This window comes from Tepidimonas ignava (assembly GCF_004342625.1).
Taxonomy (GTDB): Bacteria; Pseudomonadota; Gammaproteobacteria; order Burkholderiales; family Burkholderiaceae_C; genus Tepidimonas; species Tepidimonas ignava.
This window is the reverse complement of record NZ_SMAH01000003.1, coordinates 168,380-223,724: the sequence shown is the minus strand read 5'-3', so window position 1 is coordinate 223,724 and position 55,345 is coordinate 168,380. Positions and strand designations below refer to the sequence as shown.

General features: G+C 65.6%; 60 protein-coding genes (2 of these 60 cut by a window edge). 46 read left to right on the top strand and 14 right to left on the bottom strand.

Annotated features, from left to right (window positions below; all coding sequences use genetic code 11):
- The 15 genes from EDC36_RS03695 to EDC36_RS03625 all read left to right on the top strand — a co-directional run.
- Positions 1–270 carry the 3' portion of a hypothetical protein gene (locus EDC36_RS03695; protein ID WP_132961891.1) on the top strand. Its footprint begins 213 nt before the window's first position, so only the last 270 of its 483 coding nucleotides appear in the window; its start codon lies beyond the left edge, outside the window; its stop codon occupies positions 268–270.
- On the top strand, positions 270–1,091 hold the full coding sequence (locus EDC36_RS03690; RefSeq protein WP_185971201.1) for an ATP-binding protein: 822 nt from the start codon (positions 270–272) through the stop codon (positions 1,089–1,091). The genes EDC36_RS03695 and EDC36_RS03690 overlap by 1 nt, the downstream gene beginning before the upstream one ends.
- A 1-nt stretch (position 1,092) precedes the next feature.
- Entirely contained in the window at positions 1,093–1,719 is a 627-nt protein-coding gene (locus EDC36_RS03685; RefSeq protein WP_132961889.1) for a hypothetical protein, read from the top strand.
- An 11-nt stretch (positions 1,720–1,730) separates the two neighbouring features.
- Positions 1,731–2,246: a DUF6511 domain-containing protein gene (locus EDC36_RS03680; RefSeq protein WP_132961888.1), complete on the top strand. Its 516-nt coding sequence runs from the start codon at positions 1,731–1,733 to the stop codon at positions 2,244–2,246.
- Positions 2,243–2,989: a hypothetical protein gene (locus EDC36_RS03675; RefSeq protein WP_132961887.1), complete on the top strand. Its 747-nt coding sequence runs from the start codon at positions 2,243–2,245 to the stop codon at positions 2,987–2,989. The genes EDC36_RS03680 and EDC36_RS03675 overlap by 4 nt, the downstream gene beginning before the upstream one ends.
- Positions 2,986–3,234 carry a hypothetical protein gene (locus EDC36_RS03670; protein ID WP_132961886.1) on the top strand — a complete coding sequence of 83 codons (249 nt, stop codon included), beginning with the start codon at positions 2,986–2,988 and terminating at the stop codon, positions 3,232–3,234. Before EDC36_RS03675 ends, EDC36_RS03670 begins: the two co-directional genes overlap by 4 nt.
- Positions 3,231–5,531, top strand: a complete 2,301-nt coding sequence (locus EDC36_RS03665) for a phage/plasmid primase, P4 family (protein WP_132961885.1) — start codon at positions 3,231–3,233, stop codon at positions 5,529–5,531. The genes EDC36_RS03670 and EDC36_RS03665 overlap by 4 nt, the downstream gene beginning before the upstream one ends.
- A gap of 140 nt (positions 5,532–5,671) precedes the next feature.
- On the top strand, positions 5,672–6,139 hold the full coding sequence (locus EDC36_RS03660) for a crossover junction endodeoxyribonuclease RuvC (protein WP_004869876.1): 468 nt from the start codon (positions 5,672–5,674) through the stop codon (positions 6,137–6,139).
- Complete coding sequence (locus EDC36_RS03655) at positions 6,136–6,393, top strand: hypothetical protein (protein WP_004869878.1); 258 nt, start codon at positions 6,136–6,138, stop codon at positions 6,391–6,393. Before EDC36_RS03660 ends, EDC36_RS03655 begins: the two co-directional genes overlap by 4 nt.
- Positions 6,390–6,917 (top strand): hypothetical protein, encoded by a 528-nt coding sequence (locus tag EDC36_RS03650; protein WP_004869881.1) that lies wholly within the window; start codon positions 6,390–6,392, stop codon positions 6,915–6,917. Before EDC36_RS03655 ends, EDC36_RS03650 begins: the two co-directional genes overlap by 4 nt.
- Before the next feature lie 128 nt (positions 6,918–7,045).
- The gene (locus EDC36_RS03645) at positions 7,046–7,249 is read left to right on the top strand and encodes a hypothetical protein (protein WP_038471360.1); all 204 of its coding nucleotides are present in this window, start codon (positions 7,046–7,048) and stop codon (positions 7,247–7,249) included.
- On the top strand, positions 7,236–7,805 hold the full coding sequence (locus EDC36_RS03640; protein WP_132961884.1) for a hypothetical protein: 570 nt from the start codon (positions 7,236–7,238) through the stop codon (positions 7,803–7,805). Before EDC36_RS03645 ends, EDC36_RS03640 begins: the two co-directional genes overlap by 14 nt.
- 293 nt (positions 7,806–8,098) lie before the next feature.
- Positions 8,099–8,632 carry a hypothetical protein gene (locus EDC36_RS03635; protein WP_132961883.1) on the top strand — a complete coding sequence of 178 codons (534 nt, stop codon included), beginning with the start codon at positions 8,099–8,101 and terminating at the stop codon, positions 8,630–8,632.
- A complete protein-coding gene (locus EDC36_RS03630) occupies positions 8,629–10,161 on the top strand; it encodes a site-specific DNA-methyltransferase (RefSeq protein WP_132961882.1) in 1,533 nt (510 codons plus the stop codon). The genes EDC36_RS03635 and EDC36_RS03630 overlap by 4 nt, the downstream gene beginning before the upstream one ends.
- Entirely contained in the window at positions 10,158–11,501 is a 1,344-nt protein-coding gene (locus EDC36_RS03625) for a site-specific DNA-methyltransferase (protein WP_243646459.1), read from the top strand. Before EDC36_RS03630 ends, EDC36_RS03625 begins: the two co-directional genes overlap by 4 nt.
- A gap of 109 nt (positions 11,502–11,610) precedes the next feature.
- Here EDC36_RS03625 and EDC36_RS03615 read toward each other — a convergent pair whose 3' ends face one another.
- The 6 genes from EDC36_RS03615 to EDC36_RS03590 form a co-directional block, all read right to left on the bottom strand.
- Positions 11,611–11,985, bottom strand: a complete 375-nt coding sequence (locus EDC36_RS03615) for a hypothetical protein (RefSeq protein WP_132961880.1) — start codon at positions 11,983–11,985, stop codon at positions 11,611–11,613.
- Positions 11,986–11,994: 9 nt separating this feature from the next.
- Positions 11,995–12,375: a hypothetical protein gene (locus EDC36_RS03610; protein WP_132961879.1), complete on the bottom strand. Its 381-nt coding sequence runs from the start codon at positions 12,373–12,375 to the stop codon at positions 11,995–11,997.
- Positions 12,376–12,378: 3 nt separating this feature from the next.
- On the bottom strand, positions 12,379–12,663 hold the full coding sequence (locus tag EDC36_RS03605; RefSeq protein WP_132961878.1) for a hypothetical protein: 285 nt from the start codon (positions 12,661–12,663) through the stop codon (positions 12,379–12,381).
- A 127-nt stretch (positions 12,664–12,790) separates the two neighbouring features.
- Positions 12,791–13,351 (bottom strand): DUF3489 domain-containing protein, encoded by a 561-nt coding sequence (locus EDC36_RS03600; RefSeq protein WP_132961877.1) that lies wholly within the window; start codon positions 13,349–13,351, stop codon positions 12,791–12,793.
- A gap of 36 nt (positions 13,352–13,387) precedes the next feature.
- Complete coding sequence (locus EDC36_RS03595; RefSeq protein ID WP_132961876.1) at positions 13,388–13,633, bottom strand: hypothetical protein; 246 nt, start codon at positions 13,631–13,633, stop codon at positions 13,388–13,390.
- Positions 13,634–13,726: 93 nt separating this feature from the next.
- A complete protein-coding gene (locus EDC36_RS03590; protein WP_123770450.1) occupies positions 13,727–13,993 on the bottom strand; it encodes a hypothetical protein in 267 nt (88 codons plus the stop codon).
- Positions 13,994–14,094: 101 nt separating this feature from the next.
- Between EDC36_RS03590 and EDC36_RS03585 the strand changes: the two genes are divergently transcribed.
- From EDC36_RS03585 to EDC36_RS03435, 31 genes are all read left to right on the top strand, one after another.
- Entirely contained in the window at positions 14,095–15,957 is a 1,863-nt protein-coding gene (locus EDC36_RS03585) for a phage terminase large subunit family protein (protein ID WP_207895030.1), read from the top strand.
- Complete coding sequence (locus EDC36_RS03580) at positions 15,954–16,166, top strand: phage head-tail joining protein (RefSeq protein ID WP_132961875.1); 213 nt, start codon at positions 15,954–15,956, stop codon at positions 16,164–16,166. The genes EDC36_RS03585 and EDC36_RS03580 overlap by 4 nt, the downstream gene beginning before the upstream one ends.
- Positions 16,166–17,620: a phage portal protein gene (locus EDC36_RS03575; protein WP_132961874.1), complete on the top strand. Its 1,455-nt coding sequence runs from the start codon at positions 16,166–16,168 to the stop codon at positions 17,618–17,620. Before EDC36_RS03580 ends, EDC36_RS03575 begins: the two co-directional genes overlap by 1 nt.
- Positions 17,621–17,622: 2 nt before the next feature.
- Entirely contained in the window at positions 17,623–18,885 is a 1,263-nt protein-coding gene (locus tag EDC36_RS03570; protein WP_132961873.1) for a S49 family peptidase, read from the top strand.
- Complete coding sequence (locus EDC36_RS03565) at positions 18,882–19,271, top strand: head decoration protein (RefSeq protein WP_132961872.1); 390 nt, start codon at positions 18,882–18,884, stop codon at positions 19,269–19,271. The genes EDC36_RS03570 and EDC36_RS03565 overlap by 4 nt, the downstream gene beginning before the upstream one ends.
- Positions 19,272–19,284: 13 nt before the next feature.
- The gene (locus EDC36_RS03560; RefSeq protein ID WP_132961871.1) at positions 19,285–20,313 is read left to right on the top strand and encodes a major capsid protein; all 1,029 of its coding nucleotides are present in this window, start codon (positions 19,285–19,287) and stop codon (positions 20,311–20,313) included.
- Positions 20,313–20,642 carry a head-tail joining protein gene (locus tag EDC36_RS03555; RefSeq protein ID WP_132961870.1) on the top strand — a complete coding sequence of 110 codons (330 nt, stop codon included), beginning with the start codon at positions 20,313–20,315 and terminating at the stop codon, positions 20,640–20,642. The genes EDC36_RS03560 and EDC36_RS03555 overlap by 1 nt, the downstream gene beginning before the upstream one ends.
- Positions 20,639–21,190 (top strand): hypothetical protein, encoded by a 552-nt coding sequence (locus tag EDC36_RS03550; protein ID WP_132961869.1) that lies wholly within the window; start codon positions 20,639–20,641, stop codon positions 21,188–21,190. The genes EDC36_RS03555 and EDC36_RS03550 overlap by 4 nt, the downstream gene beginning before the upstream one ends.
- The gene (locus EDC36_RS03545; protein ID WP_132961868.1) at positions 21,187–21,663 is read left to right on the top strand and encodes a phage baseplate assembly protein V; all 477 of its coding nucleotides are present in this window, start codon (positions 21,187–21,189) and stop codon (positions 21,661–21,663) included. Before EDC36_RS03550 ends, EDC36_RS03545 begins: the two co-directional genes overlap by 4 nt.
- Positions 21,664–21,673: 10 nt before the next feature.
- Positions 21,674–21,958: a PAAR domain-containing protein gene (locus tag EDC36_RS13450; RefSeq protein WP_132961867.1), complete on the top strand. Its 285-nt coding sequence runs from the start codon at positions 21,674–21,676 to the stop codon at positions 21,956–21,958.
- Positions 21,959–21,968: 10 nt separating this feature from the next.
- Positions 21,969–22,328, top strand: a complete 360-nt coding sequence (locus tag EDC36_RS03535) for a GPW/gp25 family protein (protein ID WP_132961866.1) — start codon at positions 21,969–21,971, stop codon at positions 22,326–22,328.
- On the top strand, positions 22,325–23,179 hold the full coding sequence (locus tag EDC36_RS03530; RefSeq protein WP_132961865.1) for a baseplate assembly protein: 855 nt from the start codon (positions 22,325–22,327) through the stop codon (positions 23,177–23,179). The genes EDC36_RS03535 and EDC36_RS03530 overlap by 4 nt, the downstream gene beginning before the upstream one ends.
- Positions 23,180–23,190: 11 nt before the next feature.
- Positions 23,191–24,750 carry a phage tail protein gene (locus EDC36_RS03525; RefSeq protein ID WP_165902803.1) on the top strand — a complete coding sequence of 520 codons (1,560 nt, stop codon included), beginning with the start codon at positions 23,191–23,193 and terminating at the stop codon, positions 24,748–24,750.
- Positions 24,751–24,761: 11 nt separating this feature from the next.
- On the top strand, positions 24,762–25,454 hold the full coding sequence (locus EDC36_RS03520; RefSeq protein ID WP_132961863.1) for a hypothetical protein: 693 nt from the start codon (positions 24,762–24,764) through the stop codon (positions 25,452–25,454).
- A 12-nt stretch (positions 25,455–25,466) separates the two neighbouring features.
- Positions 25,467–28,625 carry a DUF4815 domain-containing protein gene (locus EDC36_RS03515; RefSeq protein WP_132961862.1) on the top strand — a complete coding sequence of 1,053 codons (3,159 nt, stop codon included), beginning with the start codon at positions 25,467–25,469 and terminating at the stop codon, positions 28,623–28,625.
- 15 nt (positions 28,626–28,640) lie between these two features.
- Positions 28,641–28,889, top strand: a complete 249-nt coding sequence (locus EDC36_RS03510; protein WP_132961861.1) for a hypothetical protein — start codon at positions 28,641–28,643, stop codon at positions 28,887–28,889.
- Between the two features lie 14 nt (positions 28,890–28,903).
- Positions 28,904–29,431: a hypothetical protein gene (locus EDC36_RS03505; protein ID WP_132961860.1), complete on the top strand. Its 528-nt coding sequence runs from the start codon at positions 28,904–28,906 to the stop codon at positions 29,429–29,431.
- 20 nt (positions 29,432–29,451) lie between these two features.
- Positions 29,452–29,763, top strand: coding sequence for a hypothetical protein (locus EDC36_RS03500; RefSeq protein ID WP_132961859.1), 312 nt, complete (start codon positions 29,452–29,454; stop codon positions 29,761–29,763).
- Positions 29,763–31,166 carry a hypothetical protein gene (locus tag EDC36_RS03495; RefSeq protein ID WP_132961858.1) on the top strand — a complete coding sequence of 468 codons (1,404 nt, stop codon included), beginning with the start codon at positions 29,763–29,765 and terminating at the stop codon, positions 31,164–31,166. The genes EDC36_RS03500 and EDC36_RS03495 overlap by 1 nt, the downstream gene beginning before the upstream one ends.
- On the top strand, positions 31,166–31,621 hold the full coding sequence (locus EDC36_RS03490) for a hypothetical protein (RefSeq protein WP_132961857.1): 456 nt from the start codon (positions 31,166–31,168) through the stop codon (positions 31,619–31,621). Before EDC36_RS03495 ends, EDC36_RS03490 begins: the two co-directional genes overlap by 1 nt.
- On the top strand, positions 31,621–31,950 hold the full coding sequence (locus tag EDC36_RS03485) for a hypothetical protein (protein WP_243646458.1): 330 nt from the start codon (positions 31,621–31,623) through the stop codon (positions 31,948–31,950). Before EDC36_RS03490 ends, EDC36_RS03485 begins: the two co-directional genes overlap by 1 nt.
- A gap of 109 nt (positions 31,951–32,059) precedes the next feature.
- Positions 32,060–33,556: a phage tail sheath subtilisin-like domain-containing protein gene (locus EDC36_RS03480; protein ID WP_132961855.1), complete on the top strand. Its 1,497-nt coding sequence runs from the start codon at positions 32,060–32,062 to the stop codon at positions 33,554–33,556.
- An 11-nt stretch (positions 33,557–33,567) separates the two neighbouring features.
- On the top strand, positions 33,568–34,080 hold the full coding sequence (locus EDC36_RS03475) for a phage major tail tube protein (protein ID WP_132961854.1): 513 nt from the start codon (positions 33,568–33,570) through the stop codon (positions 34,078–34,080).
- Positions 34,081–34,092: 12 nt separating this feature from the next.
- The gene (locus EDC36_RS03470) at positions 34,093–34,341 is read left to right on the top strand and encodes a phage tail assembly protein (protein WP_132961853.1); all 249 of its coding nucleotides are present in this window, start codon (positions 34,093–34,095) and stop codon (positions 34,339–34,341) included.
- A gap of 144 nt (positions 34,342–34,485) precedes the next feature.
- Positions 34,486–37,539: a phage tail tape measure protein gene (locus tag EDC36_RS03465; RefSeq protein WP_132961852.1), complete on the top strand. Its 3,054-nt coding sequence runs from the start codon at positions 34,486–34,488 to the stop codon at positions 37,537–37,539.
- Positions 37,540–37,551: 12 nt separating this feature from the next.
- Positions 37,552–38,421 carry a phage tail protein gene (locus tag EDC36_RS03460; RefSeq protein ID WP_207895029.1) on the top strand — a complete coding sequence of 290 codons (870 nt, stop codon included), beginning with the start codon at positions 37,552–37,554 and terminating at the stop codon, positions 38,419–38,421.
- The gene (locus EDC36_RS03455; RefSeq protein WP_132961851.1) at positions 38,421–38,651 is read left to right on the top strand and encodes a tail protein X; all 231 of its coding nucleotides are present in this window, start codon (positions 38,421–38,423) and stop codon (positions 38,649–38,651) included. Before EDC36_RS03460 ends, EDC36_RS03455 begins: the two co-directional genes overlap by 1 nt.
- A gap of 3 nt (positions 38,652–38,654) precedes the next feature.
- Complete coding sequence (locus EDC36_RS03450) at positions 38,655–39,722, top strand: phage late control D family protein (protein WP_132961850.1); 1,068 nt, start codon at positions 38,655–38,657, stop codon at positions 39,720–39,722.
- The gene (locus tag EDC36_RS03445; RefSeq protein ID WP_132961849.1) at positions 39,709–39,993 is read left to right on the top strand and encodes a DUF6127 family protein; all 285 of its coding nucleotides are present in this window, start codon (positions 39,709–39,711) and stop codon (positions 39,991–39,993) included. Before EDC36_RS03450 ends, EDC36_RS03445 begins: the two co-directional genes overlap by 14 nt.
- Positions 39,990–40,466 carry a hypothetical protein gene (locus EDC36_RS03440; protein WP_132961848.1) on the top strand — a complete coding sequence of 159 codons (477 nt, stop codon included), beginning with the start codon at positions 39,990–39,992 and terminating at the stop codon, positions 40,464–40,466. Before EDC36_RS03445 ends, EDC36_RS03440 begins: the two co-directional genes overlap by 4 nt.
- Positions 40,466–40,957, top strand: coding sequence for a lysozyme (locus EDC36_RS03435; protein WP_243646457.1), 492 nt, complete (start codon positions 40,466–40,468; stop codon positions 40,955–40,957). Before EDC36_RS03440 ends, EDC36_RS03435 begins: the two co-directional genes overlap by 1 nt.
- 86 nt (positions 40,958–41,043) lie before the next feature.
- Here the strand turns inward: EDC36_RS03435 and EDC36_RS03430 are convergent, their stop codons facing one another.
- The 8 genes from EDC36_RS03430 to EDC36_RS03395 all read right to left on the bottom strand — a co-directional run.
- Positions 41,044–41,766: a hypothetical protein gene (locus EDC36_RS03430; protein ID WP_132764545.1), complete on the bottom strand. Its 723-nt coding sequence runs from the start codon at positions 41,764–41,766 to the stop codon at positions 41,044–41,046.
- Between the two features lie 5 nt (positions 41,767–41,771).
- On the bottom strand, positions 41,772–43,766 hold the full coding sequence (gene pglZ, locus EDC36_RS03425) for a BREX-3 system phosphatase PglZ (RefSeq protein WP_132961847.1): 1,995 nt from the start codon (positions 43,764–43,766) through the stop codon (positions 41,772–41,774).
- The gene (locus EDC36_RS03420; protein ID WP_132961846.1) at positions 43,763–46,603 is read right to left on the bottom strand and encodes a helicase-related protein; all 2,841 of its coding nucleotides are present in this window, start codon (positions 46,601–46,603) and stop codon (positions 43,763–43,765) included. The genes pglZ and EDC36_RS03420 overlap by 4 nt, the downstream gene beginning before the upstream one ends.
- Positions 46,600–48,372, bottom strand: a complete 1,773-nt coding sequence (locus EDC36_RS03415) for a Fic family protein (RefSeq protein WP_132961845.1) — start codon at positions 48,370–48,372, stop codon at positions 46,600–46,602. Before EDC36_RS03415 ends, EDC36_RS03420 begins: the two co-directional genes overlap by 4 nt.
- Positions 48,373–48,391: 19 nt before the next feature.
- Complete coding sequence (locus tag EDC36_RS03410) at positions 48,392–51,157, bottom strand: DNA methyltransferase (RefSeq protein ID WP_132961844.1); 2,766 nt, start codon at positions 51,155–51,157, stop codon at positions 48,392–48,394.
- A complete protein-coding gene (locus EDC36_RS03405; RefSeq protein WP_132764531.1) occupies positions 51,154–51,456 on the bottom strand; it encodes a hypothetical protein in 303 nt (100 codons plus the stop codon). Before EDC36_RS03405 ends, EDC36_RS03410 begins: the two co-directional genes overlap by 4 nt.
- A 342-nt stretch (positions 51,457–51,798) precedes the next feature.
- Positions 51,799–52,692, bottom strand: a complete 894-nt coding sequence (locus EDC36_RS03400) for a DUF2806 domain-containing protein (RefSeq protein WP_132764528.1) — start codon at positions 52,690–52,692, stop codon at positions 51,799–51,801.
- A 19-nt stretch (positions 52,693–52,711) separates the two neighbouring features.
- On the bottom strand, positions 52,712–55,345 hold the 3' portion of the coding sequence (locus tag EDC36_RS03395; protein ID WP_132764525.1) for a DUF6079 family protein. It continues 1,092 nt past the right edge of the window; only the last 2,634 of its 3,726 coding nucleotides appear in the window; its start codon lies beyond the right edge, outside the window; its stop codon occupies positions 52,712–52,714.

The following is a 55,345-nucleotide window of genomic DNA, read 5'->3' as shown; positions in this document are numbered from 1 at the left end:
GGCGTCGTGCATCTGAACGACGGACCGCTGCGCGTGACGGTCGATGTCCCGAAGCGCGTGTCCTGGGACCAGGTGCAACTGGCGGCGATTGCCCGGCGCATCGCCGCCGCCGGCGAGAAGGTCGAGGACTACCTGGACGTCGAGTTCAGCGTGTCCGAGTCGCGCTTCAACAACTGGCCCGCCGCGCTGCGCTCGCAGTTCGAAGCCGCGCGCACGGTCAAGCCTGGCAAGCCCACGTTCAGGCTGGCTCTCGATGAGGAGGTGGCGTGATGGCCCTTCCCATCATCACCGCCGATCAGCGGCTGCGCGAGAAGCAGGGCGTCAAGCTCGTGCTGCTGGGCAAAAGCGGCATCGGCAAGACCAGCCAGTTAAAGACCCTGCCCGAAGCCTCGACCCTGTTCGTCGACCTCGAGGCCGGGGATCTGGCCGTCAAGGACTGGCGCGGCGACTGCGTGCGCCCGAGCACCTGGGCGGAGTTCCGCGATCTCGTGGTGTTCCTCGCCGGCCCGAACCCGGCGCTGCCCCTGGACGCACCGTTCTCCGAGGCGCATTACCGGCATGTGTGCGAGCGCTACGGCGATCCCGTTCAACTCGCCAAGTACGACACCTACTTCGTCGACTCGATCACGGTACTCGCGCGCCTGGCGCTCGTCTGGGCCAAGACCCAGCCGCAGGCCTACAGCGAACGCACCGGCAAGCCCGACACCCGCGGCGCCTACGGCCTGCTGGGCAGCGAACTCATCGGGGCGCTGACCCACCTGCAGCACGCGCGCGGCAAGCACGTCGTGTTCGTGGCCATCCTTGACGAGCGCTTGGACGACTTCAACCGCAAGGTCTTCGTGCCGCAGATCGAGGGCGCCAAGACCGCCGCCGAGCTGCCCGGCATCGTCGACGAGGTGGTCACCTTGGCCGAGATCAAGGCCGAGGACGGCAGCGCGTATCGCGCCTTCGTCTGCCACACCGTCAATCCCTGGGGCTACCCCGCCAAAGACAGAAGCGGGCGACTCGATCTTGTCGAGCCGCCCAATCTCGCCGCGCTGATCGCCAAGTGCGCCAGCGCAACGTCAACCCTAGCAACGAGAGGAGCATAACATGTCCTGGACCGACTTCAACGACGCCCAAGCGCAGCAGCAAGGCTTTGACCTCATTCCGCATGGCACGCTGGCCCGCGTGCGTCTGACGATCAAGCCCGGCGGCTACGACGACCCCAGCCAAGGCTGGACAGGCGGCTGGGCGACCCAGAGCTATGAGACCGGCTCGGTCTATCTCGCGTGTGAAGGCGTGGTGCTGGAGGGCCCCTACGCCCGCCGCAAGGTGTGGTGGAACATCGGGCTGCATTCGCCCAAGGGGCCGACCTGGGGTCAGATGGGCCGCAGCTTCGTGCGCGCCGTGCTCAATTCCGCCCGCAACGTCCATCCCCAGGACATGAGCCCGCAGGCCGCCGCCGCGCGGCGCATCCAGGGTTTCCACGAACTCGACGGCATCGAGTTCCTCGCCCGCATCGACATCGAGAAGGACGGCCGCGGCGCGGACAAGAACACCATCAAGACCGTCATCGAGCCCGATCACAAGGACTACGCCGCCTTGATGGGGCTGCCGCCCAAGAGCCCCGGCGGCGGCGCCAGCGGTGCACCAGCAGCGGCCATCCCGCCGCAGGCGATGCCGCCAGCCGCCCCGCAACGCCCCGCCGTGCCGGGCAAACCGGCCTGGGCGCAGTGAGAGGAGGGCCGGTGAAGTGCTGGGTCTGCAAACGACAGGCGCGCGGCTACGGCCACTCGGACCTTCGGCATCCGGTGGGCGACGCCCGGCGCTATCCGATCGACTGGGTGTTCTGCTCGCGGCGTTGCCAGCAGGCGTTTCACGCGCTCTACGGTCAGTGGCTGCGGGTGCAGGAAGGACGCACGCCCAAGACGGAGGTGGCCATGATCGATCCGTCTGACGTCGAACTCGCCGCGATGCGGAAGTGCCTCAAGGCCTTCGGCGCGGCGGCAGAAAGCATCGGCTTCGACAAGCCGCTGGGCGAGTATTCCGAGGCCGAGGCGCTGCAGGTGATCGACGCCATCGTCACCTGCTACACGGACGCGATGGTCGAGCACCACGAGGCGACCAAGTATCCGCCGGTGCGGGGCTTGAAAGATCCGGTGTCCGACCCCTTCGCCGACCTCGAGGACGATCTGCCGTGGGAGGAGCCGAAGGCTCAAGCGCAGACGGCACGCACGGCAGCACCCAAGGAGGCGCGGCGATGATGGACTTCAACGCCTCCAAGAGCCTGTCGGGTCAGCTCACGGCGCTGATCGATGCCGGGATGCAGCAGTCTCGCGCGGCGCAGCCTCGCCGCACGTACCTGGGCGCCTCGCGCCTCGGGGTCGCCTGCGAGCGCGCGCTGCAGTACGAGTTTGCCGACGCTCCGGTCGATCCGGGTCGTGAGGCTGACGGTCGGATGCTGCGTATCTTCGAGCGCGGGCACGTCATCGAAGAATGCATGGTCGGATGGCTGCGCGCGGCGGGCTTCGATCTGCGCACGCGCGACGACGCGGGCGAGCAATTCGGCTTCTCGGCGCTGGACGGGCGCCTGCAGGGCCACGTCGATGGCGTCATCGTCGCCGGGCCCGACCTGGGGTTCGGTTGCGGCTACCCGGCGCTGTGGGAGAACAAGTGCTTGGGAGCGAAGTCGTGGCGCGAGTTGGAGAAGCACCGGCTCGCGTCTGCCCGCCCCGTCTACGCCGCCCAGGTCGCGCTCTACCAGGCCTATCTCGAACTGCACGCGCATCCGGCCCTGTTCACCGCAGTCAACGCCGACACCATGGAGATCCACGCCGAGTGGGTGCCGTTCGACGCCCATCTGGCGCAGCGCATGTCCGACCGGGCGGTCAAGGTCATCATGGCGACCGAAGCCGGCGAACTGCTGCCGCGCGCCTTCGCCGAGCCCACCCATGTCGAGTGCCGGATGTGCCCGTGGCAGGACCGGTGCTGGAGGGGTCAGGCATGAGTACCAAGCTCGATGCCGTCACGGCCGTCGAACCGATGATCGACGCCAAGCAGGCGGCCGCCTCGCTTCGGCTTCCGTACTACTGGTTCGCCGACCCGGCGATGCGCAACAAGTACCGCATTCCGCACTATCTCCTGGGTGGGCTGGTGCGCTACCGGCTGTCGGAACTGCAGGCTTGGGCCTCGCACCACGCGTCAGCCGTCGCCCGCCGCGCGTCGGATGGCAACGAGGAGGGCGACGCATGATCGATTTCAACGATCGCCCGGCCCCGTTCGCCGAAGCGGACCCCACCGCGCGCCGCAAGGAGATTCGCGCCGCCCTACTGGCGCGGCTGGAGTCAGTGCTGATGACGCTGCTGCCCGCCGGCAAGAAGCGCGGGCAGACGTACCGGGTCGGCGATGTGCTGGGCAGCCCGGGCGATAGTCTGGAAGTTTCGCTCAAGGACGACACGGCAGGTCTGTGGCGCGACCACGCCACGGGCGAGGGCGGCGACATCTTCGACCTGATTGCCGCCCACCACGGGCTCGATGCCCAGACCGACTTTGCCCGCGTGCTTGAGGTCGCCGGGCAACTGGCCGGCAGGGCTGCTCGCCTGCCATCCAAGCGCAAGAAGGCGGAGCCGCCAACCGATGAGCTAGGGCCGGCCACCGCCAAGTGGGACTACCTGGACGCCGACGGCCGCCTGATTGCCGTCGTCTACCGCTACGACCCGCCTGGCCGCAGAAAGGAATTCCGGCCGTGGGACGTCAAGCGGCGCAGAATGGCCCCGCCCGATCCGCGGCCGCTGTACAACCAGCCGGGGATCAAGGCGGCCGATCAGGTCATCCTGGTCGAGGGCGAAAAGTGCTCGCAGGCGCTCATCGACGCAGGCTTCTGCGCCACCACCGCCATGCACGGGGCCAACGCCCCGGTGGACAAGACCGACTGGTCGCCGCTTGCGGGCAAGTCGGTGCTGATCTGGCCGGATCGGGACAAACCGGGATTCGGCTATGCCGAGGCTGCCTCGCAAGCCGTGCTCATGGCCGGCGCCGCCTCCTGCGCCATCTTGCTGCCACCCGACGATAAACCCGAGGGGTGGGATGCGGCCGATGCCGTGGCCGAGGGCTTCGATGTGGCGGGTTTTGTGGTCACTGGCCCGCGCATGACGATACAGCCAGAACAAGAGGATGCGCCCGAGCACACAACGGATGCCGCGCACGGTGGGGCTTCGGTGTTGGGCTCGGAGGATGCGTTGGCGCTGAGTTTTACCCGCCGCTACCAGCGCGATTGGCGCTACGTGGCGGCCTGGGGCAAATGGCTGATGTGGGATGGGCAGCGTTGGCGGGCCGAGGAGACGCTGGCCGCGACCGACCTGATTCGCCACGTCTGTCGCCACGCGGCGGTCCGCGCTGACAACGCTCGGCTCGCGACCAAGCTCGCCGCCAGCAGCACCGTCGGCGGAGTAGAGCGTCTGGCCCGCACCGACCGCCGTCACGCGGCGACCCCCGACGAGTGGGATGCCGATCCGTGGCTGCTCAACACGCAGGGCGGGGTCGTCGACCTGCGCACCGGCCGGATGCGCCCGCACGACCGTGCCGATCGGATGACCAAGATCGCCCCGGCGACCTTGGTGCCGGGCAGCGCCTGCCCGACCTGGATACGGTTTCTCGAGCAGGTCACTGGGGGCGATGCCGAACTGCAGGCCTACCTGCAGCGCATGGTCGGCTACTGCCTGACCGGCTCGACGGCGGAGCACGCGCTGTTTTTCCTCTATGGCACGGGCGCCAATGGCAAGTCGGTGTTCGTCAACACGCTTGCCACGATCTTAGGCGACTACGCCGCCAATGCACCGATGGACACCTTCATGGAGGCGCGCGGCGACCGTCACCCGACCGACCTGGCGGGGTTGCGCGGCGCACGGCTGGTGACGGCGACCGAGACCGAGCAGGGGCGGCGGTGGAACGAGGCCAAGATCAAGGAGATCACCGGCGGCGACCGCATTACGGCGCGATTCATGCGGCAGGACTTCTTCACCTATGTTCCGCAGTTCAAGCTGGTGATCGCGGGCAACCACAAGCCCGCCATCCGCAATGTTGATGAGGCGATGCGCCGGCGGCTGCACCTGATCCCCTTTACCGTGACCATCCCGCCCGAACGACGCGACAAGACACTGCAGCAGAAGCTGCTGGCCGAGCGCGACGGGATTCTCGCCTGGGCGGTGCAAGGGTGTCTTGCCTGGCAGCGCGAGGGGCTGCGCCCGCCGCAGTCGGTGCTAGATGCGACGGACGAGTACTTCGAGGCGGAAGACGCCCTGGGCCGTTGGCTCGAGGAGCGATGCGTGCGCGACCCGAACGCCAAGTCGCTAGTCGCCGAACTCTTCAGCGATTGGAAGCAGTGGGCAGAGGCGGCCGGGGAGTTCGTGGGATCGCAAAAGCGCTTCTCTGATCTGCTGCTCACCCGAGGATTGGAGAAGTGGCGCAACGGCATGGGACTGCGGGGGTTTCGGGGAGTGGGTCTGAAAGAGACCCCGAAGGACCGCTTCACGCCCTATGTCGATAGATGACTGAACCACAAATCCGGACCTGACGGGTCTGACGGGTCTGACGGATTTACTTATTTACCCGTACACGCGCGCGCGCGTAGGAAGTTAACCGGCAAACCCGTCAGATCCGTCAGACCGCCTAAAACACAGGAATGACGAGCATGACGACAACGATCCTGGCCCTTGACCTGGGCATCACCACCGGCTGGGCGCTGCTGGGGCGTGACGGCCTCATCAGCGGCGGCAGCGAGTCCTTCAGGCCGCAGCGCTTCGAAGGCGGCGGGATGCGCTTCTTGCGCTTCAAGCGCTGGCTTGCCGACATCAAGCGGTGCGCCGATGGCATCGACTGGGTGGTGTTTGAGGAGGTGCGCAAACACGCCGGCGTGGATGCCGCGCACGCCTACGGCGGCTTTCTGGCGACGCTCACGTCCTGGTGCGAACACCACGGCATCCCTTACCAGGGTGTGCCAGTGGGCACGATCAAGCGTCACGCAACCGGTCGTGGCAACGCCAACAAGGCCGAGATGATCGCGGCCGCCAAGGCGCGCGGCATCACGCCGGTCGATGACAACCACGCCGATGCGCTGGCGCTGCTCAACTGGGCAATGGCCCAAGGGGGCGAGGCATGAACACGCACACCCCATCCATCTACTGCGCCCTGGGCAGAGTGGCACCGCAGTCACCAGCCAGCACGGACGAACTGCGCGCAATGCGCGCGGCGGCCTGGCACAAACAAGGCATCGTGGTCGTGCCGCTCGACGAGATCTACGACGAGTGGGAGCGGGCGTTCCTGTCTGGCATCGCCACCCGGCTCTACGGCGCGCGCAGCCCGAAGACACAGCGCGATCGCTCGTGGCGCGAAATCAGGGAGGGCGAGCGATGAAGCCGAAGAAGACCCGAGCCGTCAACAGCCACGCCGAGCGCAAGCCGCGCATCGGCGATGAGCGCCTGCGGCCGGACGGCAGCCTCATTCGCTACGTGCGGGAAGAGGGGGAAGATGGTTACCCCGTCGAGCACTACCGCACCGTGGACACGCTGGCGCTGATGCTCAGACACGGCAGCATCACGCCCGCGATGCACGATGCGGGGCAGCATTTCGCCCAGGACTTCGCGCGTGCCTTTGCCAGCGGCGTGGCCAGCCCTCGGCTCGATGGCTTGCCAGCGGGCACGGCACGTGTGGAGCACATGGTCGAGCGAAATGCTGGCGCGGCGCGCGCCGTGAAGCAAGCGCTCGATGCCGTCGGCGGCATCAGCAGCCCAGCAGGCACCGCGTTGTGGTTCGTGGCAGGGGTTGGGATGTCGATCATCGATCTGGCCCGCCGGATGTCGTGCAACCGACACGAGGCCAAAGGCTACTTGGTGGCGGCGCTGTCGATTGCTGCCAAGTTTTACGGATACGGGCGTTGACAGCGTGGTACCACGAAGGCATACTATTGCGGTAGTTGTGGTAAGTGCGCCCACCGGGGAGACCTGGGTGGGCGCTGTCGTTTCTGGGCCTGGCGTTCGCCTCTCTGCCCAGCGCTGGAGACTCCCCCATGAAACTTCTCATCACCCGCCCGGTGGTCGTCACCGGCGACGGCGGCACGCGCTCGTTTGTCCCGGGCCTGACGGTCGAGGTCGACGCAGCCACCGCCGAACAGATCCTGGCGCAGCAGGCGGGCATCGCTGCCGAGCCTGTTGCAAACACCGAAGCGCCAGCCACTCCTCGCCGCCGGAAGTCCGCCGATGCTGAAACTTGACGTCACCGCCGATGTGGCCAAAGCGACTGAGCACCTCTCGGAACTGGCCCAGCAGCACGTACCCAATGCTGCCTCCAAGGCCCTGACCCGCACGGCGTTCGACGCCCGCGATGCAGTGCGCGACGGTCTGCCCGAGCGCTTCAACCTGCGCCGGCCGTGGATAAGCCAGGGCATAGGCGTGACGCCGGCCAAGCCGCGCACGCTGATGGCCGAGGTCTGGTCGCGCGACCGCTTCATGGCGCTGCAGGAGTCCGGTGGCACCAAGACCGGCAAGCTGGCGATTCCGGTCGGGCCGATGGCACAGACCGCCCAGACCCGCGTCATCCCCAAGAGCCAGTGGCCGGGCCGACTCTTGGCAAAGAAGAACGTGTTCTACCGCGCCGGTGCCGTGTTCGAGCGTCGTGACGAGAAGCGCATCCTGGCCTTGTACCTGCTGCGCCGCCAGCAGAAGGTCGAGCCGCGCTTTGGCATGGCCGACACCGTGCGAAGCGTGGCTCTGCGGGAGTACCAACGGCAGATGGAGCGGGCGCTGCGGGAAGAGCTGACGAAGGGCTGAAGCGTGCGTCGGAACACTGAAAGTCGATAGCCCTAAAAAGCGACAGGAAGCGTTTTGAGCGATTTTGCGATGCGGGCATCTCCGAGCATTGCCAGGGCTGCAATTGCGCCTCTGGCGACGATTAACGGGTCCTCCCGGGCCATCTGAAACGCGGGGGCCGCGCGCAGCGCGACGCTTGCCTAGCGTCAGGGCAAAAAACAGGTTGCCAGTTGCCACCCAGGTTTCCACCCGTATTCATGCCGAGGTGATCCATCCATGACGGTTAACTGACCCGAGCAGCCCGGAGGAATGCGATGGGATTGTCCGTCCGGGCCTATGCCCAACACCGTGGCGTGAGCCACACCGCTGTGGCCAAGGCCATCAAGGCCGGGCGCATCAGCGTCGAGCCCGACGGCACCATTGACCCGGCCAAGGCCGATGCCCAGTGGGCGCGCAACACGCTGCCGTCACAGAGCCTGAACATCGGTGCCAAGAAGCCTGCGGCCAAGGTGGAAACCCCGCCGGTTTCCACCCCGGTTTCCACCCCGCCGTTGGAAACCCGGGCTGCCGCACCTGACTACCAGACCAGCCGCGCCATCCGCGAGGCCTACGCCGCGCGCCTGGCCAAGCTCGAATTCGAAGAACGCACGGGCAAGCTGCTCAACGCCGACGAGGTGAAGGTCAAGTACTTCAACCTCGCGCGGCTGCTGCGTGACCGCATCCAGCAGATTCCCCGCAAGGTCGCCCCGCAGATCGTGGCGGCCGTGGTCGCACAACCCGACCAGCGCGTGGTGGAAGACCTGCTGATGGAGGCGATCCGCGAAGCCCTAGAGGAACTCTCACGATGACCGTCACCCCTGCCATGGCCAGCCGCATCGAGATGTGGCCACTGGATCGGCTCAAACCCTACCAGAGAAATGCCCGTACTCACTCCGATGCCCAGGTGGCACAGATCGCCGCCAGCATCGTCGAGTTTGGCTTTACCGCGCCGATCTTGGTGTCGGAAGACGGCGGCATTCTCGCTGGTCATGGTCGCTTGGCCGCCGCCAGAAAGCTCGATCTGGACGCAGTGCCTGTGGTGGTGCTCGACCACCTGACGCCCACCCAGCGCCGCGCCTACATCCTGGCCGACAACCGCCTGGCGCTGCAGGCCGGGTGGGATGAGGAGTTACTGGCATCCGAGCTGGCCGATCTGTCCGTGGCCGGTTTCGACCTGGCGCTGACCGGCTTTAGCGACGACGAGCTGGCCGAACTGCTGGCCGACGACGACGCAGACGACGGCACGCCCGGGGCAGAGACAAGCGAAGAGCCCACGCCAGACGCCGACGACATCACGGTGCCGCGCATCGTCATCAGCCGCCCGGGCGACATCTGGCGGCTGGGTGAGCATCGCCTCATCTGCGCCGACTCGGCCGACAGCGCCGCCATCGAGCGCTTGATGGCTGGCGAGCGTGCGGCGCTGCTCTTTACCAGCCCGCCCTATGCCAACCAGCGCAACTACACCACGGGCGGCATTGCGGACTGGGATGCGCTCATGCAAGGCGTCTTTGCCGCGGCCATGCCGATCATGCGCGCCGACGGCCAGATGCTGGTCAACCTGGGCCTGGTGCATCGCGATGGTGAATGGCAGCCCTACTGGGACGGCTGGATCGAGTGGATGCGCGCGCAAGGCTGGCGGCGCTTTGGCTGGTACGTGTGGGATCAGGGCGTGACGGTGCCGGGGGATTGGGTAGGACGCCTGGCCCCGCGCCACGAGTTCATCTTCCACTTCAACCGGCAGAGCCGCAAACCCAACAAGATCGTGCCCTGCAAGTGGGCCGGGCACGAGACGCACCTGCGCGCCGACGGATCGTCCACCGCGATGCGCGGCAAGGACGGCACGGTCGGCGCCTGGTGCCACGCCGGGCTGCCCACGCAGGACTACCGCATCCCGGACTCGGTCATCACGGTCACCCGCCAGCGCGGGCCGATCGACAAAGAACGAGAGATCGACCACCCGGCGGTCTTTCCCATCGGCTTGCCCAAGTTCGTGATGGAGGCTTACACCGACGCGGGCGACGTCGTCTTCGAGCCGTTCTCGGGCTCGGGCACCACGATCTTGGCGGGTGAGGCGTGCGGTCGCACGGTGCGCGCATCGGAACTAGCGCCCGAGTACGTCGATGTCGCGGTGATTCGCTGGATGAAGGCCCACCCGGATCAGACCCCAGTGCTGGAGGCCACCGGACAGACCTGGGACGAAATCAAGGCCGAGCGCGAGCCGGAAGGCGTCACGGCGACATATGGCGACTCGAAGAAGCGTATGTCGGACGTCTTCAACGACCGTATGGCCAAGATAGAGAACCCGCCTTATCAACCCTGGGGTCGCAACAGGAAATGAACTGGATCGCTGACAAGCTGGAGCACTGGCCAATCGATCGCCTGTTGCCCTATATCCGAAATGCCCGCACCCACTCCGAGGCCCAGATCGCCCAGATCGCGGCGAGCATCGCCGAGTTCGGCTTCACTGCGCCGATCCTGGCCGGGTCGGACGGCGTGATCGTGGCCGGTCACGGGCGTTTGGCGGCGGCGCGCAAGCTGGGGCTTACCACCGTGCCGGTCGTGGTGCTTGACCACCTCACGCCGACCCAGCGTCGGGCGCTGGTGATCGCCGACAATCGGCTCGCGGAACTCGCGACCTGGGACGATGCCATGTTGCGCGTGGAGCTCGAAGCGCTGCAAGACGAAGGCTTCGATCTCGATCTCACCGGGTTCGACGCCGATGCACTGGCCGAGTTGCTGGCCGATGAGGAACCACAGATCGATGGCCGGACGGAGGACGACGCCGCGCCCGACGTGCCCGAGGAACCCGTCTCACGGCCGGGCGACGTCTGGCGACTCGGGCCGCACCGCCTGGTCTGCGGCGACGCAACCACCGCCGAGGCCTACGCGCGCCTGTTCCTGGACGGCGAACAGGCGGACATGGTGTTCACCGATCCGCCCTACAACGTGAACTACGCCAACAGCGCGAAGGACAAGCTGCGCGGCAAACACCGCCCCATCCTCAACGATGCGCTGGGCGAAGGCTTCTACGATTTCCTCTACGACGCGCTGGCGCTGATCATGGCGCACACCCGAGGCGCGATCTACGTCGCCATGTCGTCGAGCGAGCTCGACACCCTGCAGGCGGCGTTCCGCGCCGCCGGTGGCAAGTGGTCGACCTTCATCATCTGGGCCAAGAACACCTTCACGCTGGGGCGATCGGACTACCAGCGCCAGTACGAACCGATCCTGTACGGCTGGCCCGAGGGTGCCACGCGCCACTGGTGCGGCGACCGCGACCAAGGCGACGTGTGGCACTTCAACAAGCCGCAGAAGAACGACCTGCACCCGACGATGAAGCCGGTCGAACTGGTCGAGCGTGCGATCCGCAACTCCAGCCGCCCGGGCGACGTGGTGCTCGACCCCTTCGGCGGTTCCGGCACCACCCTGATTGCCGCCGAGAAGGCCGGGCGCGTGGCGCGGCTGATCGAGCTCGACCCGAAGTACGTCGATGTGATCGTGCGCCGCTGGCAGGACTACACCGGCGAGCAAGCCACCCGCGCGGCGGATGGCGTGGCGTTCGACGATCTGTCAGGTGTCGGAGAATCGCGGATAGAGGTCGCCGCTGGTGATGTCGGCCAGGTAGGTCATGTTTTCGAACTCGCCGAGTCTATCGGCCAGAATGACGCCTCCGACTGACTGGATCGCCACCCCGTAGATTCGGGTCAGCCGGGTCAGTTCCGCAATGAACTTGTCGTAGTTGGCTTCGATTTGCCGCTTGGTGAGGACGGTGGGCATGTCGATCTCCTTACGCGGCTTCGGCTTCGAAGGACTCGTCGGTCACTTCGCAGTGAATCACAAACCCGGTGAGGTAAGGCAGCCCCTTGGGGATGCCGTAGTCCTTGCTAGTCTGGCGGCCAATCGTCCAGCCCATCCAGCGGGTGACCGCCGCGTCGATCGCCTGCCCGATGTCGTTGCCAACCAGCATCTGATTGAGGACGTCGTCGGCGAAGTGGCGCCCGTGGCGGCTGTCGAGGAAGGCGCGCACCGATTCGAGGGGCTGGCCGGTGGCCTCGGAGACTGCGGTCATCGCGATCGGCCAGGCGGCGTCGGCGTGTTCGTTCATCGTGCCGTAAAAGCCCCAGGCGTCGTTCTGGGCGGCGGGGATTTGCTTGGTGGTCATTGTTTTCTCCTACGGATTGGTGGTTGCGATACCCGTATGAACGCGCTGTTCGATGGAGAAGCCAAGCGCTTTTTCAATCGAATCGGGCCAGGGCGTGACCCGGATGGTCGTGGGGTCGTAAATCTGCTCGCGCGCACGGGATAGGGCGGCGAAGGCCTTATTGAGAGCTTCTCTCTCCGTCTTTGCCCGGACGTGGAACACGACGCAGTCGTGATGATCGGTGGTGCGGATCGCATTCACTGACCAACGGCGCGATGGGGCAGCTGGTCTGGTCTTTTGTCGGCCTGTCCCGCCGCACTTGAAGCACACGCCGCCCAGCACGTTGGCGTAATGGGGAAGGCGCCCCTTCCCCTCGCAGCGTGTGCATGGATAGGTTTGGGGCGTCTTCATCGCTTACTCCTGGTTGGCGGCGCGGGCGACTTCGTGCGCGCGGGCCAGTTCTGCTTGCGCCTCCGCGATCAAGTCCAGGCGCAGGTTGGGCAGGATGTTGCTGGCCAGCTCGTTCAGGAGCCAGTTCATCGTTTTTGCTTGGTCGTGAACCGTTTCGGCTCCTTCAAATCGCTCGGCGTAACGGTCGAGCTCGCGCAAGCTGCGCTCCAGGGTGCTGCGTGCCTGGGCGATGGCCTCGCGGGCGTTGCGTTGGGCGGCGTCGATCAGGTAATCGCGTTCGGTTTTCATGGAGGGCTCCTTTCGGTGGGTGGTTGCGACACCCGTATGAACGCGCTGTTCGATCGAGAAGCCAAGCATCAGATCGTTGATTTATACCTTTGGGAAACGGCGCGGCTTTATGCCGCGCCTTTGACGATCACTGAATCCGGTAGATGCGCTCGCCGCCCTCGGGTCTTTCCGAGGTGATGGTGAGTCCGAGTTTCTTCTTGACCGCCCCGGCAAAGGTGCCGCGTACCGTGTGCGCCTGCCAGCCCGTGGCCTCGCAGATCTGCGCAATGGTGGCGCCCTCGGGACGCTGCAGCATCGCGATCACCAGCGCCTGCTTGCTGTGCTCGCGACCGCGCTTCGGCGCGGCATCGGGCTGGTCCTGTTGCCAGCTGGCTTCGGCGGCGGCGACCGCTGCTTCCAGTTCCGGATCGCTGGCCAGCGGCGGCGTGGCAACGCTGGTGGCCACCGTCGGCGGCAGGACATCTTCCGGCTGCGCCTCGCCCTTGATGATGGCGATGGCTGCCGAGGTCAGGCGCCACTGGCCGCCTTGCTGCTCGATCAACCCCCGCTGCGCGAGGCTGGCGATCATCTTGAGCTTGGCGCCGCCCTTGAGGTCGAGCAGCGGCTCGATCAGGCCACCGGCGTCGCAATGCGCGCGGGTGATGAGATCGAGTTGGCGTTCGGTGATGGGGGTGGTTTGTGCAGACATGGTGTTTCTCCTGGTCGTTGGATGGATCGGCGCGAGTCAGTCTTCCCACAGGTGCTCGCCATCGAGGCTGATCCACAGGCGCGCATCGCGCACGGTGGCCATCTCGCGCACCGGCAGGCCGGTTTTGAGGTGGGTGCCGGTCTTGCCGGTGAAGTCGTAACGCTGGCCGTCGTACATCACGGTCGCTGGGCCTTGATCGTTGAACTCGACGCGGATCAGGCGGGTGCCGAGGGCGTTGCCGTTGGTGTCGGTGACCTGGGGTTGGCGGATGCGCAGGGTCATGGTCTGCTCCTTGGTGCGTGGTGATCGGGTGAGGTGATGAACGCGCTGTTCGCGTGAGAAGTCAAGCGTTCTTGCTTGGCTTCGCATTGCTCGTCAGACCTTGCGCAACACCGCGATGCCGGCCTGCGCCAGTTCGAGCGCGGCGGCGTGGAAGGCCATCTCGCCGACCCAGGGCGCAGCCCTTGCGTCGTCAAACAAGCGGTCGATGACCGGCCGGGCCTTGGCGCGCATCGCGGCGCAGGCGGCTTCGAGCTCGTCGCGGCTGGCGGCGGCCACCTCCTTGCGGCAAGTGCGCACCAGCACGGTCAGGGCGGCCTCGGCGAGCTTGGTGGCGAGAAGGTCGGGGATGTGGGGGTTCATCGGGCGTCCTTTCGATCGGGTGGTTCGGGGTGACGTGATGAACGCGCTGTTCGCGTGAGAAGCCAAGCGTTCGGTCCATCTATTTCGCATCGGAGTGGCTTGTGTTCGACACTGCTGAATCGGCGGTCGAATCCGCCTGGAAACGGGGCCTCGCGCCCGACCCCATCCTCACCGTCGATGACTGGGCCAACCGCCACCGGATGCTGTCGTCGGTCGCCTCAGCCGAACCCGGCCGCTGGTCGACGAGTCGCACGCCGTATCTCAAGGAGGTGATGGATGCGCTGTCGGCCACCTCGCGCATCGAGCGTGTTGTGTTCATGGCCGGAGGGCAGGTGGGTAAAACCGAATGCGGACTCAACTGGGTCGGCTACGTCATCCACCACGCCCCGGGGCCGATGTTGCTGGTGCAGCCCACGGTGGAAGGCGCCAAGCGCGTCTCCAAGCAACGGGTGGATGCCCTGATCGAGGCGAGCCCTGAACTCGCCAGCCGGGTGAAAGACCCACGGTCACGCGACTCCGGCAATACCCAACTGATGAAGGAGTTTCCCGGCGGCGTGCTGATCATGACCGGCGCCAACTCGGCGGTGGGCCTGCGATCGATGCCGGTGCGTTACCTGTTTCTCGATGAGGTGGATGGTTATCCGGGCGATGCGGATGGCGAAGGCGATCCAGTGGCGCTCGCCGTGCAGCGGGCCGCCACCTTCGTCAATCGCAAGGTCTATCTGTGCTCAACCCCGACGCTCAAAGGCTTCTCGCGCATCGAGGCGGCCTACCTGGAGTCGGACCAGCGGGTGTTCGAGGTGCCTTGCGATCACTGCGGGGCGCACAGCCAGATCCAATGGCGGGACATCAAGTGGCCGGCCGGCAAGATGGCGGACGCCGCCTGGCACTGCCCGGCCTGCGACGGCATTCATCCCGAGTACCGCAAGCCGGCACTGCTCGCCAATGGCCGCTGGACAGCACGGGCCGAGGGCGATGGTAAGACGGTGGGCTTCCACCTCTCCAGCCTCTATAGCCCGTGGGTTACCTGGGGCGAGATCGCCCAGGAGCACCATGCCGCCAAGGACGATCCGGTGCGGCTCAAGGTCTGGGTCAACACCAAACTGGCCGAGACCTGGGAAGACCGGGAGGGCGAGGCCCTGGATGCCGAAGGATTGATGGCGCGCCGCGAAGACTACGGGCCCGCCGTGCCCGCCGAGGTGGCGCTACTGACCTGCGGCATTGACGTGCAGGACGATCGGCTGGAGTTGGAGGTGGTCGGCTGGGGCCGCGACGAGGAGTCCTGGTCCATCGACTACAAGGTGCTGTGGGGCGACCCATCCGCGCCGCAACTGTGGGACGAGCTGGATGCTTATCTCGGCCAGCGATTCGCGCACGAGACGCTGCCCGATGGGCTGACGATCGAGGCGGCCTGCATCGACACCGGCGGCCATCACACGCTCTCTGCCTACGCCTTCTGCCGCGGCAAGGAGCGGCGGCGCATCTGGGCGATCAAGGGCGGAGCCGGCAAGAAGCCGATCTGGCCCAAGCGCCCGAGCAAAGCCAACAAGGGCCGGGTCAGCTTGTTCACCATCGGGGTGGACGCGGCCAAGGAGGCGATCTATGCGCGGCTGAAGAAGGCCGGGCCCGGCCCAGGCGCGATGCACTTTCCGCTGGATCGGGACGCGGAGTACTTCGAGCAGCTGACGGCAGAGCGTATCCGCACCCGCTACGTCAAGGGTTTCCCGCAGCGCTTCTGGTGGAAGCCGGATGGACGGCGCAACGAGGCGCTGGACTGCCGGGTGTACGCCTATGCCGCGCTGCACGGGCTGCTGTCGATGGGGCTCAACCTGAACCGGCGGGTGGAGGCGCTGCCGAAGGCGTTGGTGGCGCGTCAGGATGCTGGCCGAAGCGTTGCGTCGATTCCATCGCTGCCGACGCCGCGCCGTCGGCGCATGGCGATTTCGTCGGGTTATGTGAGATGACCATAGAAAAGCTTAAGGCACAGCTTGATGCGTTGCGAGCAGCGCGCTACAGCGGGATGCTGACCGTCAAGGCCGGCGACAAGTGGCTGACCTACAAGTCGGACGCCGAGCTGCAGGCGGCGTTGCAGGATTTGGAGCGCGAGATCGCCAACGCCGAAGGCCGCCGCCCGGCGCGGCGTATCCGCGTCTACGCGAGCAAGGGGTTGTGATGGGCGTGTGGCAACAGTGGCGTCAGCGGCTGGGGCGGCAGGTGTTGCGCGTCGGCGCGATGGTCGGCGGCTTCGAGGGCGGCTTGTCGTCGCGCCGCCTGAAGATGTTTCAGGCCAGCCGCGCGCACGTCAACACCCTGATCCAGGCCGCCGGCGCGGACATGACCGCGCGCGCGCGCTACCTGATCCGCAACAACGGCTACGCGGCCAATGCGGTGGAGTCGTGGGCGAGCAATGCCGTTGGCACCGGCATCAAGCCCTCGTCGGGCATTGCCGATGCGGTCCTCAAGGATCGGGTGCAGCAACTGTGGCTGCGCTGGACGGACGAGTCGGATGCTGAATGGCTGACCGACTTCTACGGCCAGCAGCGCCGGGCGGCGCGCGAACTGTTCATCGCCGGCGAGGTGTTCTTCCGCATTCGCCCGCGCCGGCCCGAGGATGGTTTGTCCGTGCCGCTGCAGCTGCAGATGCTGCCATCCGAGATGCTGCCGCTGACCGACAACCGCGTGCTTGACAACGGCCACGTGGTGCGGCAGGGCATCGAGTTCGACCGCATCGGCCGTCGCGTGGCGTATCACTTCCTGCGCCGCCACCCGGGCGACATCACCGATCCAGGCTTGGCCGGCGAGACGGTGCGCGTGCCCGCCGAGATGGTGCTGCACATCATCGATCCGGTGGACGCCGGGCAGCTGCGCGGGGTCTCGCGCTTCGCGCCGGCTTTGGTCAAGCTGTTTTTGCTTGACCAGTACGACGACGCCGAGCTCGACCGCAAGAAGGTCGCGGCGATGTTCGTGGGCTTCGTGCGCCGGCCCGAGCGCGACTTTGACAACAGCGGCGAGCGCGACGCGCAAGACGAGCCGCTGTTGCCGCTGGAGCCGGGGCAGCTGCAAATCCTGGATGAGGGCGAAGACATCACTTTCTCCAACCCGGCCGACGTGGGCGGCAACTACGAGGCATTCCAGTACCGCACCTTGCTGCAGGTGGCGGCGGCCCTCGGGTTGCCCTACGCCAACCTGTCGGCGGACATGCTCAAGGCCAACTACTCCAACACGCGCGCGGCGCTCCTGGAGTTTCGCCGCCGCATCGAGGCCTTCCAGCACTCGGTGCTGGTGTACCAGCTGTGCCGTGCGGTGTGGGCGCGCTGGATGGACACGGCGGTGCTGTCGGGCGCGCTGACGCTGCCGGACTACGAGCGCCGGCGCGCCGAGTATCTGGCGTGCAACTGGCTGCCGCCGCGCTGGGACTGGGTCGATCCCCTGAAGGATATCCGCGCCGAGATCGAGGCCATCGAGGCGGGGCTCAAGTCACGCACGCAGGCGATTGCCGAGCGCGGCTATGACGCCTCGCAGGTCGACGCCGAGATCGCCGCCGATCGGCAGCGCGAGCGCGACCTTGGACTGTGGTTTCAGCGCCGGGCCGCGCCAGTCCCTGTCGATCAACCCGAGTCTGACTGACCATGACCGATCTGCCCCACCTGGCGTCCCGCCTGTACGGGACGCCGCTCCTCATTGCGCGCCCCAAGCTCGATGTGATCCTGGGCGTGATGGCGCGCAAGCTCGCCGGGCAGCCGCTGGCGATGCCAACGCCCGAGTCGGCGCAGCCGAGACCACCCGCGCTGCAAATCGTCGACGGTATCGCCATCGTGCCGGTGCTGGGCACGCTGGTGCGGCGCTCGGCGTACCTGGACGCGGCCAGTGGCCTGATGAGCTACCACGCGATCCAGGCGATGGCCGAAGACGCCTTTGCCGACCCGCAGGTGCGCGCGGTGCTGCTGGAGGTGGACTCCAGCGGCGGCGAGGCGGGCGGCGTCTTTGACTTGGCGCTGCGTCTGCGTGCCTTGTCCAAAGCGTCCGGCAAGCCGCTGTGGGCCATCGCCGACGAGGCAGCGCTCTCAGCAGCCTACGCCATCGCGTCCGCCGCTGAGCAGCTGTGGCTGACCCGCACCGCCGAGGCGGGCTCCATCGGCGTGGTGGCGGTGCACGTGGACCAGTCGGGCGCAGACGCCCAGGCCGGGCTGTCGTACACCCTGCTGCACGCAGGCGAGCACAAGATCGACGGCCACCCGCACGCGCCGCTGCCAGCGTCGGTGGCAGCCGACATCCAGGCCGACCTGGACCGCCTCTACGACCAGTTTGTCGAGCTGGTGGCAGCGCACCGGCGGCTCGATGCGCAGGCGGTGCGCGCCACGCAAGCGCGCATCTACCGCGGTGAGGCGGCCCTACAGGCAGGGTTGGCCGACCGCATCGGCACGCTCGATGACGCGCTGGCGGCGTTGCAGCAGCGTCTGGCGCGGCGCGCGAGCGCCGATCGCTCTGCGCCCCGACTTTCCCACTCTTGCAAGGAGATGACCATGCACGATGACGCCCCCGATGCGCTGGCCGCCGAGGTCAGCGTTGACGCAAACGCTGCGGCCGCGCAGGCGGCCGCGCCCGATACAGCTGCGCTGGCTGCGCAGATCGAGCAGCGATTGCGCGCCGAATTGGCCGAACTGACCGAGATCGCCGCCCAGGCCAAGCGCCTTGGCGTGACGGTCGATCCAGCGCAGGCGCTGACCCAAGGCATCAAGCCCGATGCGCTGCGCCGCACGGTGCTGGAGCAGGCGGCCGCGCGCGATGCGGCAGCCGACATCGTCGCCGTCGCCCCCGCGTCGGCATCGCCCCCATCCGTCGCCGACAGCCCATTGGTCAAGGCGGCCAAAGCTTACGGAGGTAATCAATGAGCACTTTGACATCCAATCCGACGCTGGGCGACGTGCTCAAGCGCGAGTGCGACCCGGACTACACCCGCGAGACCGTCACCGTCAAGGCCGGCAGCGCCTACCCCATCGGCACGGTGCTGGGCCGCATCACCGCCAGCGGCGTCTATGCCCGCTCGCCCGCGGCATCGACCACCGGCCTTGAAGGCGCGGAGATCGCCTGCGCCGTGCTGCTGGAGCCGGTCGCCGAGAGCACGACGGACACCAAGGCCTTGGCCCTGGTGCGCGGCCCAGCCATCGTGGCCGATCAAGCCCTGGTCTTTGATGCGTCGGTGGACACCGATGCGGAGCGCGCCGCCAAGCGCGAGCAGCTGGCTGCCTACGGCATCGTGGTGCGTACAGCCGTTTGAGAGGAGATTTTCCATGACTGTGATCGTCAATCCGTTTGCTGGGAGCGGCTTTACCCTGGCCGAGATGACGGCGGCCATCCAGCAGCTGCCCAATCGCTACGGCCGCGTGGGCGAGCTGGGTTTGTTTGCGCCCGAGCCAATCTCGCAGCGCACCGTGGTCATCGAGTCGGTCGACGGCGAGCTGCGCTTGTTGCCGTCTGTGCAGCCCGGCGCGCCGGCTACTGTGGGCACGAGCGAGCAGCGCACGCTGCGTTCGTTTGTCGTACCGCACATCCCGCACAACGACGTGATTCTTCCGGCGGAAGTGCAAGGCGTGCGCGGCTTTGGCGCGGCAGCCAATGAAGACCCGCTGGTGACCGTGATGACGCGCAAGCTCGCGCGCATGCGCGCCAAGCACGCGCAGACGCTGGAGTACATGCGCGTCAACGCGCTGCTGGGCGTGACCAAGGACGGCGCGGGCCAGACGATCTACGACTGGCACGCCGAGTTCGGGATTGCGCGCGCGCAGTTCGACTTCACCTTTGGCAGCAACGAAGACATCATCACCCGCTGCACCCAGGTGGCGCGCCACATCGAAGAGCATCTCAAAGGCGAGACCATGAGCGGCATCCATGCGCTGGTCAGCCCCGAGTTTTTCGATGCATTGGTCAAGCACAAGAGCGTCAAGGATGCCTACGCCTTCCACCAGGGCACGGCCGGCGCCAACCCGCTCAGAGACGATGTGCGCCGGGGCTTTCGCTTTGGCTCCATCGTCTTCGAGGAGTACTTCGGCACCGTGACGCTGGCCAACGGCACGACCGAGCGCCTGATCCCGGCGCGCGAGGGCGTGGCCTTCCCGCTGGGCACGCTGGACACCTTCCGCACCTACTTCGCGCCGGCCAACCTGATGGAAGCCGTGGGCACCTACGGTCAGGAGCTCTACGCGTACCAGGTGCCGCGGCAGGACGGCAGCGGCATCGACATCTACACCCAGTCCAACCCGCTGCCGATCGTCAAGCGCCCGGCCTTGACCGTGCGGCTCTTCTCCAGCAACGGATGGTGATGACGCCGTTTGCGCGCGCTCAGCGGCTGGTCGCCGACGCCGTGCGGTCGACATTTGCCGAGCCGGTGCTGCTGCACCGCGAAACTGGCGATCCGCAGCCGCTGCGCGGCATCTTCAGCGCCGCGCACGAGGCGGTGGATGTCAGCAGCGGGCAGCCGGTGTCGATGGTGCAGCCGCTGCTGGAGGTCTGGCAGGACGACTGCACGCCGCCGCCGGTCGAGGGCGATGCGGTGACGGTGCGCGGGCAGCGCTATCTGATCGTCGATGTGCGCCCGGACGGGTACGGCTTTTTGCGGCTGCTGCTGCATCTTGACGGGGCGTCGCCGTGAGCAAGCCACCACGCACTGTGATCCGCGAAGCGGTGGCGCAGCGCCTGGCAGCGCATTTGCCGGCGGTCGATGCGCGCATCACGCCGCAGCGCATCCACGTGCATCGCGCCACGCCGCTGGCATCTGGCCGCTTGCCGGCGATCCTCATCTACGCGCAGCAGGAGCGCATCGAAGAGCAGCCGCACGCTGATCCGGGCTTGCGCTACCGCAAGCTGGACTTGGCGGTCGACATCGTCGCCGGTGGCGCGACCGCTGCCGACGATGCGGACGCGCTGGCGCAGGCGGTCGAAGCGATCCTCGATCAGGACGAGACGCTGGGCCGCCTGGTCGAAGGCACGCGGCTGTTGCGCATCGAGATCGACCAAGACGGCGAAGGCGAAACACCGGTGCTGGCGGCGCGCCTGACCTTTGAGGTCAGCTACTGGACCAAACCCATCGAAGAAAAAGGCCGCCTGCCGCTGCACGTGCTCTACAGCTGGGTGCCCAAGATCGGCATCCCGTATGAGCCGGACTATGTGCCGCTGACCGATCCGCCGCCGAAGCCATGAGCGAACGCCATCTGCATTACGACCTCACCGAAGACGAGCGACGGCTGAGCAATGTCGTGCTTATCGGGCAGGTGGCCGAGCTCGATGCGACGCGCGCGCGGGTGCGGGTGCGCGCCGGGCCGATCCTGACCGGCTGGCTGCCGTTTGCCACGGTGCGCGCGGGGCCTGACCGCACCTGGCACGCGCCCGAGCCTGGCGAGCAGGTGGTGCTGGTTGCGCCCGGCGGCGATCTCAACCAGGCGGTGGTGGTGGGGTCGATCTACCGCGACGCCTACCCGCCGCCGGCCAACAGCCCCGACATCAGCTGCACGGTGTGGGACGACGGCGCATTCGTGCGGTACGACCGCCGTCAGCACCACTGGCACCTGTCGGTGCCATTCGACGGGCGCATCGTCATCGAGGTCGGCCCCAGCAAGATCGAGATGGATGACGCTGGCATCCGCATCACCGCGCCGCGCATCGATCTGAACTAAAGCAATCCTCATGCCAGCAGTAACCCGTCTGGGTGATTTGTGTACTGGCCACGGCTGTTTCCCCGCGCGCCCGAGTACATCCGCTGCCGCCTCGGTGTTCGTCAATGGCATCGCGGTGCATCGGATGGGGGATGCCTGGGGGACTCACTGCTGTGGTCGCGCCTGTCACGCCAGCGTGCTGGCGAAGGGCAGTTCCAGCGTGTTTGCAGAGGGGCAGGCCGTCGGGCGCATCGGCGATCCGGTGGCCTGTGGTTCGAGCGTGGCCGAAGGGTCACCCAATGTCTATGCAGGGTAATCAGCGAGCGATGCTCGGAATCAACGCCCAAACCGGCCAAGCCTTGTCTGACCTAGACCACCTACGTCAAAGCATCCGCGACATCCTGACCACCCGCATCGGCACGCGCGTGATGCGCCGTGACTACGGCTCGCGCATCCCAGACCTGATCGACCGCCCGATCACGCCGCGGCTGGCCGTGGAGCTGTATGCGGCGGTGGCGGAGGCGCTGGCGCGCTGGGAGCCGCGCTTTCGGCTGACGCGCGTGCGCATGACGGATGCGCGCGCAGGGTGGGTCGAGCTCACGCTGGAGGGCGAAGTGCGGCTGCAGGGCTTCGCCGACCGCCTGGTCACCTTGTCTGGCATCGGCATCGCAGGAGATCGGTCGTGAGCGCGTATCCCGTCACTGTCGCCGACTTGGCGAGCCTGCCGCCGCCGCAGTCCATCGAGGAGCTGAGCTTTGAGCGCATCTTCGCCGAGATGCTGCAGGACTTCCGGGTGCGCTATCCGCAGTACAGCGCGCTGCTGGCCTCCGACCCGGCGATCAAGCTGGTCGAGGTGGCCGCCTACCGCGAGCTGCTGCTGCGCGCGCGCATCAATGACGCGGCACGCGCCAGCCTGCTGGCATTTGCCGATGGTGCCGACCTCGACCACCTGGCGGCCTTCTATGGCGTGACGCGCCTGGCGGGCGAGGGCGACGATGCCCTGCGCCGGCGCGTGCGCGAGCGCATCATGGGCTGGTCGAGCGCCGGCGGCGCGGCGCATTACCGCTACTGGGCTCTGTCGGCATCGCCGGAGGTGGCTGACGTTGCGGTCGACAGCCCGGGCCCCGGTCGAGTGCGCATCAGCGTGCTGCCTGCGGGTCATGGCGACGCCGTGCCCGAGGCGCTGCTGCAAGCGGTGCGGGATGTGGTGCTGCGCGACGATGTGCGCGTGCTCACCGACACCGTGGAGGTCGTGCCGGTGGAGTTGATCCCGGTGACGGTGCGCGCGCGCATCTGGCTGTATCCGGATACGCCATCGTCTGTGTTTGATGCGTTGAGGCCCAGCCTGCGCCGCGCCATGGCGCAAGCGGCGGGGCTGGGCTGGGATTTGACGCGCTCATGGCTGATCGCGCATCTGCATCAGCCTGGGGTGCACAAAGTCGAGCTCATCGAGCCCGCCAGCGATGTGCGGGTCAGCAGCACGCAAGCGGTGCGACTGATCAGCGATGAGCTGATCTTCGCCGGCCGCGACCGATAGAGGAGGCGAGCGTGTCTGATCATCTGCTGCCGCCTAACGCGTCGCCGCTGGAGCGCGCGCTGTCGCTGTCCACCGACACGCTCACGCGCCTGGCTGAGCCGACAGAGGCGCTGCGCACCTTCAAAGTCAACCCAGCTGATCCGCTGCTGCCGTGGCTGATCTGGGAGTATGGGCTAGGCGAGCTGTTGCCCTACCTGCCCGAGCCGCGCCGCGCCATCGCCGAGGGCATCCGCTGGCAGCGGATACGCGGCACGCCGGCGGCGCTTGCCATCGCGCTGTCGTGGGTGGGCCTGAGCGTGCAGGTGGAGCAAGAGACCCCCGGCCTGCACTTTGCCGAGTTCATGGTCGACTCCGGGCGCGTGCTCGCCGACGACGAGACGATCGCCAACCTGGTCGCCATCTCCCGCCTGTCGGCCCCGGCGCGCAGTCGGCTCTCGCGCATCTACCACGGCTGGGACCTGCGCCGCCTGGTGTTGGGCGACAGTCGGCTGGGCGATGCGCTGCTGTCGGATCACAGCGGGGTGTTTTGGCGCGACGGGCAGACCAAGTTGTCGTTTGGTCGGGTGCACCCGCTGGCGCAGGACTGGCCCGCAGCGACGCTTGCGGCCGTGTATGCGCCCGCGCGGTTTGCGGCGGCGCGCTTGATCGACCGCTATCTGCTCGACTACGCGCGACTGGGCGACCCAGGGCATACGCCAAATGAAGAGATTCTGCACTCGCACCTCTTCACCGTAGTCAATGCGCGCGGGGTGAGGGTGGCGCAGACGCTGCTGCCGGAGCGCAAGTTCTGCCGGGCCATGGTGGTGCCATCCGACAGCACCCCGCTGGGCGACACCAACGCCTGCCTGCCGCGGTTTTGGGTGCGTGAAGAGGGCGGGCCCATCGTGTTGGGCAACAACGCGCTGTCGGATACGCCGCATCGGCTCATCCGTGTGCCGATCTTGGAGCGGTTCGACGCCGTGCACGGCGATGCTGCGCTCGGCAGTGCGCCCAGTTGGTCGGCATCGCGCGACGCGACGCGGACGCGCACGGCTGAAACACGCGATGGAATGCTGGGCTGGCTGCGGCTGGGCGAGGCGCGGCGGGCCTTTGACGTCTTGGCGCTGGCGCGCACCGTGACGCTGGCCAACGCTCCGCTGCCAGACCCGGCCCCGTGGCGCGCGCGCGTCTTCCAGCGCGCCTTGATCGTCCTGTCCGACAGCACGCCGCTGGGCGATGCGCAGGCGCGCACGCCGCGCCGCGGCCTGTGGCGGGTGCGCGATCTGCCTCGGCTGGGCGCGATGACGCTGGGTGACGGCCCCGAGGTCGTCTGGCGGCCCATCGATGCCGTCGTGCCGCGCTCGCACGCCGTCACGGCGGCGTCAAGTTTGCTGGTGGCGTCTGCCCCATCGCTGCGCCGTCGCCACAGCCGTCGCGCCATAGCGCCGTCTGTCGCCGGTGCAGCCAGCCGTGAGGCGCTCGCGCGCGCGGCAGCCGCCTGGCGCGGGCAGACCTGGACCGACGCGCCTTGGCCGGCGGGAAGCTGGCTTGATGTGCGCGAGCTCATTCAGACCCACCACTTCACATCGTAAGGAGTTGATTTATGGCCATTCTCACCACCAGCGGCCGCGCCGCGCTGGCCGCTGCGATCAAGCAGCAGCCGATGCACCTGGCCATCGGCGAGGGCGATCCGGTGTGGGATACCACGCGGGCCGTGAGCACCGCGTTTGACGCCGGCAATCTCATCGCGCTGGGCTTTACCCACATCGATGAGGTGATCGTGACCTCGCTCGATGAGACCATCACCTACACGCGCGACGTGGACTACAGCGTCGATGCCCAGGCTGGCGTGATTACGCGCTTGTCCGGCGGCAGCATCCCCAATCGGGGCAAGGTGACGGTGCGCTTCAAGGTCGGCCGCCCGCCCGAGCCCATTGATCAGACCGCGCTGCTGCGCGAAGTCGGCCGCCGGGTGGTGGACGAGGTGCACTTCGTCGCTGCCGACCCCAATGGCGAGATCGTCGTGCCCACCGGGCGCTATCGGCTGTCCACGACCCCCACCAATCACCTCTTCATCCGCGTGCGCTTCGACTTCGAAGACGCCGCCACCAGCACCATCCGCGAGCAGGGCCTTTTCGTTGGCACGCAGACCGATCCCAGCCTGCCGCCCGGACAAAAGTATTTCGTGCCGAGCCAAGTTGTTAAGCCCGGCATCCTGCTGCTGCTGCAGAACTCGGTGCCGATCGTGCGCCAGCCATCCACGCGCGAGACCTTCGAATTCGTCGTCACCTTCTGATGAGGCCACCCCATGCTTGAGCGTTACTACAACCTGTTCGACCCGTCCAAGCGCTACGCCGAGCTGCTGTTTCGCGCTGGCGACGGCCTGCAATCGCGCGAACTCAATGAGCTGCAGACGACGATCAACCATCGCCTGAAAGGCGTGGCTGACGCCTTGCTCAAGGACGGCAACATCGTCTCGGGCGGCGAGATCGTCATCGACGCCGGCGCCGGGCGCGCGCTTCTGGCCGCAGCGCGCATCTACATCAAGGGCGCGGTGCATGAGGTGCCGGCGGCCGAGTTCGCTATCCCCACGACCGGCGAGGTGACGCTGGGCGTGCGTCTGAAAGAGACCGTCATCACCGAGCTGGAAGACCCGAGTCTGCGCGAGCCCGCGGTGGGCGTGCGCAACTACCAAGAACCCGGCGCTGGCCGCTTGAAGGTCGAGGCCCTGTGGGGATGGGCAGGCGCTGGCGGGGCGGACGCCAATTCTGGCCTGCCGTTCTACCCGGTGGCTTCGGTCATTGATGGCGTGCTGCAAAGCCGCGAGCGCCCGCCGGCCTTCGACGGCGTCAAGCAGATGTTGGCTCGCTACGACTACGACGCCAACGGCCACTACCTGGTCTCCGGCTTGGGCGTGCGTTACCTGGGGCGGCGCAGCGAAGACGGCAAGCTGACCTTTGCGCTGGCCGCCGGCGTGTGCAACGTCGCGGGCTTCAAGGTCGAAAAGCCATACGACGACCGTCTGGCGCTGGATTTCGACCCAGACATCCAGCGGGTGCTCGCCGAGCCGACCGTGTTTGCGCCGAATGCCCAAGGCCGCATGCGCATCAACGTCAACCGCGCGCCGCTAGCGCAGGTCGTGCGCGTGCAGGGCACGCGGCGCAAGACGGCCACCATCACCCACGGGGTGTTTTCTGGGGCGGCGGACACCCTGCCCGATGCGGCGGTGGTGCAGGTGCTCTCTGTCAAGCAGGGCAGCACGACCTACCAGGTCGGGCAGGACTACACGGTGGCCGGCAACGTCATCAACTGGGCACCTGCGGGCGCTGAGCCTGCGCCAGGGTCGGCCTATGAGGTCACCTACGACTACATCGCGCAAGTGACCGCGACCAATATCGACGAGGACGGCTTTACCGTCGAGGGGTTCGTCGCTGGCACCTTGGTGCAGGTGGACTACGACTGGATGCTGCCGCGCATGGATGCGCTCGTCATCAACCGCGACGGCCTGGTGCAGCGCATCAAGGGGGTGGCGGTCGAGCGCAACCCCAACCCGCCAGCGGTGCCGGCTGATCTGCTGCGCCTGTGCGACCTGCACTTGACCTGGCGAGCCGCGCAGCCTGTGCGCGTCATCGACAGCGCGGTGCGCGCGGTGCCGACATACGAGCTGCAGGCGATGCGCGATGACATCGCGCGGCTGTACGGCATGATCGCGCGCGACCGCTTGACGCAGGACATCACGCTGCGCGAGCCGGCGGCCAAGGCCGGCGTCTTTGCCGACCCCTTCCGCAACGACGGCCTGCGCGACGCCGGCATAGCGCAATCGGCGGTGATCGTGGACGGTGCGTTGCGCGCGCCGATAGCGGCTACCGTACTCGGGCCGTATCTGACGCAGCCGCAGATGCTGCCCTTTGGCCTCGCCACGGCGCTGGAGCAGACCGCGCGCACCGGCAGCATGAAGGTCAACCCCTACCAGGCCGTGCTGCCCGCGCCGGCCACGGTCACGCTCAACCCGGCGCGCGACTTCTGGACGGAGTTTCAGAATTCGCAGGCGGCGGCGATCACAGAGACCATCGTGCGCGGCAGTGGCCTTTTGTCGCGCACGACGGTGTCGCGCAGCACCGAGGTCGTCTCGCGCATCGAGACCGCCATCCCGACCCTGCGACCGATTGCAGTGGCTGTACGCGCCGTGGGCTTTGGGCCAAACGAGGCGGTGTCGGCGATGCGCTTTGACGGCGTAGCACTGTCGGTGCCCACGGGTCTGAAGGCCAACGCCCAGGGGGTGGTGGAGACGAGCTTTACCATCCCCACCGGCATCGCGGCAGGCGTCAAGCGCTTCGAGATCGACGGCGCTGGCGGCAGTCATGGCGAGGCCCTCTTCGAGGGGCGCGGCACGCTGGTGTCGCAGACGACCCGCGAGCGCGTCACTACCACCATCTGGTGGTATGACCCGCTGGCGCAGACCTTCACATTGCCTGAGTCCAAGCAGGTCGCGGCGGTCGACCTGTGGTTTACCGTGCGCGGCAATCGCCCAGTGACGGTGCAAATCCGTGAGACGGTCGCCGGATTCCCAACCCGCACCGTGCTGGCCGAAGGGCGCATCGATGCATCTGCAATCCAGACCACTGGCCCGACGCGCATCGCCTTTGACCTGCCGGTGTGGCTGCAGGCGGGCGTCGAGTATGTGCTGGTGGTGCTGACCGACGATGCGGACACGTCGGTCGCCATCGCTGAGCTGGGCAAATGGGACGCGGCAGGCGGCCGCTGGGTCACCAGCCAGCCTTACCAGGTCGGCGTGCTGCTGTCCTCGAGCAACGCTTCGACCTGGACGGCGCACCAAGACAAAGACTTGGCCTTCCGCCTGCTGTCGGTCTCGACCAGCGCCGCGACGCGCTCGGTCACCGTGGCGCAGAATGTGTCGGTAGCCAATGCGACCGACCTGCTGGCGCTTGGCGCATTGGATCTACCCAAGAGCGGGTGCAGCGCGCGTGTCCGCTTGACGCTGGACGACGGGCGGGTGCTGTCGACCGTGCTGGGCGGCACGGTGTCGCTGCAAGCGCCCTACAGCGGCAAGGTGCAGGTGGCGGTGGATCTGACGGGCCTGCCGGATGCCACCCCGATCCTGGCCCCTGGTGTGCAGCTGGTGGTGGGCACGCTCGCTCAGACCGCCGACTATGTCAGCCGCGCGATACCAGCCAAGCCGAGCTTTACCGCGCGCGTCATCGCCGAGGTGTTCGCCCCCGGCACCGCCAGCGTGACCGCCAAAGCTGAGAGCGGGTCGGCAGGTAGCTATGCGACGCTGCCGGCGGTCAATGCCGCGCCAGTGGGCGACGGCTGGGTCGAGATCGAGTGGCGTGCGAGCAGCCTGCAAGGTGTGGGGGCAGACAAGACGACGCGCGTGAGGCTGGAGATCAGCAACAGCGCCGCGCACCGCGCGCTGGTGCGCAATCTGCGCGCGGTCATCGTCTGAATCAGGAGGTAGGCCATGCCAGCAGAGACGACGGCGCGCGGCTATCCCCTGCCGCATCCCACCAACCGGCTATCGGATGACGTACATCGGCTGCGCGAGGCGATCTCCCGCATCGATGCGGACATCACCGCTGCGCAGCAGCGGCATACGGACACAAGCGCCTTTTTGACGGGTGCGCTCGACGGCCTGGCCGCCGAGCAGGCGGCCGCCGAGGACTATGTGCATCGGCTGCGTCTGCGCGCCCTGCACGGGTATGACTTTTGAGCGAGGAGCCCCACATGGCACGTGATCCCCTGTTGCGCGACGCAGTGCGCGCCATCAAGACCAAGATCGGCGTGGCGGCCGAGACCGCCACCCCGGAGGAGCTGGCCTATCTCGGCACGGCGATCGACCGCATTGGCGGGCGCGCGACGGTGCTCGAAGTCGAGGAGATGGGCGACATCAAAATCGCCGAGATCACCGAGCACGCTGCATCGGTCGAGTCGCAGACGATTGCCAGCATCACCGCGACCAAGAATGCAGCCGAGGCGTCGGTGACCGCGACCAAGGAGGCGGCGGAGGCCTACATCGTGGCGGCGCGCAATGCGGCGCAGACCGCGATCGACACCACCAGGGTCAGCGCCGTCAACACGGTCAATGCCGCGCGCGATGCGGCGGTCAATACCGCCAACGCCAACCGCGACGCCGTCATCGCCGAGGTCAATGCCTTCAAGGCGGCGGCATTGGCCGACGTGGCGGCCGCCGCTGGCAGCGTGACGCAGCAGTTTGTCTTTGGTGCGCGGGCGTTCTTCTACGCGCAGATGTAACCACCTGAAGGAGTCTATTCATGGGATTGCTTGCGACCCTCAAACCCGCTGCCGGCGCGACGGCGGCGCTCTACACCACACCGACCGGGCGGTCGGCCACGGTCAATCTGTCGGCCTGCAATACGGGACAGGTCGAGGCGCGCGTGCGCGTTGCCGTCGGCACCGGCGCGACACCGCCTGCGAGCGGCTGGATTGAATACGACGCCGTGCTGGCACCGTCTGGTGTGCTGGAGCGCACGGCTATTGCACTGGCTGCGAACGAGCGTCTGTTCGTGCAATCCAGTACAGCCGATGTTTGTTTCAACGTCTGGGGCATTGAAGAGGTGGCGTGATGGGGCGGTACATTTCTAGTCAGCAATCGACGAGCAGCGATGTCAGATACGCGCTGTGCAACTTCGGTAGCAATGCGGCCGCCGTCACGTACCGGCTGCTCAACGAGGAGTTTTTGCCGGCGCGCAACATCCCCGATGTCAGGCCGGTGCCGCTGCCGTCCGCGATCAGCCTATACGGCGGCTACGGCACGGTGTCGCCGTCCGGCTACGGACTGGCGATGGACCCGGTGTTCACCCTGGGCGGCGCGTACCATGGGCGCCACAACAGCGCCGACAACGCCATCTATTTCGATGGGGCCATCCAGCAGGCGTTCGGTTATGGTGGGGCACATACGGCGCCCGGTACCAACAACAACGGCTGGTCGAACTACACGGGCCGCTGCGGCGAGTTTGGGCACGACCACTGGAATCTCGACGCGAAGGGGGCGCTGCTGCTGCCGCGTCGCAGCCCGTCGTATGGCGTTGAGACCAAGACGGAGCTCAACGATGCGTTCGTCAATGGCGATCTGTCTGACCGCAGCTTGACGCTGCTGCTGTGGAGTGGGGCGCTGTATTTGGCCCGCCGTGCCGAAGCCGAGGCGATCATCGTCTCTAACGGCACACGCGGCTTTATCAGCAGGTTTGTCGTACCAGGCCTGCCCAGCGGGTTCTACGGCACGGCGTCCTACAACCGCGCCCGCAACGAGCTGGTGATCCTGGGCGGCAGTTCCGCCACGTCCAGCAGCGGGATGTGGCTGCGGCTGTACCGCAATCTGCCGGAGCTCGACGCGACCAGCGACCTGAACGCGATTCTGTCGGCCATTACGACAACGCAGATTAGCATCAGCTGGTCTGGCTGGACGCCATCAAACGATGCCGAGGCAGTCGGCGGGGCCACGCCGGTGCTCACCGACAACGGAGACGTGTTCGTCGGCTTCTTCAACGCTGGTACGGCGCTATATGTGGTGCGATTCCAGCGCACTGGCGACACGACGTTTGGCGCGCCATCCAACCACGTGTCGTATGGCGTGACGACCAGCTATGGCCGGCACAGCTCCCGTGGTTCCGGGATGCAGGTGATGCAGACCCGCGATGGCAACACGGTGGCCTTCTACGGCCAGTATTACTACTACGGTGCGGGCCTGGGGGTCATCACCGTCAACAAGCGCTCCAACAGCGCCCGAGCGATGTACTCAGACAGCGAAACTTCGAACGGCCGCAGTCTATTGCACTGGGGGGAGACGGGCTTTGCGGTGGCGTTCCATGCGTCTGGCAACTTCAGCGCGCACGGCAACGGCGCGGCTTACGGCTACGACTGTTCGGTACAGACGGCCACCGTGTCGCCGACGCAGTTCACGCTATCGATTCCGAACGGTTACACCACCGCTGCCCCGCATCCATTCTTCGTGGAGGTGAACCTGTGATGAATGCCTACTTTGACATCCGAAACGGCCACATCGCCATCATCGAGACCGACACCCCAGAGCCCGGTTGGGTCAAGTTGAAATCTACGCAGTCGCGGCTGGCTGCGCGCTATCGGCTGGATGACGATGGCAAGGTGGTGGACGCCTATCCCGGCAAGACAGACGAGGAGGTGCTGGCTGCGATTGCCGAGCAGCAGGCGGCGCAGGCGCAGTCGACCGCGCCGTCGTCGCCGCGCGTCCTGACCAAGTTGCAGTTTCTCAACCGTTTCACGAACGAGGAACTGGCCGCCGTGTACACGGCCGCCAAGACCAACGTGTTGATTGAGGTGTTCATGGACAAGCTGAAGCTCGCGCAGGAAGTCAACCTGGACGACCCGCAGACCGTGGGCGGCTTGCAGTCGCTGGCGGCGGCCGGGCTGTTGTCAGAGGCCCGCGTGCAGGAGGTGTTGGCCTGATGTGGACGCTGCGGCGTGCCATGGGGCAGCGTCTGTCGCTGTTGGCGATCTGGCTGCTGTGTCAGGTCGCCGCAGCGGTGGCATCCGCGTGGATGCTGCTGGCCATCGTCACTGGTTCCCGCCGCGCCTGGACGCTGGCGGTGTCCTACGACCAGCTCGCCAACGCGGCCTTCGGCGGGCACGAGGATGAGACGATCAGCAGCCGCGCAGGCCGCGCACAGCGGCAGGGCAAGCGCTGGGCGTGCGTGCTGTGTCGGCTGCTGGATCGGTTCGATCCGAACCACTGTGAGAAATCCATCGAGCTGGATCGGGGTAAAGCGATGCGCTGATCGCCCCGTCTGACCCCGCCTCACGGCCGCAGAAATCCGCCAACGGGCGGATTTTTTGCGCATTCGCCCCTGACATCCGCCGCTTGGCGGATTTTTTTGGAGAAACCCCATGACCGAACGCTTTTTACACGGCATCGAGATCGTCGAGATCAACGACGGCGCGCGCAGCGTGCGCACCGTCAAATCATCCGTCATCGGGCTGGTCGGCACAGCGCCCGACGCCGCCGGCGCGCGGCGCGCCGAACTGACGGTCGGCAGCGGCAACGCGGCGCTGCGCGTCGTCGCCAAACAGGCGGGCGTCGTCGGCAACGCGCTGCGCCTCGAGGTGCGTGCCGCCACCGAGCCCGACCAGCCGCTGGCCATCGCGGTCGATGGTCGCGCGCCCGGCCTGATCCTGATTTTGGTCACACTGGCCAGCGATGCCGATGGCCAGCGCATCAGCACGGCAAGCGATGTCGCCGCGGCGTTGAATGCGGACGATGACGCCAAGACCCTCATCGAGGCCGCCGCTTTGGGCGACGGATCCGGCATCATGCAGCCAACGCTGGGCCCGAAGGCGCTGGATGGCGGTATGGACGAGCCGTTCCCGCTCAATACCCCGGTGCTGATCACGAATCGTCGCCTGATCCCGCATCTGGGCCAGTCCGGCACGCTGCCGTGGGCCATCGCCGGCATCTACGACCAGTCCGCGCCCATGATCTACGTCGTGCGCGTCGCCGAAGGCAGCACGACGAGCGAGACGATCAGCCACGTCATCGGCGGCCGCGACGCCGCCGGGCAGCTCACGGGCATCAATGCTCTGCTGACGACCCGCGCAGAGATCAAGCCGCGCATCCTGATCGCGCCCGGTTTCTCGCACCACAAGCCGGTGGCCGAAGCCATGATTGCGGCGGCGCACAAGCTGCGCGCCATCGCCGTCATCGACGGGCCCAATACCAGCGACGAAGCTGCAATCGACTACCGATCGCGGTTTGGCTCGGAGCGGGCCTACCTGGTCGATCCGTGGCTGATGGTGCGTCGCCCGGACGGCTCGCAAGCGCCCGAGCCGGCGTCGGCGCGCGTCGCCGGGCTGATCGCGCAGTCCGATGAGATCAACGGCTTTTGGGCGAGCCCCTCCAACCAGGTCATCCGCGGCGTGCTGCGCCCGGCGCGCTTGCTGTCGTGGGCGATCGACGACCCCAACACGCAGGCAAACTACCTCAACGAGTTTGGCGTGGCGACCTTCATCGTGCACGACGGAGTGCGTCTGTGGGGCAACCGCAGCTGCGCCACCGATCCGCGCTGGAGCTTTATCTGTGTGCGCCGCACCGCCGACATGATCAACGAGAGCCTGCTGCACGCGCATCTGTGGGCGGTGGACCGCAACATCACCAAGACCTACGTCGACGAGGTCGCAGAGGGCGTCAATGCGTATCTGCGCCAGCTCAAGGCCAAGGGCGCGATTCTGGGCGGCAAATGCTGGGCCGACCCCGACCTCAACACACCAGAAGCCATCGCCGATGGCCGGGTGTACTTCGACTTCGACTTCACCGCGTCGTACCCCGCCGAGCACATCACGTTTCGCTCGCGCATGGTCGGCGACTACCTCGAGGAAATCTTTAAGTAAGGAGCAAGGCCATGCCCATTCAACTGCCCCGCGTGCTCAAGAATATGAACCTCTTTGTCGATGGCCGCGGCTATGCCGGGCGCATCGACGAAATCCAGCTGCCCAAGCTCACGCTCAAGACCGAGGAACACCGCGCTGGCGGCATGGATGTGCCGGTCGAAATCGACCTCGGCATGGACAAGCTCGAAGCCGAGCTGACCATCTCGGACTACGATCCCGAGGTGTACAAGCTGTTTGGCCTGCTTGACCTCAAGCCGGTGCAAATCACGATCCGCGGCGCGATCCAGGCGCAGGGCGAAGAGGCCAAGCCGGTCGTCATCAACCTGCGCGGCGGCTGGCGCGAAATCGACGCTGGCACCTGGAAGCCCGGTGACAAGAGCGCGCTGAAGGTCTCGGTGGCGGCGAGCTACTACAAGCTCACCATCGACGGCCAAGAAGTGGTGGAGGTGGACGCGATCAACCTGGTGCGCAGGGTCGGCGGCGTCGATCAGATGAACGCCATCCGGGCTGCGATCGGGCTGTAAGGAGAGGTCGTTATGGGTCACGCCGAACGTATCCGTTTGCACTACCCCATCGAGCACGACGGCCTGCCGATCCAAGAGATCGCCCTGCGCCGCCCCACCGTCGGTGACCACCTGGCCGCGCAGAAGGCCGCCGGGACGGATGCCGAGCGCGAGATCCGGCTCATTGCCAACCTGGCCGAGTTGCCGACTGACGCCATCCTCAAGCTCGACATGAAGGACTACGCCCAGTTGCAGAAGGCGCTGGGGGGTTTTTTGCAGTGAATCCGGGTGAGCTCTCCGCCCTCGTGGTGGAGCTCGCCCTCTACACCCACTGGCCCCGATCCGAGCTGCTCGCCATGGAGGTGTGCGAGCTGGTCGAGGCCTTATCGATTGCGCGGCGGTTGATGTTCGCGCAGTGAGTCGTGTATGGCCGCATCGCATCCCGTCACCATCACCATCGGCGCCGCCCTTGCCACGTCGCTCGGCTCCGCGGTGCGCAGCGCGCAAGACCAGCTCAACCGGCTGGGCTCGACGATGGCCGAGCTGGGCAACAGGCAGGCCGGCATCAAGCAGCTGGAGTCTTTGCGGCAGCAGGCGATTGAAGCTGGCAAGGCCTGGCAAGAGGCGCAGGACAAGATCAGGCAGTTGCAGCAGGCCAAGGCCTCCGGGCAGTGGTCAACGCCCGCCTTGGACAAGGCGCGGGCACGGGTGGCGGCCGCGGAAGCGCGCGCTGCCGATCCGGCCCTATCCGAGAAAGCGCGCGCCCGGGCAGAGGCGGCGCTGGCCAAGGCGCGCGAGTCGCTGGCCGCGCAGCAGGCCAAGGCGGACGCGCGCTACCAGGCCCAGCTTGACGCGCTCATCGCCAAGGCCAGCAAGGCGAAGTCTGCGCTGGACGCCGTCAAGGCGTCTCTTGCGCAGCAGACGGCCGAACTGCAAAAGTCTGGCGTTGCTACGGCAAAGCTTGGCGCAGAAAGCGAGCGTCTCGGTAGCCAGCTTGAGAAGCTGCGCGAGCGCACCGAGGCGCTCACTCGCGCGCAACAGGCCCGGGCCAGCAATCTGGAGCGCCGCAGCGCCTACCGCGCCCAGATGATGGACGCAGTCGCTCTGGGTGGGGCGCTCTACGGCCTGGTGAAGCCGGCGGTCCAGTTCGAGTCGGTGATGGCGGACGTCAAGAAGGTTGTGAACTTCGACACGCCGCAGCAGTTTGCGCAGATGTCGAAAGACATCCTGGAGCTGTCCACCCGGATACCGATGGCGGCCGACGGCATCGGCGCGATCGTCGCCGCGGCCGGTCAGGCCGGCATCGCGCGCCATGAACTGGTGCGCTTTGCCGAGGACGCCGCCAAGATGGGCGTGGCCTTTGACCTCTCCGGCGAGCAGGCCGGCGCAGCCATGACCGGCCTGCGCACGATCTTTGGCCTCACGCAAGACGAGGTGGTCAAACTGGGTGACGCCATCAACCACCTGTCCAACAACATGGACGCCAAGGCGGCCGATCTGCTCAACATCGCCAACCGAGCTGGATCGACCGCCAAGCTCTTTGGCCTGTCCGGTGCACAACTCAATGCCCTAGGCGCGACCTTCCTGGCGCTCAAGACGCCGCCCGAAGTCGCGGCCACCGGCATCAATGCGCTGCTGCTCAAGCTCGCCACCGCCGACAAGCAAAGCGATAAATTCCAGCAGGCATTGGCGCAGCTGGGCCTGAGCGCGAAAGAGCTGAAGAAGGACATCGCGCTGGACGCTCAAGGCACGCTCATCAACTTCTTGGAAGCCGTCAAGGGCGCGCCGGATGTCATGGGCACGCTCTCCGACCTGTTTGGCGCGGAGTACTCCGACGACATCGCCAAGCTGGTCGGCTCGCTGGACACCTACCGGCAGGCTATCGGCCTGGTGGCCGACGAGACCGCCTATGCCGGCTCGATGCAGCGTGAGTACGAGGCGCGTGCGGCCACCACGGCCAACAACCTGCAGCTGCTCAAAAACCAGATATCCCGCCTTGGCATCACCATCGGCAACGCGCTGCTGCCGCCCCTGAACAGCCTCTTGGGCGCGCTGATGGCCCCCATCGGGGCCTTGGCGCAGCTGGCCGAGCGGTTCCCCGTCATCACTCAAGTGGTGGTGGGGACTATTGGCGCGGTGGTGGGTCTGAAGGTGGCGACCATCGCATTGGGCTATGCCTGGACCTTCGTGAAGGGGCCGATCCTCGGTGCGCAGGTGGCGGTTCAGTCGGCCCGCGCGGAGCTGGCCCGGCTGCAAGCGCAGGCAGCAGCAACCGGGGCCAGCGCGGGCATTCTGTCGCTGGCCTGGGCACGCATCAAGATGGGCGCGCTTGGCTTGATCGCGCCGATCAAGTCGGCTGCGCTGGCCTTCTGGTCGATGCTGCCGGCCATTGGTGCCACCACGACTGCGCTGCTTGCCAACCCGATCACGTGGATCGTGGCGGGCATCGGCGCGGCGGTCGCAGGTCTGGCGCTGGTGATCCGCAAATACTGGGATCCGATTGCGGCCTACCTTGGGGGCGTTTGGGAAGGCATCCGCGCGACGGTGCAGCCTGCCGTGTCCAGCATCACCCAAGCGCTGGCACCGCTGGCCCCCATCGGGCGCGCAGTGGGCGCGGCTTTCGGTTGGATCGGCGATGCCGCCAGCGGCCTCATCCGCTTGGTCGGCCAGCTGCTTGCGCCGGTGACGCTCACCCAGGACGAGTTCAACGGCCTGTCTGAGTCAGGCCGGTCGCTCGGCGCAGTGATCGGCAGCGTGCTGCGCGTGGCGCTGCTGGCGGTCACCGCGCCGCTGCGCGCCATCGGCGCGCTGGTCACGTGGGTGCGCGACGGTTTTACGGCGCTGTCAGGCATATGGCGATCCGTCGCCTCGATCTTCGCGTCGCCCGATCCGCTGCTCGCCTTGCAAGCGTCGCTGGGGTCAATGCTCAGCCATCTGCGCCAGATGGTCGTCCAGTTCGCCGACGTGGGCCGTGCTCTGCTGCAAGGCCTGGCGCGCGGCATCAGCGAGGCGGCACAGCAGGCCGTAGCCGCCGTGGGCGAGGTCGCCGCCAAAGTGCGCGATCGCTTCAAGGCGATGCTGGGCATCCACAGCCCATCGCGCGTGTTTGCCACGCTGGGCAGTGCGCTGTCGCTTGGCCTGGCACAAGGCGTGGCGGCCGCTGGGCCGCAGGCGGTGGACGAGGTCGGGCGGCTGGCGAAATCGCTGCAGGCGGTGCCATTCGCACTGACCGCACCAGGGGCGTCATCAACTGACCTGCGCCCGCCATTGCCGGATCGGCCCCCGATGGGCTTGAGCGTGCCGACAGACCGGATCGCTGGCAGCCCGTCTGCTACGCCATCGATCCACTTTGCGCCGCAGATCACCATCTACGCCCCGCCTGGCAGTGATGCGCAGTCGATGGCGTCCGATGTCGAACAGCGTCTGCGCCGCCTCATCCACGACGCGCTGCGCGGCAGCCGCGCGGCGCTGCACGATTGATCGGAGCCGTGTATGGCCGAGCGAGTGATGATGGCGCTGGGCCCCTTTCGCTTTGAAGTGGGGCAGGCGACGTATCAAAGTCTGGCGATGCGCCAGTCGTGGCGATGGCCGGAGCAAGCGCGCATCGGGCGCGAGCCGGCGCTGCAGTACACCGGGCGCGAGCCCATCGAAGTCACGCTGTCCGGCACGCTCTACCCGAGTTTCGATGGCGGCCTCGCGCAGGTCGAGCAGATGCGCGAGCTCGCTGACAAGGGCGAGCCGCTGCAGCTCGTCGACGGTCTCGGGCGCGTGTGGGGCGCGTGGGTGATCGTCGAGGTGGGCGACACCCGCAGCGTGCTGATGGACGATGGCCAGCCGCGTCGCATCGCGTTCGAACTCAAGCTCAAGTCGTACGGCGAAGACAACATCGTCACCGATATCAGCGGCGGCTGGAGCCCGTTTGCCGTGCTGCTGCCGATCATCGATGAGGTGGCGACCGACCCGCTGGGCGCGCTCAATACCGTGGTCGGCGATGTGGTGCAGCGCATTGCAGGGTCGATGGGCGGCAGCGTCACACAGCGCGCATCCGTGCTACAGGATGCCTTGCGTGACGTGATGCAGCCGTTGCGCACCGCGCTCAACGGCGCAGTCAGCCGACTGCGCGAGGCAGGCGTGACGCTGCCGGCCATCGATGCGCTGCTCACGCGCGTGGCGCGCGCCAGCGCCGCGCCGCTGTCTTCTTATGACGTGATGGCCGCGCAGATCGCGGCTCTGCGCGACGACATCGAGCGCGCCCGCCGCGAAGCCGAACGCCACCCGCAGGCCGCCGAACTCCAAGTGGTGCTGGACAGCGCCGATCTCGCATTGCAAGGACTACTCCCCGCCGAGCAGGAGACTGCCTGATGCTGACGCAAGACGACATCGTGGTCATGGCCCGCGAAGGGGACATGATCGACTACCTGGTGTGGATGCACTACCGCAGGCTAGATGTTCTGCCGCAGGTGCTGCGCGCCAACCGCCACTTGGCGCGCCTGAGCGCGGACGACATGCTGCGATTGCCAGACGGCACGCCGGTGCGCATGCCAGCGCTTGTCGATGAGCCGCAACTGCGGCTGGTGCGCCTGTGGTCGTAAGCCATGCAGCCGCGCTTCCGAATCACCGCCGACCGCCACGACGTCACGCGCGCCGTCGCCGACCGGCTCATCGAGCTCATCATCACGGATGAGGCTGGGCTGGCGTCCGACGTGGTGCGCTTGACGCTCGATGACCGCCGCCGCGCCGACGGCGCAATCGCGCAGCTGCCGCGCATCGGTACGCAGCTCGAGGTCGCCTTGTCATACGCCGGCGGCGCGTGGGTGCCGATGGGTCGCTACATCATCGATGAGGTCGAAATCAGCGCGCCGCCGGCCACGCTGACGGTCTCGGGCAAGGCCGCCGACATGGTCGGGCCATTTCGCAGCCCAAAGACGGGATCGTGGCACGACACGACGCTGGGACGCATCGTCGAAGCCATCGCCGCCGAGCACGGCTACACGCCCAAGATCGACCCCGAGCTGGGCGCAATCGCCATCCCGCACGTCGACCAGACCGAGGAGTCTGACATGGCGCTGCTCACCCGGCTGGCGTCCAAGCACGATGCCGTATCCAAGCCGGTGGCCGGCCACCTGGTGCTGGCCAAGCGCGGGGCGGCCAAGAGCGTCACCGGCCAAGCGCTGCCGACGATCACGCTGCGGCCGGATCAGATCAGCGAGTGGCGCTATCAGTACTGCGCCCGCCGGATAGCGGGCAAAGGCGGCTCCGGTCTCGCCGACCACGGTGACGAGAGCCACGGCGGAGTCAAGGCCTACTGGTGGGACTACCAAAAGGGCGAGCGGCGCGAAGTCGTCGTCGGAAACCCGCCTTATGAGGAACTACGCTACGTGCACGCCACCGAAGCCGAGGCCCGAGCCGCTGCCGCCACCCGCAAAAACCGCGGCGAGCGCTCGCAGGCCGAGCTGAGCTTTCGGGCGCCAGGAGACCCGCGCCTAGCCGCCGAGGCGCGGCTATCCATTGCGCTGCGACCGGGCATCCCCACGGACTGGCGCATCAAGCGTGTCGAGCACCGCTTGAGCGCGCAGGGGTACAGCACCAGCGTCGAGTGCGAACGCGACGTCACCGATCCGATATCGATCACACAAAGCGAGGTCAACGATGACACCCCATGACACCCAGCCGATCACGATCACAGCCAACGATTTCAAGGTGATGTTGGAGCAGGCTGCCGAGCGCGGCGCTGAGCAATGCCTGGCCCGCCTCGGGCTTGAAAACGGCAGCGCCGCGCGCGACATCCGCGAGCTGCGCGACCTGCTGGCCGCTTGGCGCGAGGCGCGCCGCGCCGCCTGGCAGACCATCGTCAAAGTCACCACGACTGGCATCCTGGCTGCGCTGCTGGTCGGCATTGCAGTCAAGCTCAAACTGACAGGAGGCGGCTCATGATCGAAACCCTGTTGGGCGGATTGCTGGGCGGCGCTTTCCGGCTCGCGCCCGAAATCCTCAAGTGGCTCGATCGCAAGGGCGAGCGCAGCCATGAACTCGCCATGCAGGACAAGGCGCTGGAGTTCGAGAAGCTGCGCGGCGCCCAGCGCATGGCCGAGATCGGTGCCGGGGCCGATGCAGCGTGGAACACCGGGGCCATCGAGGCCTTGCGCGAGGCGGTTGCGGCGCAGGGCCGAACCTCGGGCGTGAAGTGGGCCGATGCGCTGTCCACCACGGTCAGGCCCGTGGTCACCTACCTCTTCGTGCTGATGTATGCCGGGGTGAAACTCTCGGCCTTCGTCGGCTCGGTGCAGTCGGGCGTGGGGTTCGGGCCAGCGTTGCTCGCAGCTTGGTCGGAAGCGGATCAGGCACTGCTCGCAGGCATCCTGAACTACTGGTTCCTCAATCGCACGCTGGAAAAGGGGCTGCGGTGATGGGGCGGTCGGACGAACGTGTGATCCGCGTGCCGCCCCAAGCCATTGAGCTTGCAAAGCGCTTCGAGGGCTTTCACCGCGTTCCAAAGCACGATCCCAACCGCGCCTATCCGTACATCTGTCCGGCCGGCTATCCGACGATCGGCTACGGGCATCTGTGCGATCCGAAGCACCCGCCGATCACGGAAGGCGAGGCCGAGGCCTACCTCGCCCAGGATCTGAAGGTGGCGCTCGCCGCCACGTTGCGCTACTGCCCGGTGCTGGCCACTGAGCCGCAAGGGCGGCTGGCCGCCATCGTCGACTTCACCTTCAACCTCGGCGCCGGGCGGTTGCAGACATCGACCCTGCGGCGGCGGGTCAATCAGCGGGACTGGGATGCTTCTGCGCGGGAGCTGAGAAGGTGGGTATACGGCGGAGGAAGGGTGCTTCCTGGTCTCGTTACCCGGCGCGAAGCTGAAGTTGCTTTGCTCCTCATCACAGAACGGCGTTGACCGTAGGAACTGCATCCTTTGTCAACCTGTCAGGGGCCGTTATGGACCGATTCCCATGCTGCGATCTTACATCGCTGCGCAGTCATTCACTCACTCGCTTTCAAGGAAACCACTTGGCTGCTTGACCCTTGGGAATGGACGGCCAGGTTCGGGCTCTTCGAAACGAGGTACCCCAGCGGCTGATCGAGCACAAACGGATAGAGGACGACCTGAGACGATAGGGCAGAGACGGACACCGCTTTGCCGACGTAACGCAGGGCGGCCTCGACCAACCAAGCTACGGCCTGCTCGTCGCTGACCACGATCGGCTTCATGCGCACGAGGCGCTTGCCCTTCTCGACGCGCTCGATCGCGCCCCAGCTTGCCTGCGACTGAAGCACCATGTTGGTCATCCGGTACGTGCCTTCACGCTCGCCATAGGCTTCGCTCATTCGGCGATGGACTTCCGCCGAAGCACAATCACCCTGCAGCGCCGAGAGGCGCCCCACCAGCTCCGCCACCTTGCCGAAGAACGGATAGGTGGCAATGGCCATGCCCCAGGTCAGGGCGGCGATAGGGACGCTCGGGTCGGCCTTTAAGATCGCGACGCCACGCTCGGCGAAGTCGGCGAGTTCCGGGCGTGGCGCAAGCCACAAACGATTCAGCACGGTCCGTGTCTTCTTTCGTGCTGCTACACCCAGTCCAGCAGCATCCAGCAGGGCATTCAGCTCATCGAGCGTGCCGAGTTCGGCGCGTACCTTGAGCGCGGCAGCTGCCCATTCGATCGCTATAAAGCGATCAAAGCCAATCTGGGGTGATGACGACGCCATTCGATTCAATTCGCGTAGCTCACTTTCACGAAGGGCACGATTAGTTCCTCTACGGAGACACCGCCATGAACCACGACCTGGTCATCCTTCGGTACAAACGCCCCGCGTCCTCCTGCGAATAGCGGCATGAAGCTCGCCGGAAGTCCAGCGACATCCAGACGGAAGGTCTTCGGATTGGCTGCCGCCGTCTCCGCGATCAAAGCCTCGCTGCGATAAATCCTGACACGCTCCCCGCGCAGCTCAGACGCGACGCCTTCGTTCGGGCGGCCAATGCCCACCGCTTCGACGTTGCCGTGGTCTGCGGTTAGGTAGACGTGGAATCCGTTGTCCAGCAGCATCGAGAATAGACGATCCACGAAGCCCGACTCGCACCAGCTTGCGATCTGGGCTGCAATGCCACGCTTTCCAAGCACTGCCCCATGGATGATCTCGTCGACGGTGTCCACGACAAGGCCAGCCACTTTCAGAGACGGATGGGTCAGGGCTGCTTCAAGCGCGGGGAGGTCATCGGTGCGTTTGATCGACCTGCGGTACAGCACCTCATTTGCGCGAAGACCATGGTCCTGCCAGAACCGTGTCCATTGCGCCGGTTCCTGAGAGGTTGATTCGATGCTGTCGGCGAACTCACGTGGGCGCAAGCCGGAGAACAGCGCCTGCCGGGACACTGAAGTCAGGGTTGGCAGCCACGCAAAGCAGGCACTCTCGTCGAACATCAGCCGCTGCGACCGACTGACCACGGTCTCCCGGATCAGTATCCACTGATCTACGGCCAGCCCGTCAAATACCACCAGCGCGATCTTCTTCTCGCCGTTGCCCCGGCGCATCGCCAGATACCTCGGCACATGGTGGACCATGATCGGTCCCTTGGCGGCGGGCAATGACGGCAGGTCCGCATAATGCTTGCCTACCCATTCACGCAACCGATCGTCGGCGGAGATAGCCAGGTCTCGCATCGCGTCCTTGATGCTTTCCGCTCGGGCTGCATCCAGTCGGTGAAACCGTGAGATGACTTCGCCTAGGCGACGCGAGAAATGGGTCCAGTCGCGGTGCGGTGACTCGATGGTCGGCACTTCCGCCTTCAGGCTCTTGATGCCTTCAAACACCAGGTTCCGCATCGACGCCGGATCCTGCACCACACCCGCCTTGGCCCACTCCGGCAGGGTGGCCGGCACGCCCTGGACCATCAGCGGGTGCAGCGTGCCATCCAGGAACATCGAGTCGACGATCACCCGGACGTCATGGTGGTCGAAAGGCAGGTCGAGTTTTGCGACGTAATCCGGCGGCGTGGGTTCACCAGTGCGGGTTCCAGTGACTCCCAGCTTGGTGAGATAGCGAAACCAGGCTTCCTGCACGACACGCAGCGTGAGGCTCTTGTGCGCAAACAAGTCGGCGATGGGTATGCCCTTGAAGGCGTTATGCTCACCGACCACTTGCTCCACGTGCTGCGCGAGCACAGGCGGAAGGGCCGCCTCGCGGTAATGGAGACGAAGGAGCTCACGCCAAAAGTCCTCCGACCGTGTGATGAGGTGCGGGCTGATACGGAAGATGTGCGTCAGCACGAACTCCTTGGTCGCCGCTTCGCCCAGCGACTGATGCGCGTGCCTCGCCTGCGCCTCGAACAGCGCGGGCAGCATCTCACTACCCAGCTGCCTCACCACGGTATAGCTCAGCCTAGGGAACAACTCAGCGAGACTCAAGGAGAGCTTGCGCGCCTGACGCAGGTAGTCCCAAGGCAAGTCGGCGACGTTCATTCCCCGCAGATGGAGGATCAAGGCACGGGAGGGACCTGGCTCGCCGCGATCCCACGCCGCCCGATAGCGCTCCTCGTACTCTGCCCGGAACGCGATGCTGTCCTCGAAGGGCAGTACTTCAAAGCCGTGCTCACGCAATCCCGACAACACCTGCTCATCCAGCAGCACATCGTCCGGGTCGGCAACGATCCAGAGCCGGGCCAGATCGACGGGAAACTCCTTCAGGATGCGGTCAACCCAGGCTGTCATGCTGGCGTACCTCCCGGGTGACCAATGCGAAGCATCAGCACCGCATTGAGATCCGGCGTGCAGGCTTCCGCGTCCGCCAGCGCTGCCATGCGTGCCTCGTGCTCAGCTACGAGCCGTTTGCGGCGGTGCTCCCTGACGGCTGGAAGGCCGATCCGACCGATCGCCTGGTAACGCGCCTCGAAGGCGTAGCGCGCCCGTTCACGCTCCTCGGCGAGCCAGGCACGGTGCTCCTCCAGCAGCTCGGTAAAAAGCCGCTCCCCCTGTGCCTTGGCCGCAGCCAGCGACGTTTCAAAGCAGGCCAAGGCATGCTCCACCTCGACCTTCGGGGCGAGCGTCACGTTCTCGGTCAGCAGCAAATCCCAGATCCGCTTGGCGGTCGGCACGAAGGTGCGGCCATCGTCGGTAACAAACACGGGCAAGAATCGCCGCCGGTTGAAGTTCTCAGAGAGATTGGACGCGCTAATGCTGATCTCCCACAGCGACCACACGCCGTGCACCGTATCGGGCAAGCCGCTGACTGCCGCAATCGGCACGGGCTGGCCCGCCACGCAGCGCGGCAGTTCGCTGATGACTGCGCGGGCACGTGGTTCTTCCAACGTGATCCACTCCATCTCAGGGTTCTGTTCGGCGGTGCGCGCGTCGAAGCAGACACGGGGTGACTCGCTCCCGTCCGCCCACCTCACGCGCCAAGCGTCGCCTGCCTTCTCAGCCGCTCCACCTCTCGCAGGCAACCCGGCGGTGATCGCACGCTCCAACCAATACTGCGCTGGATGGCCCCGCCACTTGCGGGCATCGTCTGCTTCCAGCGTGTGGTCTTCCGTCAACAGATCGGTGTCTTTGCGGCTGGCCGCCACCTTCTCCCGCACCTGGTTGATGACCGCATCGCATTCCTTGTCGATCGAGGACGGGTCTTGCAGTCCATGCACAAACAGTTCATCGAAGATCGGCTCCACCTCCACCGAGTCCATCACATCCGCCGCTTTGTCGACACCGAACTCCTGAGCGATGACGGCGAGCTTCTCCTCCAGCACCTCGCGCACCCGGTGCTCTACCGTGTCTTCCAGCACGAGGTTGATCGCTCGCACGACATGGGGCTGGCCGATGCGGTCCACGCGGCCGATACGCTGCTCCAGCCGCATCGGGTTCCACGGCATGTCGAAGTTGACGATGACATGGCAGAACTGCAGATTCAGTCCCTCGCCGCCGGCGTCGGTGGAGACCAGCACTCGCACGTCGCGTGAGAAAGCCTGCTGCGCACGAGTGCGCGCGTCCAGGTCCATGCCGCCGTTGAGCAACGCCACCGAAAAGCCCCGGCTCTCCAGGAACTCCGCCAGCATGGCCTGGGTGGGAACGAACTCGGTGAAGACCAGCACCTTGAGCTGCGGGTCGTTCTCCTCCTGATGGAGCTTGTAGATCAATTCCAACAGCGCTTCTGCCTTGGCATCCGTTCCCTGTCGCTCGGTTTCGCGGGCGAGATCCAGCAGCATCTCGACCTCCGACTTCTCCCGTTCCCACCCGCTGGCCTGCACGGCAATGTCGAGCTGGGACTGGCCGTCGAGCTCTGCCCACTCATCCGGGTCAACTGCCTCGAACAGGCTCGCCTGCGCCTGAGGCGCCTCCAGCACGCCCTGGCGCTTCTCCAGGGTGGCGCGGATGGCGGCCGTACTGGACGTCACCAGCCGCTGCATCAGGATCATCAGGAAGCTGATGTGCCGCTGCTTGGCAGCCATCGCCTGGTTGTAGCCGTGCCGGACGTAGTCCGTCACGGCCTCATAGAGCCTTCGCTGAGCGGCATGCCGCTCTTGCCAAGCTACCGGGTGAAGTCGTGTGGACCGAGGCTTGAACAGCGGCTGGCCCTCGGCGTCGATGGCGGCCCGCTTCTCCGTGCGGATCACGAATGGGCGCACCCGATCGCGGTCGATGCTGCCTTCGTCCGGAAACGCCTCTCGGTCCAACAACTGCATCAACCGCATGAACTGGTCGGTCTTGCCCTGATGCGGCGTCGCGGATAGCAACAGCAAGTAGGGAGCGGCCTCGGCCAAAGCGGCACCGAGCTTGTAGCGGGCAACCTGCTCAGTACTGCCGCCGAGGCGGTGTGCCTCGTCGATGATCACCAAATCCCAGCCTGCCGAGATCAGATCCTCGAAGCGCTCGCGGTTGTAGGTGGCGAGTTGCTCCAAGCTCCAACCACGGCGGCCTTCGATGGGTTTGACCGAGTCGAGCGAGACGATCACCTGGTCATGCATGCGCCAGAGGTTGTCGTCGCCCCCAGAAACCGAAAGAGCGCCGTTGTCACGCCACTGGCGGAACGCGGCCAGCTCGGAAGGCTCGACGAAGCGGAAGGCCTCGCCGAAGTGCAGCCGCATCTCGGCCTGCCACTGGCGCACAAGACCTTTCGGTGCCACCACCAGCACCCGCCGCACCATGCCACGCAGCTTCAACTCGCGCAGGATCAAACCCGCCTCGATGGTCTTGCCAAGCCCCACCTCGTCCGCCAGCAAGTAGCGGATGCGATCTCGGCTCATGGCCCGGTTCAGCGCGTAGAGCTGGTGCGGCAGCGGCACCACGCTGGACTGGATCGGCGCCAGCAGCAGGTTGTCTTCCAGCGCGTCGAGCAGCTTGGCCGCGGCCGCCGTGTGCAGGATCTGCTCCACCGTCGGGCGCACGCTGGTCAGCTCGACCAGATCCTGGGCGCGGGCGCGCACCACCGCCTCCTTGGCCGGCAGCCAGACGCGATAGGCGACCTCCCCCCACACGTCCTGGCGGTCGATCACCCGGCAGGGCGAGCCCTGCCGGGCATGCCAGCACCAGTCGCCGACAGCGAAACCACCACTCATGCCTCATCCTGCTTGAGCACTGCCCGCCCCTGTTCGGTCAAGCGGTACCGCTGCTTGCTGCTCTGGGGCTTGTCGGGAATCGTCATTTCCAGCAAACCGGCCTCCAGGGCGGGCTGGAGATAGGCATCCCCGAAGTGCTTGCGGTCCTTAAGACCCAAGGCGTTCATCAGTTCCTGCCGTGCCATCTCCCCCGTAGCCTTTCTCAATAGCGCGAGGACTTGCGGGGTAACTTGTGGGGTCACTTGGGGGGTGACATGGGGGGGCACTTGCGGGGTGGCTTGTTCAGTCGCCCGGGCGAATCGTTGCCGCAGCGCATCCCGTACCTCGAACAGAGTCTCGCTCACTGGCTGAAGCAACTGCTGATGAACCAGGAAATCGGCGATTTGCTTGGCCTGCTGCGTCGTGCCTACACCCAGCCCGCGAATATCGGTCAGGCTGATACGCTCACCAGCCGAGCGTCCGAGTCCGAGGGCCAGCACGTCCGCCTGCTCTCGGGTCAGGTTCACCCCGATGGCCTGGCGGAAACGCTGCATCGCCTCGGTGACCAGCGGCCTGTTGATTAGCACCAGCTCGAACTCTTTACGCGCCTTGTCGTTCTTCAATTGCGGCGGTACGCGCCCCAGGTCGTGCCAGTTGCGGAAGATGGCGCGGATGCCTGTTCCCGCCTGATCCGACAACCCGATTCGCCGGAACGCCTTCACAATGGTCGGGTTGCGTACTTCCTTCTCCGTCGGGTCCAGCAGTTCCGCCTCGGTCGCAAAGGCATCGCCGGGATTCCAGAAAATGGTGCGGTCGGCAAACAGGCGGATGGATGCTTTACGTCCGTGATCGCCGTAGTCCTGATGGATCAGCAGGTTGATCGCGGCCTCCCGGAAGGCCACATAGTCGGGCGGATCGTCATTGCGGCGAAGTGTCGCGGGGTCGAGCGAAAACGGGTGCTCGGCGATCCGCATGTAGCGGGCAACCAGGCCCTGCCATGTCTGGAATATGTTCTCCTCGAAGACGTAGCGGTCATGCCAGCGCTGATCCGCCGACCACTGGTCGAAGGGCGTGTCGATGCGCTGATAGTCCAGCACCGGCCGCGGCAGAATCTGCCGCACATAGCGCCCATCGCCAAACAGCAACACGCCTGCGCGGGTGGGCAGCATGCTGCCGCTCCGTTCGACGATGAAATTCCAGTTGAGCAGAAACCCGATCGGGTCTGCGATCTCCAGGTGCTCCGGATTGCGACGGGCGAACTGCACTTGATACCACTTGACCGTCTCCAGATCGAAGCAGCGATCCACCGGAATGTCCGGAAGCGCCATACCGTCATAGCGATCCTGTGCGGCATCGCGCAGGAAACGCTCGAGCTCGCTTGGGGTGCATTGCTCATCGCCCGCGCCTCGGCGGATGTAGCTCTGGCGAGGATCACCCTTGAGATAGACCGGCTTGTCGGCCCGGGATGACTCGGGCACGTGGAAAGCGAAAATATGCTTGCCGTCGATCTCGAACTTCCGCGGCTCGACGGCGATGACGCGGTTCAACTTCTGACCGCCACGCAGCGCAGCCAGAAAATCGTTCTGCACCTTGTCCGGCTCCTCGACCCCGGTGATTTCCAGTTCCCCGTCGCGCTCGCTCACGCCGAACACCAGCCAGCCTCCGGCCGTGTTGGCGAAGGCCGAGACGGTCTTGTAGGCGTCCTCGGGCACGCCGCGCTGCGCGCGTTTGCACTCGAAATCGTTCCACTCGAAGCCGTTCAGGCGCGCGAGCAGCTCATCCTGGTTCATCGTGGCACCTCAATCGCCATCAGGAACCAGCCTCCGTACGCGTCAGCGCCTGGTCATACCAGAGCAGCAGCTTCTCGTCTTCCTGCAGCGCCTCGTCCGGGATCTTCTGGGCGACCTTGATGATGGTCTGGTAGTCCTTCCTGCTCCACGCGTCCTTGAAGCCGGCGCGCAGCACCTCCAGCCGGAACTCCTTGAGCTTGCGGCCGCTGTGTTGCTGGTACTGCTCGAACTCCTTCAGCAGTGCCTTTTCGCGTTTCTTCTCCAGATCCTGCGCCTTGTTCGGATCCGGCACGTACCAGCGATCCTTGGCCTTGGTGATCAGGCGTGGGTCGCTCTTCTCCAGCCCGCGCAGCTCTTTGAAGTTGGACGAAAGGTAAGCGTGGATCTGGCTCGGGACTGCCCCCGATCCGTCGTACTTCAGGAAGTTGTTCTCCAAGAGCGCCATCAGCTCCGGCTTGGCCTCATGCTTCTTCCAGCCGGCGCCGAGTTGGGTGGTGAACTCAGGGTGAATCTCCTGGTACGTCGAGGGACGCCTTTTCAGGAAGTCCGTCAGCCAATCGATGGCGCTGCGCTCGTCGCAGACGAACAACTCTATCTGCGGTGCCTGGGCCGCCTGCGCGCGCTTCTTGTCGTATTCGGCGACCTGCTCGGGGAGGAACATCATGCCGTCGCGCTCTGGAAAGCGGCTGCGCAGGCCACTCAAGAACTCGTCCGACGACAGGGGCACCGGCGCATCGTGGCGCACGAACCAGGCCACCATCCGATCGTAGATACGCCGAGGATCGCGCTCGACGATGAACTCCAATTCGCCGTGCTTGGTCTTGGCCACCGGGAGATACTTGAGGTGCGTCTGCACGAAGTCCCAGGCCGAGGCTTCCGACGCGCCCCGTTCGCGGAATCGCTGCTCCAAGCCGCCGTTGGGCTTGTAGGCGGAAATCACCAGGTCCTGCTTGACGGCGGTGGTGGAGGTCACCTGACGGTAGCTGCCCTGCACCTTGTCCAGGGCAGTGACCTCGGCCACAACAAAGCCCGCCTGCTGCAAGGCCACCTGGATGGCATTCCAGACGGAAGCCTTGCTGTTGGAGAACACCACCGTCATCCAGCGGCCGGGCTTGAGTACGCGGTGGTATTCCGCGAAACAGCGCTGCATCAGGTGCTGGTATTCCGGCAGCGCCTTGTGCTTGAAGCGGTCGATGATGGCTTCGGGCTTCGCGTCCGTGGTCACGCCGTGCCAGGACTCGACCAGGAAGTTGAGATCGGCGTAGTAGATGTTCTCGCCAAACGGCGGGTCGGTGAAGATGTAATCCACCGAGTCATCGGGCAGCGGCAAGCGGGCGGCGGTGCCGGTGCTGATCGCCGTCTGGCCAGCGCCGACTTTCAAGTTGCGGAAGGCTTTGACCAGCCGATCCAGTTTTCCGCCCAGGTTGTACCAAGGGCTGCACTCCGCGTGCTGCGAGGCGACGTAATAGACGCCGTTCAGCATGCGATTGACTTGCGAGAAATGTGTCGGGCTGTAGCGGTTCAGCACCGATAGACCCCAAATCGCCTGCTCCACCATGAACAGCAGGAAGGCGCGGATGCGCGCATCGGGATGCGCCTTTGCCTTCTCCCACAGCTTGCCCATGGCCTGCGCAGCACGGGGCAGGAAGAAGTGGTGTATGCGGGTGAATCCCTTGGGTGCAATTCGCGACCCGTGATACATGTCCTCAATGGGGAAGCGACTGGTCGGTACAGCAGCCGGTAGCGGCATTGATTCGATCTTGGCGATCGCGGCCAGATCTTGGGCATCTGGCGCCTTCTCGTAGCGTGTCTTCCCAACCGTGTAGACGATCAAGGACGGCTTGAACTTCACCCTTTGCCACGGCTCGCCGGTGGCCGGATCGAGTCGGTTCTCCAGAACCCGCTCCAGACGATCCTTGTTGAGTTCAGCACTGCAATGGGGACACGGGAAGGTGTCATGAACCCGCTTGCTGTCCTGGTCGAGGGCTTCATCAAGGAAGTTGACCTCGCCCGCGCATTCCGGGCAGGTGAAGACTTCGCTCCAAACGGTGTATTCAATTCGCCCCTTGGTCTTGCCGTCCGAGTGCAGGGTCTCGTACATCCAGCCGATTTCGGCTTCCAGCTCATCGAGCAGTTGCTTGCCTGCCCTGGCGAAGGCGTCCACATCGAACGGCAGGTTGTAGTTGGCGGCGATGAAGGTGGCCGCGGGCGACAGGTCGTTGAGGATGACGCGCCGCGCCCCCCATTTGGGCGCCGGACGGCCTTCCTTCTTCCAGGCCATCTCGATCTCGTGCCGGTAGCTGGCCGGCGCCGATCCACACCACTGGGCGGCAACGCCCGTCATGCCTGATCCCGCGAAGCCGTCGAGCACGAGGTCGCCCGGCTCGGTGTAGTGCAGGATCGACGGCACGATGGCCAGGTGCGGCACCTTGGTGTGATAAGAGTGCGCCTTGTAGATCGGGTCGGTCTTGCCCACCGAGACGTCGATGGCCAGCGGCTCGCGCCGATACGGTTCGTTCGGGTCGTAGGGCTTGCCGTAGTGCTTGACGAAGTCCGCGAGCCACGGGTTCGGGCAGGCGGTGTAGTACGGCGGATTGGACATGGCGAGGATGGCCTCATCCGTCCCCTGCGGGAAGCCGTCCTGCTTGCGGAATTCCGGGTCCTTGAGCTTCTCGGCGAGCAGCTTGAGAAAGTGATCACGGCGCGCCTGGTCGTTGGGAAAGGACAGGCCCAGGCATTCGACGGGGGCGTTATCGCCTTTTGTGCTCTTGAATAGGGTGCTCATTCTTTGTTCTCGGCGCGGCCGGCCTGAATCAGTGAATTCGCAGACTGCTTGACTGCACCACTGAGGTTGTCGATGGATTTTCTGACACGCTCCAGCTCTTCCACTACCGGATGATGAGGAACGCTGGTACCCATATACGGCCGCAGGTCGATGTGTGTTTTCTCGCTGTAGTCGATCTTGCCGTGTTTATACTTTGCCGACACGGTGAATGTCTGTGGACATTTCGCCGTATCAGCCTCATTACCAAAAATGCTGGGGCCGGTGCCGAGATCGGTAGCTCTGACATCGGCGGTAGACAATCAATCGGGTTGGTGAACGCCGACTGCTTGGCCAGATTGCGTGCTTCCGACTTGTCTCCAAACTGGTGGAAGTCGCGATCTATATGAAGCCTTAGATCCTGCGCCGGCGATCGGCCGACATTCTTTACCAACAACTGCAACACCTGTGTCCCCATACGGACCTGGACTGACACGTGGACATAGGGCCGATTCTGGTCAGCAAGTTGATCGCGCATTGCTGCGACGGCCGCACGGTTGGCGCGCAGGATGAAGAACGTCAGACCCGCGAATATCGCGGTCAGTAAAACGTTCGACAGTGCCAGCCATTCGGCGAGATTAGCTGGTGTCATCAGTGAGTTACTATCAGCCATTGATGCCCCCTATGCTTTGGTTGGGCTCTCTATTCAAGAGCGGTGACGACAAAATATATCCATGCTTCTGCCATTCAGCGAGAACATAGGCGAAATAGTCGTCTGAGGGCGCTGAGCCGCAAATAGGCGCAAGCTCCATTCCTGCTCGTGTCAGCAGAACCTTTCCTAGTACAAGCTCATTCTGGTCTTGCGGAAACTCAATGGTGACCGGACGCCCGTAATAAAAAACCGTGGCGTACTTGCCAAGACCGCGGCGTATGAATCCCGTCAGATTATTGAATGTCACCAGACCAATATCGTCTAGGTGATTCAAGCTCGAAAAGGTGATTCCGACTCGATTGAAAATTTCATTCTGCTCGTCCAAAACGAGCGCCGTAAGGCCTCCTATCATCCACGCAAACGTGCAAAACCGGGTAAATAGCTGCGCGTCGGCCTTGTCCAGTGTGGCGACCAGTTCAATCGTTCTCTTGGAGAATGTGCCCGGCGCGTTTGCTTGCCCTGCAAGAATGTTTGCCCAAAGGGATTGCATCTCCTGATCCGACACCAGGCGACAACGGTCAAAAAAATGGGTCAGCCAATCTTTTTCGACTTGCTCGGGTTTTGCTTCGGGCGAAAGGTGTGGAATGGCCTTCGCTGTGATACTTTCGATGTTTTCCTGCTTTTGGCCTTCTTCGCGCACCATGCGGACGAGCGCGCGCTGTTCAAGTTCCGATATCTCAATCCTGGTTTGAGCACGGATCAAGTCGGCTTCAGCCTCGGCTTTGGCGACGCGCTTTATCTGCCACGGCTTGGCAATACCGCCGACCGCATCAGATACCTTTTCGATAAGGACGGTTGCTGGCTTTGAAATGTCACCGAGGTTAATTAGAGCCCCGCTCTCACTCATGTTTTTCCCCTGGGTTTCCTTATTCCACGACAAAACGCAGCTTGCTGGCGTCCTTGCCCTTGCAACGCTCGTTCATGAATGACTCGAAGCGCTTGCGCAGATCGTCGGGCGTAGCGGGCGATCCGCCGCTGAGCAGCGCCCTCTTGATGTCGTCGCCGGTGACCACGATCTTTTCGAGGCCGGACAGCGCTTCCTGAACCGCTGCGACGAACTCGGGCGTGACCGGATCCGGCAAGGCTTTCGACGCAAGGAAGCCCTTGATCAGGTCCCGCTGCTTAGGTCTCAGCAGTTCGAAGTTCGCTTGAATGATCGGGTCATCTAGATTGTCCAGCAGGGTTCGCTGCCACCCTTCCAGGAGACGATCGAGTTCGTCGTCCAGGGCCTTGAGCACGTTGGCGGCCGGCAACAGGTCGCCCTGTTCGTTGGCGGGGCGAAAACCGCAGTGCGGGCATACCGGGCTTGTTTCCAGCTCCCTTTCCACCAGGGATGCGCAGCTCTTGAGCTTGTCCAGTCTGTCTTCGAAGGTGGTGAGCTGGCCGGTGGGCATGAGGGAGATGCCAGCCAAGGCGCGCAGGGTCACCATGCGCAGATCCTTGCGCAGAGCGGACTTGGTCTTGTCCTCTGCCACGCCGAGCCGGGCCTTACTGTGTTGCGCCACGTAGGCGGTGATGTAGTCCTTCTTCAACGTGGCCAGACGCTGGCGGTATTCAGCGGCATGCTGCGCACTGCGGTCCTCGGCGAGCTTGTCGAGAATGTCCTTGCGGGCAGCCTGTGCCTGCTGTACCCAGGGATGATCGCCGGGCAGCACCATTTCGGCTTGGGAGAGGTAGGCGGCAACATTGCCCAGCTCGGCAACCAGGTCACGCAGTCTCTCCACTGCGGCAAGCGCATCGAGGTTCTTCTTCTGAGTCTCGATGTCGTCCTGGGTGATGCGCAGATTCTTGAGCTTGCCGATAGTGTTGTAGGGCGACAGCCCTTCCAGGAAGCCCTTGAGTGCTTCCAGCCTCTGTTGTCTGTCGCGCAGCTCTTCTTCGCGCAGCAGGGATTGACCCCAGAAGCTGAGGCGATTCCGCAGGTCGGTGCCGACGGTCAGCACGCGGTTGACCAACTTGGCGACCGCATCCAGCAGCTCCTTGACAGGCTCCTCCTTGCCCTGAGTCGCCATCTGAGCCAAGCCACTGGGCAATCCCAGCAGCTCGAACAGCGAGCGCAGGACGGCGACATTGATTTCCTTGGGCGGTTCGATGTGCTTGAACTGGATCAGGTCGTCCAAGGATCGTTCGGCCAGGAGCGACAGCTTGCCGGCGTCGATCTTGTCGCCGGTAATCGCCAGCACGATGTCGCCCGAGTAGACCAGGCTGGCCAGCACCGCCACGAGCAGGTCGGGTTCCAGGCGGAAACGCACGGGCGCGAAGTACTCGACGTCGGTGGCGCCGCTGATGAGCTCGCTGCGGTTGAGCACCTGGCCGTGACCTTTGGCCTTCAACCGGTTCAGCACTTCCTGCGCGTACTTGGATCGCGTGGGCTCGATGCGATCGCCGTCCAGCATCTCCAACGCATCGAGGATGGCGATGGCGTCCTTGGTGCGCGTGCCGCCCGCCAGCGCCCTGAGAGCATTGGTGATGAGCTGCTTGCGGTTGGATTCGGTGACCAGCACCGAGAAGGTCGGATATTCCGGCGCCAGATCCGCGAAGTGGGTGCCGAGGGCAAGGCCGGCAGTTACGTTGACGATGTCGCGGAAGTTGGCGCGCTCATCCGGCCCCAACCGGAGCTTGTCGCGCATCGACACGCCCTTGGCCCATTCCTGCAGGGTCTTGGTCTTGCCCTGGTAGGTGACTTCGAAGGCGGTCATCTGCTTGTCCTGCAGCCACTTGCTCATGTCGCGCAGGGCATCCTTGGCCTTGTCCAGGTAGACGGCCTTCGCCGCGCCGCTGGCGGTGGAAGCGAGCTCCTGCGCAGCGGCGTAGAACGCAAGATGGCGCTTGATGGCGTCATCCAGCCCCTTCAGCCGGAAGAACACCTCGTCCGTTTTGTTGTCGTCGCGGAAACGGGGCGGCTCGAACGGTTGAATGAAGTAGATGTAGAAGTCGCGCTCGGGCTGGGCGGTCGGCCGATCGTTGGGCGCACCGAGGAACAGGTACCCATTGCGTTCCACGCGGCGCTCCTGCCATTCGACCTGGTGCTGCCAGATCTTGTAGCCGGTGACATAGGCATGCTCATCGGTGCATTCCATGAGCTGCATGAGCGCGCTGTAGTAAGCGCGATCCAGCGCGTCGTCCGACAGGGCTTCGGCGCGCTTCTCGATCTGGGCGTCGTAGTCGACGTCCTTTTTGAGATCGAGGTAGTACTGCTCGGTGTCCGGTGCCTTGGAGATGAACTGGCCGTTGACCGTCTTGACGATCTCACGCAGGGTCGTCTGCACGGCGGTCAGCAGGTCGTCGGCGGGCTCACCACCCATATCCTCGATGCCGGGCTGGTACAGGCAAAGCGTGTCACGCAGTTCCTCGGCCGTTGGGCCCACCGGCACGTAGATGTCGCCGCCGGTCGTCAGCCGGTGGACAGACAGCCCCTTGATTACCCGCATGGCCATCGCCTTGTAAGCAGGGCGCGTAAAGGCCTTTTGTACGCGCTCGCCAAGCACCTCGGCCACCTT

Coding starts and splice junctions, on each gene's coding strand:
- EDC36_RS03690 (WP_185971201.1), top strand. CDS start 270: ATGGCCCTTCCCATCATCACCGCCGATCAGCGGCTGCGCGAGAAGCAG.
- EDC36_RS03685 (WP_132961889.1), top strand. CDS start 1,093: ATGTCCTGGACCGACTTCAACGACGCCCAAGCGCAGCAGCAAGGCTTT.
- EDC36_RS03675 (WP_132961887.1), top strand. CDS start 2,243: ATGATGGACTTCAACGCCTCCAAGAGCCTGTCGGGTCAGCTCACGGCG.
- EDC36_RS03670 (WP_132961886.1), top strand. CDS start 2,986: ATGAGTACCAAGCTCGATGCCGTCACGGCCGTCGAACCGATGATCGAC.
- EDC36_RS03665 (WP_132961885.1), top strand. CDS start 3,231: ATGATCGATTTCAACGATCGCCCGGCCCCGTTCGCCGAAGCGGACCCC.
- EDC36_RS03660 (WP_004869876.1), top strand. CDS start 5,672: ATGACGACAACGATCCTGGCCCTTGACCTGGGCATCACCACCGGCTGG.
- EDC36_RS03655 (WP_004869878.1), top strand. CDS start 6,136: ATGAACACGCACACCCCATCCATCTACTGCGCCCTGGGCAGAGTGGCA.
- EDC36_RS03650 (WP_004869881.1), top strand. CDS start 6,390: ATGAAGCCGAAGAAGACCCGAGCCGTCAACAGCCACGCCGAGCGCAAG.
- EDC36_RS03645 (WP_038471360.1), top strand. CDS start 7,046: ATGAAACTTCTCATCACCCGCCCGGTGGTCGTCACCGGCGACGGCGGC.
- EDC36_RS03640 (WP_132961884.1), top strand. CDS start 7,236: ATGCTGAAACTTGACGTCACCGCCGATGTGGCCAAAGCGACTGAGCAC.
- EDC36_RS03635 (WP_132961883.1), top strand. CDS start 8,099: ATGGGATTGTCCGTCCGGGCCTATGCCCAACACCGTGGCGTGAGCCAC.
- EDC36_RS03630 (WP_132961882.1), top strand. CDS start 8,629: ATGACCGTCACCCCTGCCATGGCCAGCCGCATCGAGATGTGGCCACTG.
- EDC36_RS03625 (WP_243646459.1), top strand. CDS start 10,158: ATGAACTGGATCGCTGACAAGCTGGAGCACTGGCCAATCGATCGCCTG.
- EDC36_RS03615 (WP_132961880.1), bottom strand. CDS start 11,985: ATGACCACCAAGCAAATCCCCGCCGCCCAGAACGACGCCTGGGGCTTT.
- EDC36_RS03610 (WP_132961879.1), bottom strand. CDS start 12,375: ATGAAGACGCCCCAAACCTATCCATGCACACGCTGCGAGGGGAAGGGG.
- EDC36_RS03605 (WP_132961878.1), bottom strand. CDS start 12,663: ATGAAAACCGAACGCGATTACCTGATCGACGCCGCCCAACGCAACGCC.
- EDC36_RS03600 (WP_132961877.1), bottom strand. CDS start 13,351: ATGTCTGCACAAACCACCCCCATCACCGAACGCCAACTCGATCTCATC.
- EDC36_RS03595 (WP_132961876.1), bottom strand. CDS start 13,633: ATGACCCTGCGCATCCGCCAACCCCAGGTCACCGACACCAACGGCAAC.
- EDC36_RS03590 (WP_123770450.1), bottom strand. CDS start 13,993: ATGAACCCCCACATCCCCGACCTTCTCGCCACCAAGCTCGCCGAGGCC.
- EDC36_RS03580 (WP_132961875.1), top strand. CDS start 15,954: ATGACCATAGAAAAGCTTAAGGCACAGCTTGATGCGTTGCGAGCAGCG.
- EDC36_RS03575 (WP_132961874.1), top strand. CDS start 16,166: ATGGGCGTGTGGCAACAGTGGCGTCAGCGGCTGGGGCGGCAGGTGTTG.
- EDC36_RS03570 (WP_132961873.1), top strand. CDS start 17,623: ATGACCGATCTGCCCCACCTGGCGTCCCGCCTGTACGGGACGCCGCTC.
- EDC36_RS03565 (WP_132961872.1), top strand. CDS start 18,882: ATGAGCACTTTGACATCCAATCCGACGCTGGGCGACGTGCTCAAGCGC.
- EDC36_RS03560 (WP_132961871.1), top strand. CDS start 19,285: ATGACTGTGATCGTCAATCCGTTTGCTGGGAGCGGCTTTACCCTGGCC.
- EDC36_RS03555 (WP_132961870.1), top strand. CDS start 20,313: ATGACGCCGTTTGCGCGCGCTCAGCGGCTGGTCGCCGACGCCGTGCGG.
- EDC36_RS03545 (WP_132961868.1), top strand. CDS start 21,187: ATGAGCGAACGCCATCTGCATTACGACCTCACCGAAGACGAGCGACGG.
- EDC36_RS13450 (WP_132961867.1), top strand. CDS start 21,674: ATGCCAGCAGTAACCCGTCTGGGTGATTTGTGTACTGGCCACGGCTGT.
- EDC36_RS03535 (WP_132961866.1), top strand. CDS start 21,969: ATGCTCGGAATCAACGCCCAAACCGGCCAAGCCTTGTCTGACCTAGAC.
- EDC36_RS03520 (WP_132961863.1), top strand. CDS start 24,762: ATGGCCATTCTCACCACCAGCGGCCGCGCCGCGCTGGCCGCTGCGATC.
- EDC36_RS03515 (WP_132961862.1), top strand. CDS start 25,467: ATGCTTGAGCGTTACTACAACCTGTTCGACCCGTCCAAGCGCTACGCC.
- EDC36_RS03510 (WP_132961861.1), top strand. CDS start 28,641: ATGCCAGCAGAGACGACGGCGCGCGGCTATCCCCTGCCGCATCCCACC.
- EDC36_RS03505 (WP_132961860.1), top strand. CDS start 28,904: ATGGCACGTGATCCCCTGTTGCGCGACGCAGTGCGCGCCATCAAGACC.
- EDC36_RS03500 (WP_132961859.1), top strand. CDS start 29,452: ATGGGATTGCTTGCGACCCTCAAACCCGCTGCCGGCGCGACGGCGGCG.
- EDC36_RS03495 (WP_132961858.1), top strand. CDS start 29,763: ATGGGGCGGTACATTTCTAGTCAGCAATCGACGAGCAGCGATGTCAGA.
- EDC36_RS03490 (WP_132961857.1), top strand. CDS start 31,166: ATGAATGCCTACTTTGACATCCGAAACGGCCACATCGCCATCATCGAG.
- EDC36_RS03485 (WP_243646458.1), top strand. CDS start 31,621: ATGTGGACGCTGCGGCGTGCCATGGGGCAGCGTCTGTCGCTGTTGGCG.
- EDC36_RS03480 (WP_132961855.1), top strand. CDS start 32,060: ATGACCGAACGCTTTTTACACGGCATCGAGATCGTCGAGATCAACGAC.
- EDC36_RS03475 (WP_132961854.1), top strand. CDS start 33,568: ATGCCCATTCAACTGCCCCGCGTGCTCAAGAATATGAACCTCTTTGTC.
- EDC36_RS03470 (WP_132961853.1), top strand. CDS start 34,093: ATGGGTCACGCCGAACGTATCCGTTTGCACTACCCCATCGAGCACGAC.
- EDC36_RS03465 (WP_132961852.1), top strand. CDS start 34,486: ATGGCCGCATCGCATCCCGTCACCATCACCATCGGCGCCGCCCTTGCC.
- EDC36_RS03460 (WP_207895029.1), top strand. CDS start 37,552: ATGGCCGAGCGAGTGATGATGGCGCTGGGCCCCTTTCGCTTTGAAGTG.
- EDC36_RS03455 (WP_132961851.1), top strand. CDS start 38,421: ATGCTGACGCAAGACGACATCGTGGTCATGGCCCGCGAAGGGGACATG.
- EDC36_RS03450 (WP_132961850.1), top strand. CDS start 38,655: ATGCAGCCGCGCTTCCGAATCACCGCCGACCGCCACGACGTCACGCGC.
- EDC36_RS03445 (WP_132961849.1), top strand. CDS start 39,709: ATGACACCCCATGACACCCAGCCGATCACGATCACAGCCAACGATTTC.
- EDC36_RS03440 (WP_132961848.1), top strand. CDS start 39,990: ATGATCGAAACCCTGTTGGGCGGATTGCTGGGCGGCGCTTTCCGGCTC.
- EDC36_RS03435 (WP_243646457.1), top strand. CDS start 40,466: ATGGGGCGGTCGGACGAACGTGTGATCCGCGTGCCGCCCCAAGCCATT.
- EDC36_RS03430 (WP_132764545.1), bottom strand. CDS start 41,766: ATGGCGTCGTCATCACCCCAGATTGGCTTTGATCGCTTTATAGCGATC.
- pglZ (WP_132961847.1), bottom strand. CDS start 43,766: ATGACAGCCTGGGTTGACCGCATCCTGAAGGAGTTTCCCGTCGATCTG.
- EDC36_RS03420 (WP_132961846.1), bottom strand. CDS start 46,603: ATGAGTGGTGGTTTCGCTGTCGGCGACTGGTGCTGGCATGCCCGGCAG.
- EDC36_RS03415 (WP_132961845.1), bottom strand. CDS start 48,372: ATGAACCAGGATGAGCTGCTCGCGCGCCTGAACGGCTTCGAGTGGAAC.
- EDC36_RS03410 (WP_132961844.1), bottom strand. CDS start 51,157: ATGAGCACCCTATTCAAGAGCACAAAAGGCGATAACGCCCCCGTCGAA.
- EDC36_RS03400 (WP_132764528.1), bottom strand. CDS start 52,692: ATGAGTGAGAGCGGGGCTCTAATTAACCTCGGTGACATTTCAAAGCCA.